Raw genomic sequence first — 55,085 nt, forward strand, 5'->3', positions numbered from 1 at the left:
ACGCGCCGGACCCTCGCCCCAGACCAGCGGGGCCGGTACGGGGTTTGGCGCGGGCGTACGCGCCGGACCCTCGCCCCAGACCAGCGGGGCCGGTACGGGGTTTGGCGCGGGCGTACGCGCCGGACCCTCGCCCCGGACCAGCGGGGTCGGTACGGGGTTTGGCGTGGGCGTACGCAGCAGGCCCCCGTCCCGCCCCAGTGGGGCGGGTGCGGGTCCACGCGCCACTCCGCCGTCCCGTGCCAGCGCCGTCAGGCGGGTCGTGAGTTCCGCGATGCGGGATGTCGCGCGGGCGTGGTCGTCGGCGGTCCAGGCCAGTTCGTCGGCGGTCCGGCCGGCGTCCGGGGTGCCGGCGGTCACCCGGAGGCGGGCGCCGAGCTCCTCGGCGCGGGCCGAGGCGTGATGGCGCTCGCGCTCCGCCGCCGCCAGCCGCGCCCGCAGCGCATCCGCCCCGCCCGGCCGCCGGTCGTGGGCGGCGGCCGCCGCGCCGTGCAGGGCCCTGGCCCGGGCCGCCTCGGGGCCGCCGGGTGGCTCGCCCAGGTCCTGGAGCAGTGACTCGACGACGTCCCAGGGCGGGATCTCCGTACCCTCGAAGCAGGCCCGCAGGCCGTCGGGGTCACGGCTCGCGAAGACCCCGTACCAGCCCTCGCCCGGCACGAGCCGCGCCGCCACAGCACCGAGATGGTGCGCGAACGCACCAACCTCCGCCGGGAGTTGATACACCGTCATATCGCCCGCACCACCCGCGCACTCGACTGGAACCCTCCGGTCCACAGGTATTCGACCGCAGTCGTGTTACGGGACGGCTACAGGCTGTTTTCACCCGGCACCCACCCACGCGGCGAACGGGGGGAACGCGGGGCGGGCATCGGGTCAGAATGTGACCGCTATCCCCGTGTGCGGCCGCTTGCCGAGCCGGGCCACCATCGCCGGCCAGTCGACGAGCCAGAACTGCCACGAGTACTTGCGCGAGAGCAGCTTCCGTACCCGCCGGAGCTCCTCGCCCTCCAGCAGCCGGCCGACGCCCTCCAGGCGTACCGCGTCCTCCGACACGTTCCCGCGCACGTCGCAGACCGCCACCACGGTGCGCGGGTCGTTCCGCAGCCGCTTGACCTTCCAGGAGTCCGTACGCGTCCAGGCATAGAGCTCGTCGCCCTCCACGGCGTACCAGACCGGCGTGGCGACGCCGGTGCCGTTCCGGCGGAAGGTGGTCAGACTGACGTAGCGGCCGCGCCGCAACTCCTCGGGAATCATGCGCCCGAGGGTACGCACACGCGCCCCATGCTCCGAAGCGACGTCGTCAGACGGGCACCAGCGCGCACTGGACGACGATCTCGTCCATCGACAGACCGAGGACGCCCGCCAGCGCCGCGACGGTGAAGAACGCGGGCGTCGGGGCCCGCCCGGTCTCGATCTTGCGGAGGGTCTCGGACGACAGTCCGGCCGCCGCCGCGATCTCGACCATCGAGCGGCCGCCGCGCGCCTCACGGAGCAGACGACCGAGCCGCTCGCCGCGTTCGCGCTCTTCGGGGGTCAGGGGTGTGCGCACCATGTCGCCATTATAGTACCGGTATAGTAATGGGGACGGTGGAAATCGCGACACCCCCGGACCTCACCGTCCGGCCGGACTCCTCACCGCCCCGCCGGACGCACCACCATCGCCGACCCTCCCCCCCGCCGCACGGTCTCGGCCGCCGCGACCCAGCGGCCGTCCGGCAGGCGCTGGACGCCGGTCGCCGCGCCGATCTCCGGGTTCTGCCGGAAGCCGTGGCCGATGGCTTCCAGCTCCCCCCTCAACGGGCTGCTCCACAGGCCCGGTTCCAGCTCCGTCGTCGTCTGGTTGCGCTGGCTCGCCCGGGGCGCGGCGATGGCGTCGACGAGCGGCAGGTCCCGGTCCACGACGCCGGTCAGCGTCTGGAGCACGGTGGTGATGATGGTCGCCCCGCCCGGGGAGCCGAGCGCCAGCACCGGACGCCCGTGCCCGTCGAGCACGATCGTCGGGGACATCGAGGAGCGGGGCCGCTTCCCGGGGCCGGGGAGGTTCGGGTCGTGCACGGCCGGGTTCGCCGGGGCGAAGGAGAAGTCGGTCAGCTCGTTGTTCAGCAGGAAGCCGCGGCCCGGGACGGTGATCCCGCTGCCGCCCGTCGACTCGATGGTCAGCGTGTACGCGACGACGTTGCCCCACCGGTCCGCGACCGTGAGGTGCGTGGTGTTCTCGCCCTCGTACGTGGTCGGCGCGGCCGTCCCGCCGCTCGCGCAGGCCGCCGGGTCGCGCGGGTCGCCCGGCGCGAGCGGGCTGGTCAGGACGGCGTCGTCGCGGATCAGGCACTCCCGGGAGTCGGCGTACCGCTGCGAGAGCAGCTCCCGGGTCGGCACGTCCTCGAAGGCCGGGTCGCCGACCCAGCGGCCCCGGTCGGCGAACGCGATCCGGCTGGCCTCGATGAAGCGGTGCAGATAGGCGGCGCGCGAGGCGCTGGAGAGGTCGGTGCGCTCCAGGATGTTGAGCGCTTCGCCGACGCTCGTACCACCGGAGGAGGAGGGGGCCATGCCGTAGACGTCGAGGCCCCGGTAGGAGACCTTCGTGGGCCGGCGCCGTTCCGTCTCGTACGCGGCGAGGTCCCGCTCCGTCAGATCGCCGGAACGGACCACGCGGGTGACCCCGTCCCGTACCGGGGGCTTACGGACCGTGTTGACGATGTCCCGGGCCAGCGGGCCCCGGTAGAGCGCGCCGACGCCGTCCCGGCCGAGCTTGTCGTACGTACGCGCCAGATCGGGGTTCTTGAACGTCGAGCCCACGACCGGGAGTTGGCCACCCGGCAGGAAGAGCTCGGAGGAGGCGGGGAAGTCCCGGAAGCGGGCCTCGTTGGAGGCGGTCTGCGCGCGGAAGGTGGCGTCGACCGTGAAACCGTCGCGGGCGAGCCGCTCCGCCGGTTCCAGGAGGGTACGCAGCGGTTTGCTGCCCCAGGCGTCGAGCGCGGCCTTCCAGGTCGCCGGGGTGCCGGGCGTGCCGACGCCCCGGCCGCTGGTCATGCCCTCCTCGAACGGGATGGGCGCGCCGTTCTCCACGAAGAGGTTCGCGTCCGCCGAGGCGGGCGCGGTCTCCCGGCCGTCGATGGTACGGACGGTGCGGGTCCGGGCGTCGTAGTGGACGAGGTAGCCGCCTCCGCCGATGCCCGCCGAGTACGGCTCGGTGACGCCGAGCGCGGCGGCCACGGCGACCGCAGCGTCGACCGCGTTGCCGCCCTGCCGGAGCACCTCGATGCCGGCGGCGGAGGCGTCGGCGTCGACACTGGCCACGGCGCCGCCGTATCCGACGGCGACGGGTTCCTTCACGGGCTTCGGGCTCGTGGGTGGCGCCGCCGCGCCCACCGAGAGCACCGTCACGGCGACGGCGAGCAGAGAGACCTTCCGAGCGGTGGAGCGTCGCACTTGTACCTCCAGTCAACGGCCGTCCGCGCAGCGTAACTTCCGTCCCGCCTTCGCGTCAGGACCGCCTCGAACAACGGTGCGTCGTGCCGCTAACATGCGCGCCCATGAACGAAGACCTGCGTAACGTCGTGCTGGGCGTCCTGGCGACCGGGGTCAGCGCCTCGCTGGGCTGGCTGACCCGGACGTATCTCTCGCGCCGCAAGCTCCGCCGCAAGCAGGCGTTCTTCGGACTGCGCGACGGCTCCGAGTGCCTGCTCGTGGTGAACCGCAAGGCGGGCAGCGAGGGTTCGGTGCACCGGGTCGACGTGTCCGCGTTGCTGGAACTCTCCGCGCTGATCAAGGACTGCGGAGCTCTCCCCCAGATAGTCCAGCACGACGCGATCCGGCAGGGGCTCGGCGACCGTACGGAGTTCTGCGTCGGCGGACCGTCGTCCAACCGCCGGATGGCCGCGCACCTCTCGTCCCTGCTGCCGGGCCTCACGATGAGCATCGAGCCGGAACCGGGCGAGAACCGCGGCCTGGTCACGGTCGGCGGCGAGGTGTACCGCGCGGAGTGGGGGGTCACCGAGTACGTGGCCCTCGCCCGGCTCACCGGGGGCGACGGCGGGCGGCCGGTCTTCCTCTTCTGCGGCCAGTCCGCGATCACCAACCAGGCCGCGACCCGCTATCTGGCCCGGCACCACGAGAAGTTGGCGCGGAAGTACGACTCCAGCCCGTTCGTCCTCCTTCTCAAGGTCGTCAACTCGGATGCGTACGGCCCCGATGTCGTGGAGCTGGTCGCCGATGTCACGTCGGCGGCGCGGACCGCGCCCGCACCCGAACCGGCAGCGTCTTGACGCCGTTGATGAAGTTGGAGACGAGCCGCCGGGGCGGGTCGGCGAGTTCCAGATCCCGGAACGTGTGACGCACCTCCTCGTGCAGGACGCGTAGTTGGAGCCTCGCGAAGTGTGCGCCGAGGCAGACGTGCGGGCCCTCCCCGAAGGCGACGTGCGGGTTGGGGATGCGGTCCAGGTCGAGGCGGTGGGGGTCGGCGAAGACGCGTTCGTCGTGGTTGGCGGAGGCGTGGAAGACGACGACCTTGTCCCCGGCGGCGATACGGGTTCCGGCGAGCTCGGTGTCGCGGGTGGCGGTCCGCCGGAACGAGAGCACGGGCGGGTGGACGCGCAGGAGTTCCTCCACCGCCCGGTCCATGGCGACCGCGCCGCTCCAGAGCCGTCGCCGTTCGCCCGGGTGCTCGGCGAGGGCGAGCAGTCCGCCGGGGGCGGCGCTGCGGACGGTGTCGTTGCCCGCGACGGTCAGCAGGAAGAAGAACATCTCCAGTTCGGCGGGGCGGAGTTCGGAGTCGGCCAGGGTGGTCATGATGTCGTCGGCGGGGTTCTTCCGCTTGTACGCGGCGAGTTCCCGGGCGTACGCGAACATCTCGGCGAGCATCGCGGGTGACCGGGGGTTGACCGGCCGGCCCCGGTCGTCGAGTACGGGCGGCTCGTCGGGGTCCTGGTAGGCGATGACCCGCTCGGTCCAGCCGAGCAGCAGGCCCCGGTCGCTCGCGGGCACCCCGAGCAGGTCGGTCAGGTTGAGCAGCGCGTAGTCGTCGGTGACGGCGCGGACGAGGTCGACCTCGGGGCCGGCCTCCACGGCGGCCGTGAGCAGCTCGCGGGCCCGCGACCGGGCGGTCTCCGTGAACCGCTCGATCCGCCCGGGTGTGAAGGCGCGACTGACCAGCCGGCGCAGCCGGACGTGGTGCGGATGGTCCTGATTGAGCATCATCCGCCGGATGAACGGCAGGTCGGCGGGGTCGGGGTCGCGGATCTGGGTGGCGCCGAGGTACGAGGAGTAGGCGGCGGGCTCCTTGAGCACCCGTACGACATCGGCGTGGCGCGTCACGGCCCAGAACCCGGGACCGGCGGGCCAGCCCAGGACTTCGCGCTCCTCCTGGCGGGCGACGGGCCAGTGGTCGCGGAGCGTGCGGTAGGCCTCGTGGGGGATGCCGTCGGCGTAGATGCGCGGGTCGAAGACGTCGGGGACGTCGCTGCTCTTCTCCACGGCGCCCAGCCTGGTACCCCGCCCGCCGGATTTCCAGCAGGTCCGGAATTCCAGCAGGCCCGGAGTCCGGTATCGCCTATCTCACATCCGACATCACCGGAAAAGTTCGGATTATCGCAACCTTCCCCGCCCCGGCGCCCTCTTCCCTCGGCAAGAGAGATCACTACGGAGGTTGCCCCTGTGAACCGCACCCGCCCGCGCGCCCTGCTCACCGCCACCGCCGGGGTCCTCGCCGTCGCCGCGCTCAGCTCGTGCTCCGGGGGCGCGGCCGCCGCCGGTGGCGACGGCGGCCCGAAGGAGGTGCCGCCGATGCGGATATCCGTGAACCTCACCGGCGAGAGCGCGAAGGCCGGCGAGCCGGTCACGGTGACGCTCGCCGACGGGAGCCTGCGCGAGGTCACGGTGACCGACTCCAAGGGCGCGCGGCTCGACGGGAAGGTCTCCGGGGACGGCAGGAAGTGGACGTCCACGCGGAAGGCCACGCCCGGGACCGCGTACGCCGTCGAGGCGCGGGACACCACCGGGGGCAGCGCGAAGGCCTCTTTCACCACCGCGGCCCCCGACAAGGTCAACAAGCTGACGCTGGCTCCGGGGAAGAACACCAAGGTCGGCATCGCCCAGCCGCTGTCGATCGTGTTCGACCACCCGGTGAAGAACAAGGCCGAGGTCGAGAAGCACCTCAAGGTCACGACCTCGAACAACACCGAGGGCTCCTGGGGCTGGATGCAGGACTGGTCGGGCAAGGACCGGGTCGACTGGCGGCCGAAGGCGTACTGGACCTCCGGTACGAAGGTCACGCTGGACGCCACGCTGAGCGGTATCGACTCCGGCGTCGCGGGCGGCTGGTTCGTCCGCGACTACACCACCAGTTTCTCGATCGGGAAGAACCAGCTGGTCAAGGTGGATCTCGACAACCACCGGCTGACGCTGCTGCGCGACGGACAGACGGTGAAGTCGGTGCCCATGTCGGCCGGCACGCCCGGGGGCGAGAAGGCGTCCTGGCGCGGAAAGACGGTGCTCATGTCCAAGGAGGGCACCATCAACATGCGTTCCGAGACCGTCGGCCTCGGTGACGCCTACGACAAGATGGTCGACTACTCGATGCGGCTGACCTGGTCGGGCATGTACGCGCACGCGGCGCCCTGGAACGCGGCGTACTTCGGCAGCGCCAACAAGAGCTCCGGCTGCATCGGGATGAGCGACGCCGACGCGGGGAGTGTGTACGACCAGGTGCAGGTCGGCGACCCGTTCGAGATCACCGGCTCGGACGCCAAGGGGACGCAGGCGCTGAACAACGGGTACGGCGAGTGGAACCTCTCGTGGACCGAGTGGCAGGCCAAGAGCGCCCTGCGCTGATCTCCCGTTCAACAATCGTTACCCTGGCGTAACTTACTGAACAGTTACCTCCGGTAAGCCCGACAGGTTACCGTCGGGTCACTTTTGCACTGTCCCCACCAGTGACACGAGCAAGGAGTGACCCGTGCGTGCACCTCTCGCCCTCGCCGTCTCGGCCGCCCTGGTGGCCGGGACGGCCCTCGGGCTCGCCCCCGCCGCCCACGCCGAGCAGTCCGGCCCGTCCGTCCGCTACGTCGACATCGCCGGCGACGGCGGCACCGTCCTCAAGGCCAATGTCGTCACCCCGGCCGGTGCCGACGCCTCGGCCCGCTACCCCGTGATCGTGCTCCCCACCAGCTGGGCCATGCCCCAGATCGAGTACCTGGTCCAGGCCCGGAAGCTCGCCGACTCCGGTTACGTCGTGGTGAGTTACAACTCGCGCGGCTTCTGGCAGTCCGGCGGCGAGATCGAGACCGCGGGTCCGAAGGACGTCGCCGACGCGTCCAAGGTCGTCGACTGGGCCCTCGCCCACACCCCCGCCGACCCGGCCAAGGTCGGTATGGCCGGGGTGAGTTACGGCGCCGGGATCAGCCTGCTCGCCGCCGCGCACGACAAGCGGATCAAGGCTGTCGCGGCGCTGAGCGGCTGGGCGGACCTCATCGAGTCCATCTACAGCGGACGCACCCAGCACCGCCAGGCCGCCGGGCTGCTCGGCGGCGCGGGGTATCTCACGGGCCGCCCGGGCCCTGAACTCCAGGGAATCCTGGGCGACTTCCTCTCCTCGAACCTCGCCAAGGAGGGCGAGATGATCGAGTGGGGCAAGAAGCGGTCCCCGGCCACCTACCTGGACCGGATCAACGCCAACGGCACCGCGATCATGCTCGGCAACGCCTGGGGCGACACCATATTCCCGCCCAACCAGTACGCCTCCTTCTACGAGAAGCTCCAGGGCCCCAAGCGGCTGGAGTTCCGCCCCGGCGACCACGCCACCGCCGAGGCGACCGGCCTGTTCGGGCTGCCCAACGACACCTGGACCAGCGCCCAACGCTGGTTCGACCACTACCTCAAGGGCGTCGACAACGGCGTGGACCGCGAGCAGCCCGTCCAGCTCAAGTCCCGGTCGACCGGCGGCTACGAGGGCTACCCGGACTGGAAGTCGGTCGGCGCGAACGAGCGGAAGATCGCGCTCGGCGGCTCGCAGCGGATCTGGGCGAACATCGACTCCGGCGCCAACGGCGGTGTCGTGCTGCTCTCCAACCTGCTCGACCAGCTGGTCAAGGCCCCACCCGTCGCCTCGATCCCGCTCCTCCCCCGCTCCTTCGCCGGCGTGTGGCAGTCCGAGCGGTACGCCACACCCCAACAGGTGCGTGGTACCGCGAAGTTGCACACCACGGTCACCTCCACCAAGGAGAGCGGCACCCTCGTCGCGTACCTCTACGACGTGGGCCCGCTCGGCCTCGGCAAGCTGGTCAGCAACGCCCCGTACACCTTCCGCGGCAAGACTCCCGGCACCCCGTTCACCGTCGACCTGGAGCTCTTCTCCACGGCCTACGACGTGCCCGCGGGCCACCGTCTCGCCCTGGTCGTCGACACCGTCGACCCGCTCTACATCGAGCACAACCCGACCGGCGCGCAGCTGACCTTCTCCTCCCCGGCGGCCGACACCTCGTACCTGTCGGTCCCGCTGCGGGCGGAGTGATCACCGGCTGCTGCCGGGCGGGCGTGGCTCCCCGCGAGCTACTGCGCGGCCGCTACGGCCCCGTGGGGGGACCCCCACCCGGCAGCAGCGTCCCTGGTTCGGCCGGTGCGACGTCCACGGCCTGTGTCTTGGGACTGCGCTTCTCCCTCCTGGCCACCCAGGTCGCGAACCAGGAGAGGAGGACGCACATCCCGATGCAGATCGGCGAGATGACCATGACGACGGGGATGAACGGCAGATCGTAGTCGAGGTTCGACGCGATCAGCTTTCCCGCGTGCAGGAACTCCTCGTACGTGATGAGGAATCCGAGCGAGGTGTCCTTCAGCGCCACCACCAACTGGCTGATGATGGCCGGCAGCATCGCGCGCAGCGCCTGCGGCGCCAGGACGAAGGTCATCACCTGGGTCTTGCGCATCCCGAGCGCGTACGCCGCCTCCCCCTGGCCCCGGCCGACGGAGTTGATCCCGGTACGGAACACCTCGGCGAGCACCGAGCCTTCCGACCGCGAGGACGGCGCCGAGCGCGAGCGAGAGCACCGAGGCGTACGCGAAGGCCTTGAGGGTGTTCCCGAGGCCCCGGAGCAACAGCTTCTGGATGCCGACGTATTCGAAGGGCGACCACTTGGTGGCGGTGAACTGGCCGGTGTCGAAGAGGAGAGAGAGGATCCAGTCGGCCAGGGCGAGGATCACGACGGTGGAGGCGACACCGTAGAGCAGATGGCGCTTGCGGGTCTGGGGTCCGGGAATGTCGTAGAGGGCGGTGGACTCGGTCATCGGGCGACTCCCCAGCGCTTCTCCAGGACGTTGAAGAGGGCGCTGATGGTGAGGGTGATGATGAGATATCCGACGGCGATCCAGACGAAGGTCCAGATGATGTCGTAGCCGAGTTCGCTCAACGTCTTGTAGGTGCCGAGGAGTTCGGTGACGCTGAACGCCCCGGCGATGGCGGAGTTCTTGGCGAGCGCGATCAGGGTGGAGCCGATGGGCGGGATGACGGAGCGGAACGCCTGTGGCAGGAAGACCGCGTTGAGGGTCTGACTGAACGTCATGCCGAGGCTTCGGGAGGCCTCTCCCTGGCCGCGCGGCACGGTGTTGATCCCGGATCGCAGCACCTCGCAGATGAAGGCCAAGGTGTAGCAACCGAGCGCGAGGACGGCGAACAGCTTGAAGGGGAGCACGAGTCCGAAGCGCGGCAGGCCCAGCATCACGGCGAAGAAGAGCAGCGTGAGCGGGGTGTTGCGCAGGATGGTGACCCAGACCGCGCCGAAGACCCGGAAGGAGCCGGCCGGCGCGGACCGGAAGGCGGCCATCACGAAGCCGAGGACGAGGGCCAGGGCGGAGGCGTAGACGGTGATCTCGACGGTGCCGAGGAGGCCTTCGGCGTAGAGGGAGAAGTTCTCCGTCAGGACGTCCATGTCGGGCGCTCCCTCCTCAGCTCGCCGGGTAGCGGTCGATGGGCGGCGGCTGCGGGGCGGGCACCCCGGAGAGGCCGAGGGTCACGTCATAGGCCTTCCTCCAGTCGCCGTTCCTCTCGTGGACGGCGAGGGCGTCGTCGAGGGCGAACCGCAGGGCGTTGTCGCTGCGCGGGACGCCGATGCCGTAGGGCTCCTGGGAGAACGGCGTGCCGAGGACCTCGAGTTCGTCGGGGACCTTGGCCGCGTAGCCCAGGAGGATCGAGTCGTCGGTGGTGACCGCGTCGACCTGGAACGTGAGCAGGTTGTCGACGCAGACGGAGTACGTGTCGTAGGCGACCAGCTCCGCCTTGGGGTACTCCTTCTCGATCCGCTGGTACGGGGTTGACCCGGCGGCCGAGCAGACGCGTTTGCCGTCGAGGTCCTGGGGGCCGTGGATGTCGTTCTCGTCGGTGCGGACGAGCAGCGACTGACCGGCCATGTAGTACGGGCCGGCGAAGCCGACGAGCTTCTTGCGGTTGTCGTTGATGGTGTGGGTGCCGACGTAGTAGTCGATCTGGCCGTTCTGCAGGGCGGTTTCGCGGTTGGCCGAGGCGATGGTCCGGAAGCTGATCGAGGCCGGGTCGAAGCCGAGGGAGGCGGAGAGCATCTTGGCGATCTCGATGTCGAAGCCGGAGTACCGGCCGGTGGCCGGGTCCTTCTCGCCCATGTAGGGCTGGTCCTCCTTGGCTCCGACGACGAGGTGGCCGCGCTTCTTCGCCCGCTCCCAGGTGGGCGAGTCGGGCAGTTGGAACGCCGACTGGACCTGATGGACGGGGAGTTCGTCGGGCTGCGGGCCCTTGACCGGTGGGCTGCCCTCCTTGCCGCAGGCAACCAGGGCGATCGACGAGACGACGGGCAGCGCGAGGGCGGTGAGATGACGGCGCGTACGGTGCGTGTGGTGTACGCCCCCGCTCAGTGGTTGAGGATCTTGGACAGGAAGTCCTTGGCGCGTTCGCTGCGCGGGCTGGTGAAGAACTCCTCGGGTGTGCGGTCCTCGACGATGCGGCCGTCGGCCATGAAGACGACCCGGTTGGCGGCGGAGCGGGCGAAGCCCATCTCGTGGGTGACGACGACCATGCTCATGCCCTCGCGGGCGAGTTGCTGCATGACCTCCAGGACCTCGTTGATCATCTCGGGGTCGAGGGCGGAGGTCGGCTCGTCGAGGAGCAGCGCCTTGGGGTCCATGGCGAGGGCGCGGCGCGACGCTCCCCCTACCTTCGGTGGGGGGGACCCCCAGCTGCTGACCGCCGGAGAGCTGCCCGGGGTACTTGTCGGCGTGTGCGGCGAGGCCGACCCGGTCGAGGAGCTCCCGCGAACGCCGGTCGGCCTCCTCCTTCCCGCGCCTGCGGACCTTGATCTGCGCGAGCGCGACGTCGGCGAGGACGGTCTTGTGCGCGAAGAGGTTGAAGGACTGGAAGACCATCCCTACCTCGGCCCGCAGCTTGGCCAGCGCCTTGCCCTCCTCCGGGAGGGGCTGTCCGTCGATGATGATCTCGCCCGACTCGACGGCCTCCAGCCTGTTCATGGCCCGGCAGAGGGTCGACTTGCCCGAGCCCGAGGGCCCGATGACGACGACCACCTCCCCGCGGCCGACGGTGAGGCTGATGCCCTGAAGGACGTGCAACGTGCCGTAGTGCTTGTTGACGTCACGCAGCTCGATCAACGGATCGACGACCGCCATACGCTCCCCTGCCCCCTTCGCAGCTGTGTCGAGGTCAGCGCAAACTATCCGTCCCGAAAAGGGACTTCACGCTCGACACGCATGAAACCGGCATAAGCCGTATTTACTGCAAAAGGGTGTCTCGGTACGCGCCGGATGCGGGGGTGCGGGGGCTCGGGGCTCAGAACTCGGCGGCCTCGCCGTACACCTGGGAGAGCTCGGGCGATCCGGTCATGGCCCAGTCGAGCCCGGCCTCGACCACGTTGATCTCGCGGCCCGAGGCCAGCCGCACGACCGGCTGACCACCGGGCCACACCTGCCAGCTCGCGCCCGGCACGTTCCGCACGATGACGGTGCCGAGATAGAGGCCCGCGTCGTTGCCGATCCAGGGCAGCTCCTCGGGGTCGTCGCGCCAGCGCGGCGGGAGCTGGTCGAGGGCGGCGAGCGAGCGGGGGCTGTCGTCCAGCGTCACCCCGCGGTCCTGGACTCTGGCGCGCAGCAGCTCGCACTCGGCGAGCAGTTCACCCACCCCTTCCGGGTCGCGGTCGAAGGCATCCGCGAGGGGAGAATGATCGGTCTCGTGCCGCTTGCGCCAATTGCCCAGGAACGGGATGTTCATCCGAACAGCGTCGCATTTCACCCTCCCGTGGCACCACCCGGCGCGCGGAGATCGTTCGGGCGCCGGGCTTTCCGCCGAGGCGGGTGGGACGCCTAGACGTCCAGGTCGACGACGACCGGGGCGTGGTCGGACGCGCCCTTCCCCTTGCGCTCCTCGCGGTCGACGTAGCTGTCCTTGACCGCGTCGGCGAACGGCTTGTTGCCGTACACCAGGTCGATGCGCATGCCCCGGTTCTTCGGGAAGCAGAGCTGGCGGTAGTCCCAGTACGTGAAGGGGTGGTCGTACTTGAGCGGGCGCGGGACGACGTCCACGAGGCCCGTCTCGCGCAGGCCGGCCAGCGCGGCCCGCTCCGGCTCGGTGACGTGCGTCTGGCCCTCGAAGACGGCCCGGTCCCAGACGTCGTCGTCGGTGGGCGCGATGTTGTAGTCACCCAGGACGGCGAAGGGCCGGGCCGCCGCCGCGTCCTCGGCGACGGCCGCCTGGAGCGCCTCCAGCCAGCGGAGCTTGTACGCGTAGTGGTCGTGGGCGACCTCGCGGCCGTTCGGCACGTACACCGACCAGACGCGGACCGGGCCGCAGGTCGCGGAGATGGCGCGGGGCTCCTGCACGCCTTCGTAGTCCGGCCCGCCGGGCAGTCCGGTGACCACGTCCTCCAGGCCGACCTTGGAGACCAGCGCCACGCCGTTCCACCGGCCGGTTGCGTTGACGACCGACTCGTATCCCAGCTCGCGCAGCTCCTCGGCGGGGAACTGCTCGGCGGTGCACTTGGTCTCCTGGATGCACAGCACGTCCGTGCCGGTGCTCTCCAGCCAGGCCAGGAGTCGGGGCAGGCGGGCGGTGATCGAATTGACGTTCCAGGTCGCGATGCGCATGAGCGCAAGCCTAACGGCGGGGTGTGACAGTCACCGTCCGCGCGGCCCGGCGCGGTCAGACCTCCGTGGAGTCGCCGGGGGTCAGCCGGCCGTGGTCCGTGCCGCCGAGCGCGCCGATCTGCCGGTCGTAGATGGGCCGGGCGAGGTCGGTGAGCAGGGCGTCGTGGATGTCGATGGCCCGGCGCGGCCTGACCTCGCGTACGTACTCGATGACCTCGGAAATCTTGTTCCAGGGGGCCATCACCGGCAGCATCAGGGTGTCCACCGGGTGGTCGGGAACGGTCAGCGCGTCGCCCGGGTGGAAGACCGCGCCGTCCACCAGGAAGCCGATGTTGGTGACCCGGGGGATGTCCGGGTGGATCACCGCGTGCAGCTCGCCGTGGACCTGGACGTCGAAGCCGGCCGCGGTGAAGGTGTCGCCGTGGCCGACGGTGTGGACGCGGCCCGGGAAGGCGGCCGAGAGCTGGTCCGCGACGCTCCGCAGGGTCCAGACCTCGGCCGCCGGATTGGACTCCAGGCCGGCGCGCAGCCGGTCCTCGTCGAAGTGGTCGGGGTGCTCGTGGGTGACGAGGAGGGCGTCGGCGCCGACGGACGCGTCCTCCTCGGTGAAGCCGCCCGGGTCGATGACGAGCGTCCGCCCGTCCTTCTGCAGGCGGACGCAGGCGTGCGACTTCTTCGTCAGCTTCACGGGACTCCCTCAGAACGGGCCGGTCCCGGTCAGCCTACGCCTGGGGCGTGGTCTCCTCCTTGATCGCCCGGCCCACCACGCGCAAGGCGCTCTCGGCGGCCGGCAGCCCGCAGTAGACGGCGGTCTGCAGCACGACCTCGCGGAGTTCGTCGGGCGTCAGCCCGTTGCGCAGGGCGGCCCGGGTGTGGTCGGCGAGCGCGTCCAGGTGACCGCCGGCGATCAGGGCGGTGAGGGTGACGCAGCTGCGGGTGCGGCGGTCCAGCCCCTCCCGGCCCCACACCTCGCCCCAGGCGTACCGGGTGACGAGGGCCTGGAGGTCGGCGCCGAACTCGTCGGTCCCGGCCTGCTCCACGTGGGCGTCGCCGAGGATCTCGCGGCGGAGCTTGTCGCCCTGCTCGTACGGGTCCGGGCGCAGCGGCCCTGCCGTCTCGGCGGCCGGTTCGGCGGGCGCGATCTCGGCGACCGGCACGACGGAGGCGGAGACGGGCGGCATGGGCGGCGCGGGCAGCGTGGCCTGGGTGTCGTGGACGATCCCGGCGAAGTGGTCCGTGAGCAGCTCGGTGACGGCGGCCGGCTGCTCGACGGGGGCGAGGTGGGAGGCGCCGGGGACGACGGCGAGCCGGGCGTCGGCGATCCCGGCGACCAGGGTGCGGGCCTCCGCGGGCCCGGTGACCTGGTCGTCGGAGCCGACGAGGACGAGGGCGGGGACGCCGATCCGGCCGAGGGCCTCGCGGACGTCGAAGACGGCGAGCGCCTCGCAGGCGCCGATGTAGCAGCCGGGGTCGGTGGTGCGGACCATCTGCACGGCCCACTCGACGATCGCGGGCTGCGCGCCGCAGAAGGCGGGGGTGAACCACTGCTCGGGTGCCGTACGGGCCATGGGTTCGAGGCCGTTGGTGCGGACGATCACCCCGCGCTGGCGGAACTCGTCGGCGCTGCCGAACCGAGGGGAGGCGGCTATCAGCGCCAGCGAGGCGACCCGGTGGGGTGCCCGCAGCGCGAGGTCGAGACCGACCGCGCCGCCGATGGAGCAGCCCGCGTAGCCGAAGCGCTGGATGCCCAGCTCGTCGAGGGTGGCGAGCAGCCGGTCGCCGAGCTCGGCGACGGAGGTGAAGGGTCGGGCGGGTGCCCCGCCGTGGCCGGGCAGGTCGAATCGGACGACGCGCCACTGGCGGGTGAGCTCGGGTATCTGCCGGTCCCACATGTGCATGGTCGTGCCCAGCGAGGGGCCCAGCACCAGAACCGGGGCGTCTTCTCTCCCGTCGAGGCGGTATTGCAGGGTGTTCGTCGGTGTCTCACTCACGCCCTGCACGCTCTCACACCGCCCTCTTCCGCGGGCGCCCGGGTCTGCGACCCCCTGTCACCGCTCGGCGGTCTGCGGGAGGGAGACGCCGGTCCGCTCTTCGTCGGTCAAGGGGGCGTCGGTCAGGGGGTCGTCGAGGAGACCACGTACACCGTGGGGGCCGCCGGGTCCGTGAGGTCGACGGTGATGTCCGCCGTGGGGCGCGGCTTGGCGCGGGTGACGGTGGTGGAGGACCAGACGTGGTCCGCCGGGAAGTCCCAGCCGACGATCTCGGCGTCGCGGTGGCTGACGGCGACCTCGTCGGGGGTCAACCGGGAGCGGCTGGAGCCGACATCGTTCAGGAAGGCGTCGAGCCGTCCGGCGCTCGTCGTGAACCGGACGTACAGCCGGCTGGTCTTCCAGTTGCTGGTCTCGTAGTAGGCCACGTCCGAGGCGCCCGGGGGGATCGGGATCTCGTAGATACGGCGCTTCATCAGCGAGGGCCAGTTGTCGACCAGACCCGTCGCCGAGGACTCGCGCTCCTTGTCACGGCCGCTGTCGCGGCTCTGCCCGGCGGAGATCATCAGGTACCCGGCGGGGATGCCGACGAGCAGCACGATGATGATCGCCGTCAGCCAGCGGCGGCGGATCATGTGGCGCCGGTCCTCCGGCAGCTTCGCGCCCTGCTCGGGAGAGGTGGTCGGGGAGGGGACGGTCATGAAGGCGGGTCCTGGGTGGTACGGGTGGACGGGCGGTCGTCGGTGGCGGTGCCGCCCCGGAGGACCTGGGCGTACCGCTCGTAGCGCTCGTAGCGTTCGAGACGGCGGCGGTTGGCACGGCGGAAGCGGCGGGCGACGAGCCGGGCGAGGTCGGCGGCGCCGACCATACCGGCCTCCGGGCCGAGCTGTGCCTTGGCGATCCTGGCCTCGGGGCGGTAGCCACGGCCGGTGAGATGGCGCCGGAAGGCGTCCCTGGCCGGGCCGATCAGCAGGTCGTCGGCGGCGCTGACGCCCCCGCCGATGACGAAGCAGGAGGGGTCGAGGGCGGCGGCGAGGTTGGCGATGCCGACGCCGAGCCACTGCCCGATGTCCTGGAGGAGCTCGACGCACATGGCGTCGCCCTCCCGCGCCAGCTCCGTGATCAGCGGGCCGGTGATGTCCGGGACGTGGCCCTTGACCCGCTCGATGATGTTGTACGCGACCGGGGAGTCGGCCACGGCCAGTTCCCTGGCCTCGCGGACCAGCGCGTTGCCGGAGCTGTACTGCTCCCAGCAGCCGCGGTTGCCGCAGGGGCAGCGGTGGCCGCCGGGGACGACCTGCATATGACCGAACTCGCCGGCCACCCCGTACTTGCCGCGCTTGACCCGCCCGTCCTCCAGGATCGCGCCGCCGATGCCCGTACCGAGCGTGATCATGACGAGGTGGTCCTCGCCGCGGCCGGCGCCGAAGCGCCACTCGGCCCAGGCGGCGGTGTTGGCGTCGTTGTCGACCATGACCGGGACGGCGAGCCGGGACTGGAGGGCGTCGCGCAGCGGCTCGTTGCGCCAGGCGAGGTGCGGGGCGAAGAGGACGGTGGCGCGCTCGGCGTCGACCCAGCCGGCGGCGCCGATGCCGACGGCGTGCACGTCGTGCCGGTCGGAGAGGTCCAGGACCAGCTCGGTGATGGTGTCTTCGACGACCTTGGCGCTCTTGGACTTGTCCGGCGTCTCGGTCTTGATCTTCTCCAGGATGGTGCCGTCCGCGTCGACGACACCCGCCATCACCTTCGTACCGCCGATGTCGATGCCGACGGTGGGCACCCGGGGCGCGGTCAGGTGGGAGCGTCGCTCCCGGGTCCCGACGGTCCGCAGCACCGTGGCCCGGGCGGATCCCCGGTTGGTGAGGTCGCGGTAGGTACTCATCGGCTCGATTCTGCCAGGTGCGGTGTCGGACGGCCGTTACGACGGAGTGGAGCGGCTACGAAGGATTCGGGCGTTCCAGTTCGTGGCGGAGGTCCTCCAGCTCGCTGCCGCCCGCCATCTGCCGGGTCAACTCGTCCAGGGTGACCGAGTCCTTGGTGTGGCTGGCCGCCATGACGCCGCGCTTGAGCAGCACGAAACGGTCGCCGACGAGATAGGCGTGATGCGGGTTGTGCGTGATGAGGACCACGCCGAGGCCCTGGTCACGGGCGGCGGCCACATACTTCAGGACCACCCCGGACTGCTTGACGCCGAGGGCGGCGGTCGGCTCGTCCAGGACCAGCACCTTGGCGCCGAAGTGGACCGCCCGGGCGATGGCCACGCACTGGCGCTCGCCGCCCGAGAGGGTGCCGATGGGCTGATCGACGTCGCGCAGGTCGATGCCCATCCGCAGCAGCTCGGTACGGGTCGTCTCGCGCATCAGCTCGACGTCGAGGCGCTTGAAGGGGCCCGAACCCTTGGTGGGCTCGGAGCCGAGGAAGAAGTTCCGCCAGACCGGCATCAGCGGGACGACGGCCAGGTCCTGGTAGACGGTGGCGATGCCGCGGCCCAGTGCCTCGCGCGGATTGGCCAGGGAGACGTCCTCGCCCTCGATCCGGAAGGTGCCTGCGTCGTGCCGGTGCAGCCCCGCGACGATCTTGATGAGGGTGGACTTGCCGGCGCCGTTGTCGCCGAGGACACAGGTGATCTCGCCCGCGTGGACCTCCAGGGAGACCCCTTCGAGGGCGCGGATGTTGCCGTAGAACTTGCTGACGTCGTCCAGCTCCACGAGGGGCGCGGCGCCCTGGGCCGGGGTCTCGGTGGTCATTTCGTGGCCTCCACGCGCCTGCGGATCCAGGCGTTCAGCAGCGTCGCGAGCAGGAGCATCGCCCCCAGGAAGAACTTGAACCAGTCCGGGTTCCACTCCGCGTACACGATGCCCTTGCTGGTCATCCCGAAGATGAACGCGCCGACCGCCGAGCCGATGGCGGAGCCGTAGCCGCCGGTGATCAGGCAGCCGCCGATGACGGCCGCGATGATGTAGATCAGCTCGTTCCCGACGCCTTCGCCCGACTGGACGACGTCGAAGGAGAAGAGCAGGTGCTGGCCGGAGATCCAGGCGCAGAAGGCCACGCCCATGTAGAGGCCGATCTTGGTCCGGTAGACCGGGACGCCGACCGCGCGGGCCGCGTCGGCGCCGCCGCCGACGGCGAAGATCCAGTTGCCGAAGCGGGTGCGCAGCAGGATCCAGGTGGCGAGCGCGACCAGGCCGATCCACCACAGGATGGTGACCTTGAGGTCGACGCCTCCGATGGTCAGCTGCGAGGCGAACAGCTTCTTCGCCGAGGGGAAGCCCTCCATGTCGGCGATCGACTTCGTGGACACCGTGCCGCTGATCAGCTTGGTGAAGCCGAGGTTCAGACCGGTCAGCATCAGGAAGGTGCCGAGGGTGATGATGAAGCTCGGCAGCTTGGTGCGGGTGAGCATGAAGCCGTTGAAGACGCCGATGGCGAGGGTGACCAGCAGCGAGACACCGACGCCGACCCAGACGTTCGCGGTCATCTGGTAGCTGAACATCGAGGAGATCAGCGCCGAGGTCGTGACCATCACACCGGCCGACAGGTCGAACTCGCCGCCGATCATCAGGAGCGCGACCGGCACCGCCATGATCCCGATGGTGGAGGCCGCGTAGAGGACCGTGCCCAGGCTGGCGGCGCGCAGGAAGCTGTCCGCCACGATCGCGAAGAAGACGAAGACCGCGGCCGCGCCGACGACCGAGCCGAGCTCGGGCCGGGCCAGCAGCTTCTTCAGCGGCGAGGTGCGCAGCAGCCGCTCGTCCACGTGGTCGAGACCGTTCCCCGTGGGCGCGCTCGCGCTCATCGGGTGCCCCGCTCCGCGTAGCCCTTCAGCGCGGCGGCGTCGTCCTTGGTGATGATCTGCGGCCCGGTGAGGACCGGCTTGCCGCCGCCGAGGACATCGGCGTTGTACTTGTACAGCCAGAGCAGGTCGACGGCCTCGTAGCCCTGGAGGTAGGGCTGCTGGTCCACGGCGAAGCCGAGGGTGCCCGCGGCGAGCGCGGTGGCGACCTTGGCGTTCAGGTCGAAGGTGTCGATCTCGGCCCGCGAGCCCGCGTTCTCCTTCGCCTGGACGGCGGCGTCCGCGAAGGGCGCGCCGAGGGTGACCACGGAGTCGATCTCGGGGTCCGACTGGAGCTTGGCCTCGATGGAGGCCTGGACGTCGGGCATGTTGGTGCCGTCGACGTACAGGTTCGCCATCTCGCCGTCGAAGGTCTTCTTCGCTCCGGCGCAGCGCTGCTCGTGGCCGACGTTGCCCTGCTCGTGCAGGACGCACAGGGCCTTCTTCTTCCCGCGCGTGTCCAGCTCGTCGCCGACGGCCTCGCCCGCGACGGTCTCGTCCTGACCGATGTGGGTGAGCGCCCCGAAGGCCTTGGACTGCTCGGAGCCGGAGTTCACGGTGATCACCGGGATGCCGGCCTTGACCGCCTTGTCGACGGCCGCCTTCATCGCGTCGGGCTTGGCGAGCGTGACGATGAGTCCGTCGACGCCCTTCGCGATGTACGAGTCGATCAGCTGCGCCTGCTGCTGCGCCTCGTCGCTGTGGGCGTAGAGGAAGTTGATGTTGTCCTTGACGGCGGCCTGCTCGGCGCCGTTCTGGACGATGTCCCAGAAGGTGTCGCCGTCGCCCGAGTGGGTCACCATCGCGAAGGTCCACCGGGGGGTGTTCACGGCCGCCTTCCCCTGGGCCGCGGCCGCCTTGCGGGCGTCCTCCGCGCGCTTCCCGCCGGTGCTGCTGCACCCCGCGAGTGCGGCGGTGAGCGCCACCGCGAGCACGGCGCCGACTGCGGCCCGTACCCCTCCTGTCCGAAGCCTGGTCACGAGGCCGTGCCCTCCTTTATGTCCTTCTGCGTGCATTGCAGTATCGGTCATGGGGGTCGCTCGGTCGTCAGTGGGTCATACGTACGACTACGGACGGACCAGCAGCTGGAACTCGAAGGCGTAGCGCGAGGCCCGGTAGAGATGGGATCCGTACTCGACGGCCCGGCCGGTGTCGTCGAAGGTGGTGCGTTCCATCGTGAGCAGCGGCGCCCCCTCCTTCTCGGCGAGCAGCTCGGCCTCCGCGGCCGTGGCGGCGCGGGCGCCGACCGTCTGGCGGGCGCTGTGCAGAGTGATACCGGCACCGCGCATGAGGCGGTAGAGGCCGGTGGTCTCCAATCGCCCGGGGTTCAGGTCGAGCAGCCCGGCCGGGAGGTGGTTGCGCAGGTACGCCATGGGCTCGTCGTGCGCGGTCCGCAGCCGCTCCACGTACCGCACCTCGCTGCCCTCCGGTACGCCGAGGGCGGCCGCGACCGGGCCGGCGGCGGGTTCGACGCGGTCGACGAGGACCCGGGTGGCGGGTCGCTGGCCGGCCGCCTCCAGGTCGTCGTAGAGGCTGCTCAGCTCCAGCGGGCGACGGACCTGGCTGTGCACGACCTGGGTGCCGACGCCGCGCCGGCGGACCAGGAGGCCCTTGTCGACCAGGGACTGGATGGCCTGCCGGACGGTGGGCCGGGACAGGCCGAGCCGGGTGGCGAGGTCGATCTCGTTGCCGAGCAGGCTGCCGGGGGCCAGGGCGCCGTTCTCGATGGCCGCCTCCAGCTGCCGGGCGAGCTGGTAGTAGAGCGGCACCGGGCTGGTTCGGTCCACGGAGAGGGGCTGCGGCTCGGTGGGGAGGGGTGGCGGCTCGGCGGACGGCGGCGGCTTGGACACGGACGGGAGCGTAGCCCGAGGAGATGATGACAGGAAGTGGTGAAGTCCGATTGTCCTGACAAATCCTTGACACGGTCCCGGTCCGGCACCACCTTGGGGCCATGCGTATCGGACTGATCGGAACGGGTCGTATCGGTGCCTTCCACGCGGGCGCGCTCGCCCGCCACCCGGAGGTGGAGGCGCTGGTCGTGGCGGACGCGGACGCCGACCGGGCGGCGCGGGTCGGCGGGGCGCTCCGCGCGGAGGTGGCGCCGACCGTCGACGCCCTCCTGGAGCACCACGCCCTCGACGCCGTCGTCATCGCCTCCGCCACCGCCGCCCACGCCGAGCTGATCGCCCGCGTGGCGGGCGCGGGGCTCCCGGCCTTCTGCGAGAAGCCCATCGCCCTGGACGTGCCGGGCACGCTCGGCGCGCTGCGGGCCGTCGAGGCCGCGGGTACGGAGCTCCAGCTCGGGTTCATGCGCCGCTTCGACGCCGGGTACGTGGCGGCCCGCGAGGCGGTGCGGTCCGGGCGGCTCGGCCGGCTGCACACCGTACGGGCGGCGACCTCGGACCCGGCCCCGCCGCCCGCCGCGTACCTGCCGCTCTCGGGTGGCCTGTTCCGGGACTGCCTGGTGCACGACGTCGACATACTGCGCTGGGTGACCGGGCGCGAGGTCGTCCAGGTGTACGCCACCGGCTCGGACGCGGGCCCCGCGATGTTCCGGGAGGCCGACGATGTGGACACGGCGGCGGCGGTGCTCACGCTGGACGACGGCACGCTGGCGACGGCCACGGCCACCCGGTGCAACGGCGCCGGGTACGACGTACGGATGGAGCTGGCGGGCGAGCGGGACCAGATCGCCGTCGGTCTGGACGACCGGACCCCGCTCACCTCGGTGGAGCCGTCGGGGCCCGCGGCCCCGGTCAAGCCGTGGACGGGCTTCCTGGAACGGTTCGCTCCGGCGTACGAGGCCGAACTGGACGCGTTCGTACGGCTGGTGCGCGGCGAGGCGGCGAACCCCTGCGACGGGCGGGAGGCCCTGGAGGCGCTCCGGATCGCCGAGGCGTGCGAGCTCTCGCGGCGCGAGGGCCGCCCGGTCCGCCTGGACGAGATCCCGTCGTAGGCGGGGTGACCGGGCGGCCGGGCGGACCTGGCACGGCGTCGTACGCGGGACCCTCAGCCCGTCGCCGCGAGCACCGTCCCCTGCGCGACCGCGCACAGGGTCTCCGCGCCCTCACCGTCCACGGTCAGCAGGTCGCACCGGACGACCGCCTGCCGGCGCCCGGCGTGGACGACCGAGGCGCGGGCGCGCAGGGTGACGCCGACGGCCGGGCGGACGTACTGGATGGAGAAGCCTGCCGTCAGGACGGCCGGGCCCAGGGCGGCGCCGGCCGCGAAGGTCAGCGCGTTGTCGGCGGCGTACGAGAGCACACCGCCGTGGGCGAAGCCGTTCTGCTGGTGGAGCTCCTCACGGAGGTCGACCTCCAGGGTGGCGCCGCTGTCGCCGAAGGCGGTGATCCGGGCGCCGAGGAGCCGGCTGAACGGCTGGGCGTCCAGGACCTTCTGCGCCTGGCCGAGGTCGAAGTCCGGGGTGGGTGCGGTCATCGGGTCACCACCTGACGGGAAGGCGGCGCACGCCGCGGATGAGCAGGCCGGGCATCCACTCCCAGGGAGCGGCGCCGGGGTCGAGTTCCAGCCGCGGGAAACGCTCCAGGAGTGTCCGGATCGCGATGGTGCCCTCAAGCCGGGCGAGCGGCGCCCCGAGACAGTAGTGGAGGCCGTGCCCGAAGGCGAGATGCCCGCGCGGTTCGCGGCGGATGTCGAAACGGTCCGGTTCGGGGAAGCGCCTCGGGTCGCGGTCGGCGCCCGCGAGGGAGACGAAGACCGGCGCCAGGGCGGGGATCTCGGTGCCCCCGACGGTGGTCGACTCCTTGGCGATCCGGAAGGTGCTGGTCTCCACCGGACCGTCGTAGCGCAGTCCTTCCTCGACGGCCCCGTCGAGGAGTCCGAAGTCGGCCCGCAGGTCGGCGAGTTGGTCCGGGTGGGCGAAGAGCGCCCGCATGGTGTTGGAGATCAGGTTGACGGTGGTCTCGTGCCCGGCGATGAGCAACAGGTAGGCCATAGCCCGCAGTTCGGGCAGGGAGAGCCGGTCGCCGTCCTCGGCGCGGGTGGCGATCAGCGCGGACAGCAGGTCGTCCGAGGGCCCCGCGGCCCGCTTGTCCTCGATGAGCGCGTCGAGGTAGGCGCCGAAGCCCTCGACGACCTCCCGCTCGGGTGTTCCACCGGTCGGTGCGACCAGCTCGTTCGACCAGACGTGGAAGGAGTCCCGGTCGGCCGCCGGGACTCCGAGCAGCTCGCAGATGACGGTGATGGGCAGCGGGAAGGCGAAGGCGTCCACGAGGTCGGCGCGGCCGGACGGCGCCATCGCGTCGGCGAGTTCGTCGGCGAGCTCCTGGACACGGGGGCGCAGGGCCTCCACCCGGCGGGCGGTGAACTCCCGGGCGACGAGCTTGCGCAGCCGGGTGTGGTCCGGTGGGTCGACGGCGAGCAGGTTGGGGCCGATGACCTCTTCGTCGACGGGGACGAAGCCGATCACGGACGGCGACTTGACCAGCCGGGGGTCGGTGAGTGCGGCCCGCCCCTCCTCGTGGCCGACGACGAGCCAGAACTCCCAGCCGTCGGGCATCCGGACGTGGTGGACGGGACCGCTCTCGCGGAGCTCGGCGTAGTAGGGATACGGGTTCGCGGTGAAGTCCGCGCCGTACTCCCCCAGATCGATGACGGACATCGCACCAGCCTAGGGGGTGTCTTGCCGATCAGGCCGTCGCGAGCCCGGCATGATCGGCAAGACACCCCCTGGATCGCGGCTATCCGCCGTCCTCGTCCAGGAGGCCCGCGTCGTGGACGAGCAGCGCGATCTGGACACGGTTGTTGAGGCCGAGTTTGGCCAGAATCCGCGAGACGTGGGTCTTGACTGTCGGCACGCTCAGATACAGGGCGGCGGCGATCTCGGCGTTGGACTGACCCCGTCCGACGGCGACCGCGACCTCGCGTTCCCGCTCGGCGAGTTGGGCGAGGCGGTCGCCGGCGGTGCCGCGCCGCGGCTGCTCCTGGTGGCCGGCGACATGCGTCATCAGCTGGCGGGTGACAGCCGGGGAGAGTACGGGGTCGCCGGACGCGACCCGGCGTACGGAGGCCACGATCTCGGCGGGCGGGGTGTCCTTGAGGACGAAACCGGCCGCGCCGGCCCGCAGGGCGCGCAGCACCTGTTCGTCGGCGTGGAAGGTGGTGAGGACGACGACCTGGGGCGCGTCGGGGCGGGCGCGCAGCCGTTCGGTGGCGGTGAGGCCGTCGACGTACGGCATCCGGATGTCCATCAGGACCACGTCGGGGGCGAGCCGGTCGACGAGGTCGGGGACGTCCCGGCCGTCGGTCCCCTCGCCGACGATCTCGATGTCGTCGGCGCCGCCGAGCATCAGGGTGAGTCCCGCGCGGACCAGGGGGTCGTCGTCGACGATGAGCAGCCGGATGGTCATGAGGGCCACGGTAGCCAGGCGTGGAGGGCGAAGCCGCCGTCGGGGGCCGGTCCGTGGTCGAGGCGCCCGCCGGCGAGGGTGGCCCGCTCGGTGAGCCCGATGAGGCCCTGGCCGGAGCCGGGGACGTGCGGGACCTCGCCGGTGGGGGCGGGGTTGCGGATGTCGACGGTCAGTCCGTCGCCGGGGCGGCCGCGCACGGTGACGGTGACCTCGGTGCCCGGGGCGTGCTTACGCGCGTTGGTGAGGCCCTCCTGCGCGATCCGGTAGACGGTGCGCCCGGTGGCGGCGGGGACGGCGGCCGGGTCGTCGACGGTGGTGTCGAGGACGACCTTGGCCCCGGCGGCCCGGGACTCGGCGACGAGTTCGTCGAGGGTGGCCAGGGTGGGCTGGGGGCGGTCGCCCTCGCCGCCCTCGCCGGGCGCGCGCAGGACCCCGATGATCTCGCGGAGGTCCTGGAGCGCCTCGTGAGCACTGTCCCGGATCACACCTGCCGCTCGGGCGACCTGCTCGGGCGGGGCGTCGGGGCGGAACTCCAGGGCGCCTGCGTGCACGCTGAGCAGGGTGAGGCGGTGGGCGAGGACGTCGTGCATCTCGCGGGCGATGGCCTCCCGGGCGAGCCGCTGGGCCTGCTCGGCGCGGAGTTCGGCCTCGGCCTCGGCGCGCCGGGCCCGTTCGCGCAGCGCCTCGACGAGCTGGCGCCGGGAGCGTACGAGCATCCCCCAGGCGGTCATCAGCAGGATCAGGATCAGGCCGATGGCGATCCCGAGCGGCGCTCCGGTGGAGGGGTCGGGCCGTACGAAGACCTGGGCGACGGAGCAGACGGCGGCCAGCGCGCCGATCCAGACGATCTCGCGGAAGGGCTTGCGGACGGCGACGCTGAACAGGCTCACCAGGAAGGCGCCGCCGGCGACCGGCGCGACGACGCTCAGGAGGGAGAGCACGACGGCGAGGCCGACGGGCCAGCGGCGGCGGAGCCAGAGGGCGCAGCAGGCGGCCGCGCCGACGAGCTGGTCCGCGAAGGCGACGGTCTCGCTGTTGTACTGGTCGACGGCCTCGGCGGCCAGGAGGCCGACGAAGACGGCGCAGAGGAAGAGCGAGGTGTCGACGACCCAGTCCCGTACGGTCCGCCGCGGCCTGCGACGCCCGGAGGCGCCGGTGGCGGCGGGGTCGGCCAAGGCCGAGGGCAGCAGCCAGGCGTAGGGGTCGGGACGTGTCATACCCACCAAAGTACGCACGTCAGGGGCGTGGAGCCGGTCCGGAGCCGCCGGAAGCGACCAAAGTCGCGCGGGAGGCGACTTCGGTAGCACCCGGTCTGGCCTGGTGGCCGACGCGGGCGGGCGGCCCCGGGCGTCAGGATCGGCCCATGAAGAAGTTCCTGGAGTTCGTGGGCGGTGTGATCCTGGTCGGCGGCATCGCGGGGGTGCTGCGCGAGTTGACCGGCTGGTTCCCGTTCATGGGGTTCACCCGGGCCCTCACGGAGAACGTCTGGTTCCTGGCGGACCGGGCACTGTTCGCGAACATCGTGATCGCGGTGCTCGGGTTCGTGATCGTGATGATCGCGGACACCAGCCGGCGGACCTGAGGTCAGGGCCGCTGCCCGTCCTGATGTCATGGCCGCTGCCCGTTGAGGCGGGTGACCTCGGCGAGGTGCTCGGCCATCCGGTGGGAGACGGAGCCGCCGGCGTAGAGGACGGAGCCGACCACCGCGAAGGGGATCGATCCGCCGAGGATGCCGACCATCTCGGGCCAGTCGCGTTCGGCGACGCAGTCACTGTCCTCGTCGTGCAGGTACTCCGAGCTCCAGCGGGAATCGCACTCGGCGTCGTCGCGGCCGTCGGTGGTGGTGTACGGCAGGAAGATCCCGACTGCGAACCAGATCCACAGCAGTCCGGCGACGGTCAGCAGCCCGAGTCCCCAGGCCTGGGTGCGCCGTGCGCGAGCGCGGAATTCTATGTCGTACGGCAGTGAACGCATGGCGCAAGAACCTATCGGGCGCTCTCGTCGGCGGCGCGGCGCCCCCAACTCGTGCCCGCCAGGACCAGGATCGCGCCCGCGACGCCCAGCGCGCCCGGGCGGTCGCCGGCGAGGGCGATGCCGACGGCGGCGGCCCAGAGCGGTTCCGTGCCGAGCAGCAGGCTGACCCGGGACGGGGAGGTGCGGCGGACGGCCCACATCTGCACGAAGAAGGCGAAGAGCGTGCAGAAGACGGAGAGGAAGAGCAGTCCGGCCCATTCGCGCGGGCCGAAGTCGAGCGCCACCGTCCAGGGCGACGCGCCGGTGCCGGGGACCGTGGCGAGCAGCGCGAAGACGGCGACGGCGGAGCCGAGTTGGACGGTGGTGAGGGAGAGCGCGTCGGCGTCCTGGACGGCCTTGATCCTGGCCATGGCCAGGACGTGGACGGTACGGGCGAGGGCGGCGAGCAGCATCAGCAGGTCGCCGGGGGACGGGGTCGTGAAGCCGCCGCCCTGGGTCAGCAGCACCACACCGGCGACCGAGAGCCCGGCGGCGGCGAGGAAGGCGCGGGGCGGCCTGGTCCTGGTGACGGCGGCCTCGGCGAGCGGCGTGAGGATCATGGTGAGGCTGATGATCAGGCCCGCGTTGGTGGCGGAGGTGTGGACGACGCCGTAGGTCTCCAGGAGGAAGATCCCGCTGAGGATCAGGCCGAGGAGTCCCGCGCCGCGCCATTGGGCCGCCCGCAGCGCCCGCAGCCCGCGCCATCCGGCGACGACGAGGGCGGGCAGGACGACGGCGAACCGCAGGACGAGGACGGCCACGACGGTGTGCGTGGTGGTGATGCCCTTGGCGGCGAGGTAGCTGGCGCCCCAGACGGCGGCGACGAGGAGCACCGGAAGGTCGGTGAGCCAGGCGCGGCGCGGGGCGCGGAGGGGTACGGAGGCGGCGATCGCGGACATCGTGGGCCTGCTCCAACACGTCGGACGGGGTGGAGACTTCGGCGGCTCGCACGCGGGACGGTCACCGTAACCGGGGAAGGCCGGTGGTGGCTACACCTTTCGCTCACCGAGGGCCTACGCTCCGCCACGGAGTCGGCTACTCGTACGTCCCGTACTCGGGGCGGCCGGCCAGCTCGTACGTGTTGATGGAGACGCCCGTGCTGGTGGTCCTGGACCCGGCGTTGCGGAAGGCGGTGGGCCGGGCGCCGTCGGGGAAGAGCCGGAAGCCGGTGCCGAGGACGACGGGGAAGACCAGCAGGTGGAGCGTGTCGATGAGGTCGGCGGCCATCAGCGTCTGGGCGAGCTTGCCGCTGCCGTGCATCTGGATCTCGCCGTCGACGCGGTCCTTCAGGGCGGTGACCTCCTGGACGGCGTCGCCGCCGAGGACGGTGGTGGGGGCCCAGTCGGCGGTCTTGAGGGTGGTCGAGACGACGTACTTCGGGAGGGCGTTGAGCTGGGAGGGGATGGGGTCGTCGGGGTCGTCGTGCTTCGGCCAGTAGCCCGCGAAGATCTCGTACGTCTGGCGGCCGAGCAGGAAGGCGGCGGGCCGCGTGAAGACCTCGCTGACGAAGGCGCCGAAGTCCTCGTCCCCGAACGGGACGGACCAGCCACCGTGCTCGAAGCCGCCCCTGCGGTCCTCTTCGACGCCGCCGGGCGCCTGGTAGACGCCGTCGAGCGTGACGAACTGGGTGAGGGAGAGCTTGCCCATGATGGTGCCTTTCGGTTCCGTGCCGGGTGCGGTGTCCCCCGGTCCATCGTGTCTCAGAAGCTCTGACCTCACCGCTCGGCGAAAGCCATCGGTCGCGGGATCGGACGGCTGATCGGCGGCGGTTCGGTCGCGGGATCGGTCGGTTGATCACGGTGTCCGATTGCCGCCAGCGTCAGGCGGCTCCGCCGACTTTCATTGAACCCGCAACAACCAATTGGCACTTCTTACGGAGGTTCGGGATGTCCACGATGAACGGCAAGGCGGTTCTGGTGACGGGTGGCAGCCGCGGGATCGGCGCCGCCACGGCGCTGCGGCTGGCCCGGGAGGGCGCGGACGTCGCGTTCACGTACGTGGCGAGCGAGGAGCGGGCGAAGGAGGTCGCCGCACGGATCGAGGCGACCGGGCGCAAGGCGTTCATGCTGCGGGCCGACGCGGCGGACGCCGGGGACGCGGCGGGCGCGGTGGACTGGGCGGCGGACGCGCTCGGCCGGCTGGACGTGCTGGTCAACAGTGTGGGGGCCGGGGTGCTCGGCCCGCTGGAGACCCTCACCCTCGCGGACGTCGACCGGGTCCTCGCGGTCAACGTGCGTGCGGCGTTCCTCGCCTCGCAGGCGGCGGCCGCGCGGATGCACGAGGGCGGGCGGATCGTCACGATCGGCACCTGCATGACGGCCCGTGTCCCGGGCCCCGGCGGCACGCTCTACGCGACGAGCAAGTCGGCCCTGATCGGCCTGACCAAGTCCCTCGCACGGGAGCTGGGCGGACGCGGCATCAACGCCAACGTCGTCCACCCCGGCCCGATCGACACCGAGATGAACCCGGCGGACGGTCCGTTCGCGCAGGGACAGGCGGAGATGACGGCACTGGGCCGCTTCGGCACGGCGGAGGAGGTCGCCGCGATGGTGGCCTTCCTGGCGGGCCCGGACGCGGCGTACGTGACGGGCGCGGAGTTCTCCGTGGACGGCGGCCACGCGGCGTAACCCCGCCGAAGGCAAGGTACGTAAAGGCGCGAGGGCGCACCGGTGCTGTCGGTCGGTGCGCCCTCGCGGGCCGGGCGGGGTGTCGTTACCCGCCCAGTTCCTGGTGGCGGGCCGTCAGGCGCGCCGCGCCCTCCTCGGTGAGCGAACCGAAGAGGCGGAGGCGGGAGATCCCGCCGTCGGGGTAGATGTCGATCCGGATCCGCGAGCCGACCGCCGGGGCGTCGAGCACGAAGCGGTGGTTGGTATCCGGCTGGAGCCGGGTCCGGGGCAGGATCTCGGTCCAGTCCTCGGAGCCCTCGGCGGCCACGGAGAGCGCCGCCCAGCCCGCGCTGTTGCCCTTGAGGTACGCGGTGTCGATCTCGACCGCGCGGATCTCGGACTCGGCGGCCAGGCTGTAGCGGATCCAGTCGTTGCCCTTGTCGCGGCGGCGGCGAGTCTCCCAGCCGTCGTCCATCTTGCGGGAGCGGCCCGGCTGGATGGTGTTGGTGGCCGGGGAGTAGAAGCGGTCGGAGGCGTCCTCGACCTGGCCGCCGTTCTCCAGCGCCGCGAGGTCGAAGGTGCCGAGGACGGCCAGCCAGCGCGGGTCCGGGGCCACCTCCCCGTACACCCGCAGGCGGGCGATGCCGCCGTCCGGGTGCTGGTTGACGCGCAGGTGCGTGAAGCGCTGCTCGACGTCGACGGCGAAGCCGTTCGCCGCGTGGCCGCCGATCGCGGTGCGCGGGACGAGCGTCGTCCACTTCACGTCGTCCGCGAGGAGCTCCTCGGGCGACGGGGAGCCGGCGACCGAGGCGGCCTCCACGGAGACGGCCTGCGGGTAGTTGCCGCGGAAGTGCGCGGTGTCGACGACGATCCCGCGTACGACGCCGGGGGCGCCGAGCCGGACGAGCGCCCAGTCGTGGTCGTCGGCGGTCGGGTGCGGCTGCTGGGCGGAGATGCCACGGCGGCGGCGGGTCTCCCAGCCGTCCATGATCTTGCCCTTGTGGCCGAAGTGCTCGGGGTCGAACTCGGCGGCCTCGGGCTTCAGCATGTTCTCGCGCTCGGCGAAGAACTCGTCGTTGGCGGCGATCACGCCCGCGCCGAGGCGCCGGTCGGCCAGGTCCGCGTACTGCGTGAAGGGGAAGTCCGCGGTGCGGTAGTCGGCGTACGGGTCGCCGCCGCCGAAGGGGCTGGCGTCGCCGGTGAAGGAGGCCGGTGGAGATGAATGCAGACCGGTCACGGTCGGTTGGTCCTTTCGAGGAGGCGGCCGGTGGGCTCGGCGAGGGTGCCGCGGTCGGCGATGCGCTCTCCGCGCAGCCAGGTGGACGTCACGACGCCGTGCAGCGTCTTGCCGGCGTAGGCCGTGACGCGGTTACGGTGCTCGAGGTCGGCCGGGTCGACGGTGAAGGTCGCCTCCGGGTCGACGACGGCGAAGTCGGCGTCGCGGCCGGCCTCGATCGCACCCTTGCTGTCCAGGCCCGCGAGGCGGGCGGGGCCGGCGGACATCCAGCGGACGACGTCCTCCAGGGTCCGGCCACGGCGGCGGGCCTCGGTCCAGATGGCCGGCAGGCCGAGCTGGAGGGAGGAGATGCCGCCCCAGGCGGAGGCGAAGTCCGGGGTCTTGAGGTCGGCGGTGGAGGGCGAGTGGTCGGAGACGATGCAGTCGATCGTCCCGTCGGCCAGGCCCTCCCAGAGCGCGTCCTGGTTCGAGGCCTCGCGGATCGGCGGGCAGCACTTGAACTCGGTGGCGCCGTCCGGGACCTCCTCGGCCGTGAGGGTGAGGAAGTGCGGGCAGGACTCGACCGTGATCTTGACGCCCTCGGCCTTGGCGGCGCGGATCAGCGGCAGCGCGTCGGAGGAGGAGAGGTGCAGCACGTGGACGCGGGCGTTGAGGCGGCGGGCCTGGTTGATCAGGTTCTCGATGGCCGTGTTCTCGGCGTCGCGCGGGCGGGAGGCGAGGAAGTCGGCGTACTTCTCCCCCTTCTTCTGCGGGGCGGCGGCCAGGTGGTGCGGGTCCTCGGCGTGCACGATCATCAGGCCGTCGAAGCCGGCGATCTCGGCGAGCGAGGCGGCCAGCTGCTCCTGGTCCAGCTCGGGGAACTCGTCCACGCCGGACGGCGACAGGAAGCACTTGAAGCCGAAGACCCCGGCGTCGTACAGCGGGCGCAGGTCCTTGACGTTGTCCGGCAGCGCGCCGCCCCAGAAGCCGACGTCGATGTGCGCCTTGGTGCGGGCGACGTCCTGCTTGATCCGCAGGTGGTCGACCGTGGTGGTGGGCGGGAGCGAGTTGAGCGGCATGTCGAGGAGCGTGGTGATGCCACCGGCGGCGGCGGCGCGGGTGGCGGTCCAGAAGCCCTCCCACTCCGTGCGGCCGGGGTCGTTCACGTGCACGTGGGTGTCGACGAGCCCGGGGAGTACGACGTCGTCGCCGACGTCCTCCAGCCGGGCGCCGGCCGGTACCTCGGCGTCGTACGGCAGCACACCGGCGATGGTCCCGCCGGAGACGGCGATCGACGCGGCCCGCGTCCCCTCCGGGGTGATCACGCGAGTCGAGCGCAGTACCAGGTTGACGTCCACCCGTACCCCTTCCAGCAAGAATTTCAACGAACTGTTGAAGGAGTCTTCACTCAGGACGACATGTCGTCAAGGGCACACTTCCAGCATGACGCGGTTGACCGCCCCACTCGGCGCCCCGCTTGGACGTTTCCATGAAGTGGAATGGAAATTTCGTACAGTAGAACGTAGCTCCGCACATGCGGGGCGGAGACGGATGCCGCCGGGCGCCTGCCGACACCGGACAAACACCCCCCTGACCGGCCCGTACGCCGGGGCCGGGGCCGTGTGTCCGGGCGGACGGCCCGGTAGGCTGCTGCCTTGCCCGCCTGCCCCGAAAGGACCTTGACGTGCCGACGTCCAGCGCCAGCACCACCGACGCCGCCAAGCCCGCCGCCGCGAGCGGTGGCGTCCAGTCCCTCGAGCGTGCCTTCGACCTTCTGGAGCGGATGGCCGACGCCGGGGGCGAGGTCGGGCTGAGCGAACTCTCCGCGAGCAGCGGACTGCCGCTGCCGACCATCCACCGCCTGATGCGCACGCTCGTGGCCTGCGGCTACGTACGCCAGCAGCCCAACCGCCGGTACGCGCTCGGCCCCCGCCTGATCCGGCTCGGCGAGTCCGCGTCCCGGCTGCTCGGCACGTGGGCGCGACCGTACCTGGCGCGGCTCGTCGAGGAGACCGGCGAGACCGCGAACATGGCGCTGCTCGACGGCGACGAGATCGTGTACGTCGCACAGGTGCCGTCCAAGCACTCGATGCGGATGTTCACCGAGGTCGGCCGGCGGGTGCTGCCGCACTCCACGGGTGTGGGCAAGGCGCTCCTCGCGTACACCCCGGCGGACGAGGTCCGCGCGCTGCTCGCCCGTACGGGCATGCCGGCGGCGACCGAGAAGACGATCACCACGCCGGAAGGTTTCCTGGACGCGCTGGCCGCGGTGCGGGACGCGGGGTACGCGGTCGACGACAACGAGCAGGAGATAGGAGTCCGGTGCCTCGCGGTGTCGGTCCCCAACTCGCCCACGGCGGCGGCGATCTCGATCTCGGGCCCGGCGGGGCGTGTCACGGAGTCGGCCACGGAGAAGATCGTCCCGATCCTCCAGGAGGTCGCCCAGGACCTCTCGACGGCCCTCGCGAACACGGCGGCGAACGGCCAGGCGTAGGGCCCGGCCCCCGTTGTGGGCAATCGTTCCGCTGGGGCGATTGCCCACAACCGGGTCAGGACGCGGGGCTCGTCCTGATGCGGCCGTCCTCGACCAGGACCACCGCGTCCGCGCGCGTCGCGTGCGTGCGGTCGTGAGTGACCAGGACCGTCGCCGTCCCCCGGTCCCGCGTCAGGCCCGCCAGCAGGGCGACGATCGCCGCCCCCCGCTCGTGGTCGAGCGCGCTCGTGGGCTCGTCGACCAGCAGCACGGACGGCTCGTTCATCAGGGCCCGCGCGATGTTGACCCGCTGGCGCTGGCCCCCGGACAGCTGATGCGGCCGCCGCTCGGCCTCGTCCGCGAGGCCCACCGCGTCCAGCAGAGCCAGCGCCCGGTCCCGTACCGACCTCGGCTTCGCGCCCGACAGATGCCCCATCACCTGCACCTGCTCCGCCGCCGTCAGCGACGGCAGCAGGTTCGGCTGCTGGAACACGATCCCGATCCGCGACCGCCGCAGCGCCGCCCGGCCCGCCCGATCCAGCGACCCCGTCTCCGTACCGGCCACCACCACCCGCCCCCGGTCCGGCGTCACCAGCGTCGCCGCGACCGCGAGCAGGCTGGACTTGCCGGAGCCCGAGGGCCCGACTACCGCCGTGAGGCGGCCGGCCGGGACCTCCAGGGAGACCGCGTCGAGCGCGGTCAGGCGCCCGTCGCCGTCGGGGTACGTCAACGTCACATCGTCCAGCAGCAGAGTCATCGGGCGCTCCCGAGCGCTGTCAGGGGGTCGACGGCGGTGATCCGCCGGATGGACAGGGCGGCGCCGAGGACGCCCAGAACGATCATCACGGCCGCCGGGCCGAGCACGGTCAGCGGCTCCAGCACGAACGGCACGTTCCCACCACTGATCAGCACCCCCGCCCCGACCGCCAGGGCCGTACCGAACAGCGTCCCGGCGCCGAGCATCAGCACCGCCTGCCCGAGCGCGTCCCGCAGCAAGTACGGGGTCGACGCGCCCAGCGCCTTCAGCACCGCCACGTCACCGCTCCGCTGGATCGTCCACACGGTGAAGAAGGCCCCTATGACCAGCGCGGAGATGGCGAACAGGAACCCCCGCATCAGCTGCAGCGAACCGTTCTCGGCCTGGTAGGACCCTATGGCCGTGAGCGCCTCGTCGACCGTCCGCGACTCCGTGGCAAGGGCCGCGTCGCCCGCACCCAGGTCGGCATCCCCCGCCACCCTCAGCGCGATGACCGTCGCCTGCTCCTCAGGCGTCGTGCCGTTGTGCCCGAGCTTCTGCCAGTCGTCGAGCGAGGTCCAGACGACCGGGGTGTGGCTGTAGGACGCATCTCCCGCGACCGCCGCCACCCGGGCCTCCAGCGGACCGAGCCGTACGGAGCCGCCCACCCCGACGCCCAGCTCCTCGGCCGCCGACTCGGAGAGGACGACCCGCCCGGGCCCCAGCTTCCGGCTCTCGGGCGCGAGGGCCGCCGACGGTTCCGTACCGAAGGCGGAGACGGCGACCGTACGGTCCCCCGCGGCGCCGTTGAGCGTACGGATGGCCAGCGGCTGTGCGCTCGTGACGCCGGGCCGCTCCGCCCACCGCCGCCACTGCCCCTCCGTCACCGTCGAGTTGGTGAAGGAGACCGACCGGCCTGACGGCGGGGCGGCGAAGGCGAGCCGGTCCGCCGGGAGACCGGTGATCGCCGAGATGTTCTCGCGGGCGAGTCCGGCGGTCAGCCCGGACAGCAGTCCGACGAGCAGGGTGATCAGCACGATCACCGCGCCCATCAGGGTGAATCGCCCCTTGGCGAATCTCAGGTCTCTCCATGCCACGAACATGCCGACCAGCTTTCCCGGCCCCGGCTGCCCCCGGCATCGCGCCACGGATGGCTCCTCGATCAATCTTTTGGTTGAGTCCGGATCGTCTGCCCCCGCCTACGCTGGACGGACCATGGATCCGCGTTCCCTCACCCCTGCCCTGCGCGCACTGCGTCTCTGTCTTCATCTGCTGATGGCGGGCCTGCTGGCGCTCGCCGCCCTCCGGGCGGACTCCGGGGCCGGGGTCGCGCTCGCGGCGGTGACGGGCGCGGTGTACGCGGCCGGGTCCGCCCTGCCCTCCGTACGGGACTCGCAGCGGGCCGCCGCGCTCTGGCTGGCCGCCCTGTGCGCGTGCTGGCTGGGGCTGCTCTGGGCCACGCCCGAAGGGCTGTGGGTGGCGTTCCCGCTGTACTTCCTCCAGCTGCACCTGCTGCCGGCCCGCTGGGCGCTGCCGTCCGTGGCCCTGACGGCGGTCGCGGCGATCCTGTCGTACGTACGCCATGGCGCGGCGCTGAACCCGGGCGTCTTCATCGGGCCCCTGCTCGGCGCGGCGGTGGCCGTGGCGACGGTCCTCGGCTATCAGGCGCTGTACCGGGAGAGCGAGCGGCGCAGGCGGATGGTGGAGGAGCTGATCGAGACCCGCGCGGAACTGGCGGCGGCCGAGCGGCACGCGGGCACGCTCGCGGAGCGCGAACGTCTGGCCCGGGAGATCCACGACACGCTCGCGCAGGGGCTGTCCTCGATCCAGCTGCTGCTGCGGGCGGCCGAGCGCGCGCTGCCGGACGGCTCGCCGGCCGCCGGGCACATCGAGGCGGCCCGGCGGGCGGCGCAGGACAACCTGGCGGAGGCGCGGCGGTTCGTACGGGCTCTGTCGCCGCCGGACCTGGAGCACGGCTCGCTGGCGGCGGCCCTGGAACGGCTGTGCGAGCCGGGCCCTGAGGCCTCCCCGCGCGCCCGCCTCACGGTGAGCGGCAGGCCGGTGGAGCTGCCGACGCCGTACGAGGTGGCGCTGCTGCGCATCGCGCAGTCGGCGCTCGCGAACACGGTGCGGCACGCGTCGGCGACGCGCGCCGAGATCACGCTGTCGTTCATGGACGGAGAGGTGACGTTGGACGTGGTGGACGACGGCAAGGGCTTCGAACCGGCGCTGCTCTCGCCGTCGGCGGAGGGCGGTTTCGGGCTGCCTGCGATGCGCTCCCGGGCGGAGTCGCTGGGCGGTACGTTCACGGTGGAGTCAGCGCCCGGCCAGGGCACGGCCGTCGCGGTGTCCCTCCCCCTGCCGCTGCCTCCGACGGCCGGGGTGACGGCATGACGATCCGTCTTCTGCTGGCCGACGACCATCCGGTGGTACGGGCCGGGCTGCGCGCGGTCCTGGACACCGAGCCGGACTTCACCGTGGTCGGGGAGGCGGCCACCGCCGAGCGGGCGGTGGAGCTGGCCGCCGCCGGAGGTGTGGACGTGGTCCTGATGGATCTGCAGTTCGGCGCCGGGATGCACGGCTCGGAGGCGACGGCGGCGATCACCGCGCGTACCGGTGGGCCGAGGGTCCTGGTGCTGACCACGTACGACACGGACGCGGACATCCTGGCGGCGGTCGAGGCAGGCGCCTCGGGCTATCTGCTGAAGGACGCGCCGCCCGAGGAGCTGGCGGCGGCGGTCCGCACGGCCGCGGCGGGCCAGTCGGCGCTCGCCCCGGCGGTGGCGCACCGGCTGATGGACCGGATGCGGACGCCGGCGGAGGCGCTGACGAAGCGGGAGCTGGAGGTGCTCCAGCTGGTGGGCGAGGGTCTGTCGAACCAGCAGATCAGCAAGGCGCTCTTCCTGAGCCAGGCGACGGTCAAGTCCCACCTGGTGCACATCTTCGCGAAGCTCGGCGTGGACTCCCGTACGGCGGCGGTGGCGACGGCGACGTCCAGGCGCCTGATCAGGCGCCCGTCCTGATCAGGCTGTCTTCTCCCACACCGACACGTGCCGGTCGCTCTCGCCGGTGAACGGGGTACCGTCCCAGTCCTGCCACCGGTCGCGCAGCCGCATCCCGGCGAGCCGCGCCATCAGGTCGAGCTCCGAGGGCCACACGTAGCGGAACGGGATGGCCCGGTGCTCGGCGCGGCCGTCGGTGATCGTGACGTAGTGCGAGCTCATCGCCTGGGTGGCGGGGTCCAGGGTGTCGAAGGCCCACGAGGTGGCGTCGATGTGGAAGGGGACCGCGCGCTGCCCCGGCGGCAGGAGGCGCAGCTCCGGGACCCCGACCTCGACGACGAAGGTGCCGCCGGGCGCGAGATGGGCGGCGGCGTTGCGGAAGCAGTCCACCTGGGCGTCCTGCGTGGTCAGGTTGTTGATGGTGTTGTAGACGAGGTACGCGGTGGTGAAGGTGCCCGCGCCCGTGACGCGGGTGGTCGCGAAGTCCCCGATCGTGACGCCGAGGTCCGCACCGCCCGGCTTGGCACGCAGCTGCTCCACCATCGCCCGCGAGAGGTCGATGCCGTGCACCCGGACGCCGCGTCGGGCCAGGGGCAGCGCGAGGCGGCCGGTGCCGATGCCGAACTCGAGCGCGGGTCCGTCCCCGGCGAGTCCGCTCAGTAGGTCGACGGGCGGGTCGACCGCCTCGGGCCGGAACATGTCCGCCGAGCCGGCGTCGTAGCCCGCCGCGACGTCCGCTCCGAAGTAGTCGTCGTCATGCGCCATGACCCGGGAGGGTAGGGCCACGGGCGGCCGCCGCGCACCCGGTTTTCCCGTCAGAACCCGTCAGGCCCGGTCAGACCCCGTCAGACCTCGCGCGGCGGCTCGCCGAAGAGTTCGACCGCCTGGCGGACGCTCGCGAGGCCGTTCGCGAGGGCGCTGACCGAGCCGATCGAGCCGGCGATCAGGAGCAGGGAGCGGCGCAGCCGCCGTACCTCCGGGACACCGCTGACGGCCATCGCGTCCAGCGCGGCGAGTTCGTCCTCGGCGATGCCCCGGTCGGTGAACTCGGCACGATGGCCCGCGAGTTCACGGCGGAGCCGGGAGACGGCGGCACGCAGCTCCGCCACTCTCGGGTCCTCGCCGCCGCCGGTCGTCACACGCCTCTGCCCAACGCTTCGCAACAAAGTTCTCCCCCTCGCACCACACTGTGCGCCGAACTCCCCACACCGAGCCGACCCGTCGAACGGTGGTCGGACGCCCGGAGTCGCGAGCAAAGTTAACGCCATTCACCGTCCGGCGCGCCACATCGTGGACACAATTCAGGCGTCCGTGTCATGCGGTATGCAGTCGGCATGACGAATACGACGGATACCCCGCATCGCTCGCCCCTCGTGGCCGGTCTGCTCCTCGCCGCCGGCGGCGGGCGGCGCCTCGGCGGCCGCCCCAAGGCCCTCCTCACCCACCGCGGCCGCCCGCTGGTCGAGCACGCGGTGCGGGTGCTGCGCGAGGGGGGCTGCGAGGTGATCCACGTCGTTCTCGGCGCCTCGGCCGATGTCGTACGGGAGCGGGCGCAGCTGCCGGGGTGCGTCCTGGTCGACAACCCCGCGTGGGCGGAGGGCATGGGGTCCTCGCTGCGGGCGGGACTCGCCTCGCTGGCCGCCGAGGCGCTGCCGGTGGACGCGGCGCTCGTGTCGCTCGTGGACCAGCCGGGGATCGGCGCGGAGGCGGTGGCGCGGGTCCGGTCGGCGTACCGCTCGCGCGACTCCCTGGCGGCGGCTTCGTACGACGGGAAGCGTGGCCATCCGGTGCTGTTCGGCGCGGACCGCTGGGCGGGGATCGCGGCGGGGGCGGTCGGCGACCAGGGGGCGCGGGACTACCTGAGGGATCACCGGGATGCGATCACCCTCGTGGACTGTTCGGATGTGGCCGAGCCCTACGACATCGACACGGAGGCGGATCTGGCGCACCTTGAGTGAAGGAGGTGGCACTGAGCGCCATGTTCTGTCGATCCAGAGAATCTCGACATCAACAAACGATTGAACTTCCACCATGAGGAAACTAGTATCCACTGTTCAGAAGCGCCTGATCCCCTGACGGCGCTCCGCGGCCGTATCTCGGCGCCTGCGGCACTCCGTGCCGATCCGTGACGCCCGGCGGCCGCAAGGCACCGCCCGTGAAGTCCGCTGAAGGAAGTGACAGTTCATGTCCGCACCAGCGCCGTCCCCCCTGGCCGTCGTCGAAGCCGAGCCCCTGCCGAGGCAGGAGGAGGTGCTGACCGACGCGGCCCTCGCCTTCGTGGCGGAGCTGCACCGCCGGTTCACCCCGCGCCGGGACGAGCTCCTCGCCCGCCGGGCGGAGCGCCGCGCCGAGATCGCCCGCACCTCGACCCTCGACTTCCTGCCGGAGACCGCCGCGATCCGCGCGGACGACTCCTGGCGGGTCGCGCCGGCCCCGGCGGCCCTGAACGACCGCCGCGTCGAGATCACCGGCCCGACCGACCGGAAGATGACGATCAATGCCCTGAACTCGGGCGCCAAGGTCTGGCTCGCGGACTTCGAGGACGCCTCGGCGCCGACCTGGGAGAACGTGATCCTGGGCCAGGTCAACCTGATCGACGCGTACAACCGGAACATCGACTTCACGGACCCGCGGTCGGGCAAGTCCTACGCGCTCAAGGCGGCCGACGAGCTGGCCACGGTCGTCATGCGGCCGCGCGGCTGGCACCTGGAGGAGCGCCACCTGACCTTCGAGGGCCGCCCGGTCCCCGGCGCGCTCGTCGACTTCGGCCTGTACTTCTTCCACAACGCCAAGCGCCTGATCGAGCTCGGCAAGGGCCCGTACTTCTACCTCCCGAAGACGGAGTCGCACCTGGAGGCCCGCCTCTGGAACGACATCTTCGTCTACGCCCAGGACTACGTCGGCATCCCGCAGGGCACCGTCCGCGCCACCGTCCTCATCGAGACGATCACGGCCGCGTACGAGATGGAGGAGATCCTCTACGAGCTCCGCGACCACGCGGCGGGTCTCAACGCGGGCCGCTGGGACTACCTCTTCTCCATCGTCAAGAACTTCCGTGACGGCGGAGCAAAGTTCGTCCTGCCGGATCGCAACGCGGTCACGATGACGGCCCCGTTCATGCGGGCGTACACCGAACTCCTCGTCCGCACCTGCCACAAGCGCGGCGCGCACGCGATCGGCGGCATGGCGGCCTTCATCCCGTCCCGCAAGGACGCCGAGGTCAACAAGGTCGCCTTCGAGAAGGTCAAGGCGGACAAGGACCGCGAGGCCGGCGACGGCTTCGACGGCTCCTGGGTCGCCCACCCGGACCTGGTCCCGATCGCGATGGCCTCCTTCGACGCGGTCCTCGGCGACAAGCCGAACCAGAAGGACCGGCTGCGCGAGGACGTCTCGGTGGCGCCCGGCGACCTGATCGCCATCGACTCGCTCGACGCCAGGCCCACGTACGACGGCCTGCGCAACGCCGTCCAGGTCGGCACCCGCTACATCGAGGCCTGGCTCCGCGGCCTCGGCGCGGTCGCCATCTTCAACCTGATGGAGGACGCGGCCACCGCGGAAATCTCGCGCTCGCAGATCTGGCAGTGGATCAACGCGGGTGTCGTCTTCGAGAACGGTGAGAAGGCCACCCCCGAGCTGGCCCGCAAGGTCGCCGCCGAGGAGCTGGCCGCGATCCGCGCGGAGATCGGCGAGGAGGCCTTCGCGGCCGGCAAGTGGCAGCAGGCGCACGACCTGCTGCTGCACGTCTCCCTCGACGCCGACTACGCGGACTTCCTGACCCTCCCCGCGTACGACCAGCTCATCGGCTGAGTCCCCCCTGCTTCGGCTGACCCGCACAGCGGCCGAACAACACGCGGTGCCCCCCCCGCACGATCGCGGTGACCCGCGAAGAACGGCTCCGCCCCCGGTGAACGCACAGCACCGGGGGCGGAGCCGTTTCCCCCTCCGGGGAGTTTCGCTCCAGTGCGTTTCACAGGGCACGTGACGCAACCGAAACCCGACGCTACCTAGCGGTAACAAGCCACGGCATGCCAGATTCCGCATGCCACCGGCCGGCGGCTGTCCCCCACTCCTCTGCACCGACGCAGGAGAACACCGCCATGCCCAGAACCCCCCACCGCACGGTCCGAAGAACCCTCGCCGCCGCCGTCTCGCTCATCGGCCTGCTCGCCGCCGGGGCGCCCCCGGCCGTCGCCGCGAACGACTCGGGGCCCACCGCCGTCGTGTCGATGGGCGACAGTTACATCTCCGGCGAGGCAGGCCGCTGGCAGGGCAACAGCCTCACCACGAGCGGCAGCCGGAACGGCACCGACCGGGCGTGGACGGGGAGCGCGTACGACCCCTCCCGGGTGTACGGGACGACGGCGGCGAACGGCTGCCACCGCTCCGACTCGGCCGAGGTGAAGAGCGCGGGCGCGATCGCCTCGACGCTGGTCAACCTGGCCTGTTCGGGGGCGACGACCCAGAACGTCTTCCGGGCGTCGCAGGGAGGCGTGGCGTACAAGGGCGAGGCGCCGCAGGCCGACCAGCTGGCGGCCGTGGCCGCCTCCCACGACGTGGGGACGATCGTGCTGTCGATCGGGGGCAACGACCTGGGCTTCGCCGACATCATCAGGAGCTGCGCGACCGACTACATCGTCTGGTACTCGTACTGCAACGACGACCAGCAGGCCGAGGTCGACGCGAAGATCGACACCGTGATGGCGAACGTCGGCAAGTCCGTCGACGAGGTCCGGGCGGTGATGGCGGGCGCCGGATACGCCGCCGCCGACTACCGGATCGTGCTCCAGTCGTACCCCTCCCCCATCCCGCGCGGCGCGGAGAACCGGTACGCGGAGAGCGGCTGGTCCCGTACGAACACGGGCGGCTGCCCGTTCTGGAACAAGGACGCCGACTGGGCGCGGGACACACTGGTCCCGCAGGTCTCGAACCGGCTCAAGGGGGTCGCGGCGAGCAAGGGCGTGCAGTTCATGGATCTGCGCGACATGCTCCAGGGGCGCGAGGTGTGTGCCAAGACCGCGAAGCTGGTCAGCGCCACGGTGCCGGCCTCGGACACCAGCAGCGAGTGGGCGCGCTGGATCGACCCCAACGAGACCCAGGGGCCGATCCAGGAGAACGTCCACCCCAACTACTACGGCCAGTTGGCGCTGGGGCGCTGTCTCACGCTGATCCACGCGAGGCCGAGCGGGAACTTCTCCTGCCGCAACACGGCCGGGGCCGGCGCCTCGGGGATGTATCTGACGGCCGTCTCCTGACGGCCTGCTCCTGACGGCTGGGCGGACCCGAAAGACCCCCCACGGGGATCAGCGGGTGCGGCGTCGCGGACGCCGCACCCGCTTGTTCGCCCGTCCGTTCGCCCGCTTGACGTCCGGCACCGGGACGCGGAGGGCGGCGAGTTCCCGGTGCGCGCGGTACGGGTCGGCGACCGCCATGTCCTTGGCGAGGCCGTCGAGGCCGCCCGGCCAGTCCTCGGCGGCCGAGTCGAGGACGGCCCGGCCGTCCTCCTCGCCGTGGCGGCGGAGCCGGTCCAGGATCAGGACGGCGCGGGCGGACCACGGCACGAGGCTCTCGTCCGCCGGCTCGCCCCGGGCGCGCAGTACCCCATACGCGTACGCGCCCATCACCGGGTCGCCGAGGGCGCCGCGCAGCGCCTCGACGGGGGCGGCGGCGGGGTCGAGGAAGCCGAAGAGGGCCCGGGTGCCGGCGGCCTCGAAGGTCCCGGCGTTGACGGTGCCGAGGGCGGCGAGCAGCTCGGACCAGGCCTCGACGGAGTCGCCGTGCGCGCGCAGCCACTCGGCGAGGACCCGGGTCGCGGCGGAGGCGGACCAGCCCTCGGCGGCGGCGATCACGGTGGCGGCGTCCCAGGCGGCGGCCTCCTTGCCGTCGGGCGCGGCGACCCAGCGCACCCGCAGCAGGTAGTGGAGGACCTCGACGCCCCACGGTGTGAGACCGAAGGCGTCGCCGGTGCGGAAGACCATGCCGGTGCGGGCCAGCCGGTCGACGGCGTCGGCCATGGCCCGGGCGCCCGGTTCGAGCTTGGCCCGGGTCTCCTCCGTGGTCTCGACCCCGGTGAGCCGGGCGAGCTCGCCGAGGGAGGGGAGGCTGTACTCCTCCGGGGCGTCGGCCGGTACGAGGACGGGCGCGTCCTCCAGGCGGGGGTCGACCGGCCAGTCCTCGAACTCGGCGGCCCGGCGGGCGACGGACTCGGCGCAGGCGCCCCGCTGGTAGAGCGCGTACAGCAGGTGCGCGGCCTCGCCGTCGTAGAGGCCGCCCGTCTCGCCCTTCATCTCCTCGACGGCCGCGGCGAGCAGATCGGCGCCCGCCTCGACGGAGCGCCGCGGCTCGTGGGCCTCGACGGGCGGAGGCGGCAGCGGGACGGCGGAGTCCTCGTAGTAGTTGAGGTGCTCGTCGAGGAGGGTGTCGGCGAGGGCGAGGTGCGGGAAGGCCTCCGGGCCGGGCGCGAGATGGGCGTACGGTCCCGAGAGGGCGCCCGAGAGCCCTTCGGCGGTCCACCGGTCGACGAGCAGGCCGCCGAGCTTCGTCACCCCGTGCGACACGTCCGCGTCGGCGAGGAGCGGCCCGGCGGGCGAAGGCGCCTCCGCCTCGCGTACGTAGGCACCGGCGAGCGCGTCGGCGAGAAGGGAGTCGGCGACGTCGCTCCGGTTCATCAGGTCCGCGCGGTTGAGCCCGTCGGGCGGCCGCATCCCGTCATGTCCGGCGAGCCAGGCCCGTACGGCGCCGGGGTCGGCGGGGTCGGTCCCGTCCGCGCGCAGCAGGGAGGCGTACCAGCGCTGCCAGGTGTAGTTGGCGGGGTCCTTCATGGCCCGCTCGAAGTCGGGCACGATGTCCTCGATCGCGGCCACGATCCGCGCCTGCCGCTTCCCGTTCAGCCGCCCGGCCTCCCGCACCCGCGCGGTGAGCGCCACGAGGACGGCGGGATAGGCCGACAGCTCCTCGGGCGTCGCGTACACGAACGCCGGCGCGTCCTCGACGAGCACCCGCCGCACCAGCTCCACGCTCGGCTCGGGCAGCCCGCTCCTGCGGTCCGCCCCGCGCAGGGAGAGCAGCGCGAGCACGGCGTCTGCGGCGCGCACGGCCGAAGGATCGCGGAGCTCCGGTGTTCCGTCGAGGAACGCGTCGAGCCCGGTGTTGGTGAGCACGGTCCCTGCCACCTTTCCCAGGGTAGTTCCGGCACGCGCCGGACGACGACGCCCGGGGCGGCACCGTCATGGGACGACAACGGTGCGCTGGGCCGAGAAGTCACCCCAGGTGCCGTCGGGGAGGCGGGCGCGGAGTTTGACGCTGTAGCGGGTGCCGGGGGTGGTGAGGACCGCGAAGGTGTAGGTGGCCTCGCCGGGTGGGGGGTCGGCGCCCCAGACGATGGTCGTGGCGAAGGCTTCGTTCAGGTAGAGCTGGTGTTCCTTCACCGGGGCTCCGGTGCTCGGTGCGGTCCACGTGAGGGTGATCTCGCCCTTGGCCGCCCGGGCCTTCAGGTTCGTGGGGGCCGTGTTGGGGGCGGCGCCGGGGGCCGGGGTGGTGGTGAGGTCGGCGGGGGCGCTGTCCGGGGAGGAGTTCTCGGCCGCGTCGCGGGCGCGGACCGTGAAGGAGTAGACCATGCCGGCGCGCAGGCCGGTGAGGCGGGCGGTGGTGGCCGTGCCGGGGACGGTGTGGATACGGGCGTCGGCCTGGTAGACGTCGTACGCGGTGACCTTGGTGTCATCGCGGGCCGGCTGCCAGGTCAGGGTGGCCGCGCGGCTGCCGTCGGCGGTTGCGCGCAGCGCCTTGGGCGCGGTGGGGGCGGCGCGGTCCTGGGCGATGGCGGAGAGGGTGGTGGCGGGGACGGTCGTGCTGTGCGGGGAGCGGTTTCCGGCGGCGTCGCGGGCGCGGACGGTGAAGGCGTACGGGGTCGCGGGGGTGAGGTTCACGATGTCGGTCATGAGGGTCGTGGCGGGGAGGTCCTTGACCTTGCGGCCCTGCTGGTAGACCTCGTAGCCGGTGACCGCGCGGTCGTCGGTGGCCGCGTTCCACATCACGTGGACGGTCTGGGCGCTGCCGGAGGCGGCGGTGACGCCCGTGGGGGCGGCGGGGGCGGCGGTGTCCTTCGGGGGGCCGGACGAGCAGGCCGTGAGGGCGAGCGCGACGACCGTCAACATGCATGCGGCGAGCGGGCGTTGCACAGGAATGCCTCCGTCCGTCGACTTGGTCCAGACCTGTATGGCACGGGTCCGGCGACCCCGGCAAGAGGGCGACTGTCAGTGGGGTGCGCTTCACTGAGATTGTCACTCTCAGTGATCGACGAGGGAGGGGTTGTGACGGACCGTACTACCTTTGTGTCGCTCGCCGGGCTGCGCGAGCGCGGCTGGACCGATCCGATGGTGCGCGATCTGCTGGGCGAGCCCGACGTGCGGGGGCGGGATCCCCGGCGATGGTCGGTCGCGCCCGTGCTGCTGTACCGGCTGGCGCGGGTGCGGGCGGTGGAGCGGACGGCGGAGTTCGGCCGGTGCGCGGCCGTCTCCGGGCGGAGTTCCGCCGCCGCCGAGGCGGGCGCCGAGCGGCGACGGCGGGCGGTGCTCGCGGCGATCCGGGCGGAGCCGATCGAGGTGCCCCGACTCCCGGCCGCCGAGCTGGAGCGGCGCGCGGTGCGGCACCGGCACCTGCTCGGGGCCCGCGGACCCGGCAGCGGGGTGACGGGTGGGGTGGCGGACGGGGAGCTCGTGCGGTGGCAGGTGAGTTATCTGCGGCAGGCGCTCTTGCGGTACGAGGCGCTGCTCGACGGGCTCTTCGGGTCGACGGGGCGGGCCGAGGCGGAGCGGCTGTTACGCGCACGGCTGTACGAGGCGATCGCCACGGCCTATCCGCGGCTGGCCCGGGAGTGCCGGCGGCGGATGGAGGCGGAGCGATGAGATCGCGCCCCGAGAGTTTCCGTGAACCGGTCAACTCCTTTGCCCGTGAAGGGTGTACGACCTCCGGCCCACCTGATAGGAAAGCTTCCTAACAAAGTAACCCCGTCCCCTGATTGGGAGGCCACGGTGCCCAACCCCCATAAGCGCACCGCGATTCGGGTCGTCCTCGGACTCGCCCTGCTCGCCGCTCCGACCACCGCCTTCGCCGCCTCCTCGGGCGACGGCGCCCCGGCGCGCGCCGCGTCCGACGCGGCCGCTCCTCGCGCCGTAGCGGCCGTCGGGCTCGACGACCCGGCGAAGAAGGAGATCGCCATGAAGCTGGTCTCCAGCGCGGAGAACTCCTCGCTGGACTGGAAGGCGCAGTACAAGTACATCGAGGACATCGGCGACGGGCGCGGCTACACGGCGGGCATCATCGGCTTCTGTTCCGGCACGGGCGACATGCTCGACCTCGTCGAGCTCTACACCGCGCGCAAGCCCGGCAACGTCCTCGCCAAGTACCTGCCGGCCCTCCGTGAGGTCGACGGCACCGACTCGCACCAGGGCCTCGGCTCGGCCTTCGAGCGCGACTGGGCGAAGGCCGCGTCGGACTCGGCGTTCAAGAAGGCCCAGGACGACGAGCGCGACCGGGTGTACTTCAACCCGTCAGTCAAGCAGGCCAAGAGCGACGGCGTGGGTGTGCTCGGTCAGTTCATCTACTACGACGCCATCGTGATGCACGGCAACGGCACCGACTCGGCGGCCTTCCGCAACATCCGCAAGAAGGCCCTCGCGAAGGCGAAGTCGCCCGCCCAGGGCGGGGACGAGATCACGTACCTCAACGCATTCCTCGACGCCCGTGTCTGGGCGATGAAGCAGGAGGAGGCGCACAGCGACACCAGCCGGGTCGACACGGCCCAGCGGGTCTTCGTCCGCAACAAGAACCTCAACCTCAACACGCCGCTGGACTGGAAGGTCTACGGGGACAGCTTCCACATCGGCTGACCCGGCCCTTCCCGCCCCGACCCCGCCGGATCGCGCCGCGCCAGTACGCGTGCGATCCGGCGGCAAGCGGCCGGGACCGGCGCGACGACCGGAACGTCGAAGCGTTCCCGCAGCGCGTCCGCCGCCTCGGCCAGCGGGCCGCCGCCGATCACGACGGCCCGCGCCCCGTCCCGTACGACACACGCGCGCACCGCCTCGGCCAACTCCTCCCGCAGCAGCTCCGGTTCGCGGGCGAGCAGGCCGGCGTCGCCGCGCGTCAGCCGGATGCCCGTGTACCGGTCCGCCAGCCCCAGGGCGGCGATCCGGTGGCCGATCGCGTCCGCCAGGTACGGCGTCGTCGTCGCCACCCCGAACCGGACTCCCCCGGCCGCCGCCTCCGTGCAGGCCGCCTCCGCGAGGCCCACGACCGGGACCCCCGCGAAGGCCCGCAGCTCCGCCACGCCCGGGTCTCCGAACGCGCCGACCAGCAGCCCCGTACAGTTCCCGGCCGCGAGCGCCCTGCGCCCGGCCGCCACCACCTCCGGCACGGCGGCCCGCAGGGCCTCCTCGTCGACCAGCATCGGCGGCCCCTGACGTACCGTCACACCGCGTACGGAGCCGAGGGTCCGGCGGGCGATCGCTGTCATCATCGCCGTGGTCGAGCGCGACGTGTTGGGGTTGATCAGCACGACGCCGGCCCCCGCGTCGCACGCGGGGACCGGCTCGTCTGCTGCCGTACGGCTGGTCAGTGGACGTGCGCCGCCTTGGCGCCACGGGTCTCGGAGATCTCCTCGCCCGGTTCCATGGGTGCGGTGACCGTGTCGTCGTCCTGGCCCTTGCCCAGGTGGTTGAAGACCAGGTTCAGCGCGACCGCCGCGACACAGCCGGTCGAGATGCCCGAGTCCAGGATGATCTTCGCGGTCTCCGGGAAGGCGTGGTAGAACTCCGGCGCCGTGATCGGGATGATGCCGACGGCCAGCGAGACCGCCACGATCAGGACGTTGTTGTCCTTCTCCAGACCGGCCTTGACCAGGGTCTGGATGCCGCTCGCCGCGACGGAGCCGAAGAGGACCACACCCGCGCCGCCGAGCACCGGTCGCGGGACGACCGAGATCAGCGAGGCGGCGACCGGCGAGAGGCCCATCAGGACCAGGAACCCGCCGCCGCAGGCGACCACGAACCGGCTGCGGATCTTCGTCATCGCGACGAGCCCGATGTTCTGGGCGAAGGCACTGCACATGAAGCCGTTGAACAGCGGGCTGATGGCCGAGCCGAGCGTGTCGGCGCGCAGACCGGCCGCGATGGTCTTCTCGTCGGCCGGCCGGTCGACGATCTCGCCGAGCGCCAGCATGTCGGCGGTCGACTCGGTCATCGAGACCAGCATGACCACGCACATCGAGATGATCGCGGCGAGGGCGAACTGCGGGGCGCCGAAGTGGAACGGCGTCGGGAAGCCGACGATGTCCGCCTCCGTCACCGGGCTGAAGTCCGTGACGCCGAACGGGATCGCGATGAGCGTGCCGATGACCAGACCGACCAGGACCGCGACCTGCTTCAGGAAGCCGCGGGTGAAGCGGCGCAGCACGAGGACGACGACGAGGGTGATCGCGGCGAGGGTGAGATAGGTCGTCGATCCGTAGTCCTTCGCCGCCGGATTGGGCCCTTGGGCCCAGCCGAAGGCGACCGGAAGCAGCGAGACACCGATCAGGGTGATCACGGTGCCGGTGACGACCGGCGGGAAGAAGCGGACGAGCTTGGAGAAGTACGGGGCGGCTATGAAGCCGAGCACTCCGGCGACGATGATCGCGCCGAAGATGATCGGCAGCGCGTCGGCCTTGTCGTCCGTGGTGTCGACGATCGCGAGCATCGGCGCGACGCCGGCGAACGTGACGCCGTTGACGAACGGCAGTCGGGCGCCGATCTTCCAGATGCCGAGCGTCTGGAGGAAGGTGGCGAGGCCGGCGGTGAAGAGGCTGGCTCCGGTGAGGAAGGTCAGCTCGGTGCCGGAGAGTCCGACGGCCGCGCCGACGATCAGGGGCGGGGCCACGACCCCCGCGTACATGGCGGCCACATGTTGCAGACCGCTGGTGAACATCTTCAGGGGCGGCAGCGTCTCGTCGACCGGATGCTTCTGGTCTTCGGTGTCGGCGCTTGCGTCTTGCGCATCATTGCGAAACCTGGGCTTGGTGGCCACGGAGGTTCCTCCGGTCGGGTAACACGTCGGCGGAGACGTGGGTGTCATGGAGGTGGTGCAAAGCAGTGCAGGTCGTGCGCCTCACGGTGTGCGGCTCATGAGGAGGTAGCGGATACCACGGGGGACTTCGGGTACTGCGGGTCGCGCGGCTCGGGGGTGCCGCTCGTCGCACCCCGGGAGGGGGGCGCGATTCGACCGTCCGGGGGGTGCCGTACCTCTTTACGTACGGCACCCCCCGTCCGGCCGGCCGCGGACCCCGCTCGGGTCCGCGGCGACCGACCAAGGGCCGTCCCCCTCGGTCGGACTCCTTGGGGAGGTCAGCCCTGGGCCGTGATCCGGGCCAGGCGCTGCGCCTCCGCGCGCGCGTCGCGGGCGATGGCGTCCTCGTCCGCGAACAGCAGGCGGTTGTTCTCGACGATCTGCTTGCCGTTGACGAACGAGGCCGTCACCGGGGCAGCGGCGCCGAACACGATCGCGGTGACCGGGTCGGCGATCGACGAGTGGCCGAGGCCGTCGATCTTCCACAGCACGAAGTCGGCGAGCTTGCCGGCCTCGAGCGAGCCGATGTTGTCGGCACGGCCGAGGACCTGCGCGCCACCGTACGTACCGAGGCGCAGGGCCTGGCGGGCGTTGAGGGCGTTCTCGCGGTGCGCGCCGAGGCGGTTGATGAGGAGCGCGTTGCGCAGCTCGGTGTGCAGCTCGCCCGACTCGTTGGAGGCGGTGCCGTCGACGCCGAGGCCTACGGGCACGCCGGCGCGCAGCATGTCCGGGACCCGGGCGATGCCGGCGGCGAGCCGCGCGTTGGAGGACGGGCAGTGGGCGACACCGGTCTTCGTACGGGCGAAGGCCTCGATGTCGGAGTCGTTCATGTGGACGCAGTGCGCCATCCACACGTCCTCGCCGAGGAAGCCGGTCGACTCGAAGTAGTCGGTCGGGCCCATGCCGAAGAGCTCGTGGCAGAACTTCTCCTCCTCCACGGTCTCCGAGCCGTGGGTGTGCATGCGCACACCGAGGCGGCGGGCCAGCTCGGCGCCCTCCTTCAGCAGCCGGGTGGAGATGGAGAAGGGGGAGCAGGGGGCGACGGCGACCTGGGTCATCGCGTCGAAGGAGGTGTCGTGGAACTTCTTGACCGTCTCCTCGGTCGCGGCGAGCGCGCCGTCGGTGGTCTCGACCGCGAAGTCCGGCGGCAGGAAGCCGTCCTTCTCGCTCATGTCCATGGAGCCACGGGCGAGCGTGAAGCGGACGCCCATGTCGCGGGCGGCGCCGATGATGGCGCCGGACAGGTCGCCGGAGTTCTTCGGGTAGACGTAGTGGTGGTCCATCGCGGTGGTCACACCACCGCGGGCCATCATCGCGAGCGAGCCCTGGGCGGCGACGCGGGCCATCGACTCGTCGATGCGCGACCAGGTGGGGTAGAGCGCGACCAGCCAGTTGAAGAGGTTGTGGTCGGTGGCCAGGCCCCGGGTGATCCACTGGTAGAAGTGGTGGTGGGTGTTGACCAGACCGGGCGTCACCAGATGGCCGGTGGCGTCGATCCGGCGGACCACGTTCTCCAGGCCCTCGGGCGCCTTGCCGGCACCGATGGACTCGATCTTGTTGCCCGCGACGACGAGGTGGCCGGTGGCGTACTCGGTGTCGTTGGCGTCTACGGTCGCGATCGCACAGTTCTCGATGACAATGCGCTCGACGGTCGAAGGTGCTGCCATGGCGGTGCTTCCTTCATTCCTCGGGGGTGGTGTGGGCACGGCAGGACCCTAGGAGGATTTGAGTGCCGGAGCCGCGTGACGGGTCCGGGTGCCGAGATGGTGGAAGAAAAGGTTGAGCGTGACCGCGACGAGCGCTCCGGCGCTGATGCCGGAGCCGAGCACGGTCTGTGCCCAGGCCGGGAAGTCGGCGTAGAAGGTGGGCGCGGCGAGCGGGATGATGCCCGCTCCGAGCGCGACGGCCACCAGGATGATGTTGGAGCTGTCGTCGAGTCCGGCTTCCGAGAGGGTACGGATTCCGGAGACGGCGATCGAGCCGAAGAGGACGATACCGGCACCCCCGAGGACCGGCATCGGGACCATCGACACGACCGCTCCGAGGACCGGGAAGGCGCCGAGGACCAGCAGGGCGCCACCGGCGACGGCGACGACGTAGCGGGAGCGGACCCGGGTCAGCGAGACCACTCCGACGTTCTGGGCGAAGGCCGAGGTGGGGAATCCGCCGAAGACGGGGCCGATCAGGGTGGCGATCCCGTCGGTCCGCAGGCCCCTGGTGATCGTACGGCCGTCGCTGCGGCGCTCGCATATCTCGCCGAGGGCCAGCATGCCGGCGCTCGACTCGGTCATGAGGACCAGCATCACGATGCACAGGGAGAGGATCGCGGCGGGCTGGAACTCCGGCGCGCCGAAGGAGAACGGGCCGGGCAGCGCGGCGACCGGCGCCTCGCGGAGCGCGGTGAAGTCGGCAAGACCGAACGGGATCGCGGCGAGCGTTCCGATCAACAGGCCGAGCAGCAGGGCGACTTGCTTGACGAAGCCCTTGCCGAAGCGCTGGAAGAGCAGGATCACGACGAGCGTGAAGCCGGCCAGCGCGAGGTATTTCATCGCGCCGAAGTCGGCGGCTTCCTTGTTGCCGCCCTGGGCCCAACTCACCGGTACGGGCATCAGGGTGACACCGATGAGGGTGATCACCACGCCCGTGACGAGCGGCGGGAAGAAGCGGAGCAGCCGGCCGAAGAAGGGTCCGACGGCGAGGCAGAAGACGCCGGCGACCATCACCGCGCCGTAGATGGAGGGCAGTTGGTGGCCGGGGGCGCTGGTCTCGGCGATCGCCAGCATCGGGGCGATGCCGGCGGACGAGGCCGCGTTGACGAACGGGAGCCGGTTTCCGGCGAAGCGGCCGGCCCCGATCGTCTGGAGGATGGTGGCACAGCCGGCGATGAGCAGGCTGGCGGCGATGAGCCGGGTCATTCCGGCGGCGTCCAGGCCGACGGCCTGGCCGATGATCAGCGGAGGGGTGACGACGCCCGCGTACATCGCGGCGATGTGCTGGAGCGCGGCGGGAACGAGCCGCGCGGCGGGGAGCTTCTCGTCCACGGGGTGGACGGCCGCCGGGTGGGCCTCGGCCGGGGTGACCTCGGCCGCGATGAACTCGGCCGCGATGGCCTCGGTCGCGATGGCCGCGGTCGAGGTGCGCTCGTGCGAGGTGGCCGGCGGGGTGGAACACGGGCCTTCTGCGGATGCCGGCCCCGTTGCGGGCTGTGCCATGGGTACGTCCCTCCGGTGGTGGCCGCCCCCGCCCGACTGCGGGCGGGCGGGGGCGGCCACGTGGTGCCGCTAGAGGTTGGTCATGTCGACCGGGATCTGCGCCGTGGCTCCGTCGCGCAGCACGGTGGCCTCGATGAGGCCGTACGGGCGGTCGGCGGCGAAGTAGACCTCGTTCTCGTTCTTGAGCCCGAAGGGCTCGAGGTCCACCAGGAAGTGGTGCTTGTTCGGGAGCGAGAAGCGGACCTCGTCGATCTCCGAACGGTGGCTGATGATCCGGGTGGCCATCTGGTACAGCGTCTGCTGCAGCGAGTACGAGTACGTCTCGGAGAAGGCTTCGAGCATGTGCTTCCGGGTCTGCTCGTAGGACCGCTCCCAGTTGGGCATCCGCTGCTCGTCGTCGGTCCAGTTGAACCGCCACCGGCTGGACACCTGCGTGGCCAGGATGCGGTCGTACGCCTCCTGGAGCGTCGTGTACTTGTCCTTGATGTAGCCCCAGAACTCCGAGTTGGTGGAGTTCATGACGACGAGGTCCTTGAGGCCGGAGATGACCTCCCACTTCTCACCGTCGTACGTGATCTGGGTGACGCGGGTCTCCTGGCCCTTGCGGGCGAAGGAGTGGTTGACCTCGTCGGAGCCGATGAACTTGGAGTTGGCGTCCGAGCTGGCGATCCGCTCCCAGGAGTACTCCTCGATCCGGATGCGCGCCCTCTTGATCGGCTCCTGGCTCGTCACGAAGTGACGCGCCAGGTGGATGCCGAACTGCTCCGCCGACTCGATCCCGTACTCCTTGGCGAAGGCGTAGACGGTGTTCTTCGTCGTGTCGGTGGGCAGGCAGTGGGCGTTGGAGCCGGTGAGGTGGACGTCGTCGAGGTCACCGGAGAGGGCGACCGAGACGTTCAGGTCCTTGATGTGGTGGGTGGCGCCGTCCCGCGTGATCTTGACGACGCGGTTCTCTGCTTTGCCGTACTGGTTCTGGCCGAGAATCGTGGGCATGTCTGCTAGCTCCCTCGGTAAACGGAGTAGCCGAACGGGTTGAGCAGCAGCGGTACGTGGTAATGCTCGCCCGGAGTCACCGCGAAGGTGATGGTCACTTCCGGGAAGAACGCGCCGCTGTCCCTTACGCGGGGGGCGTCCTGCTGCGCCTCGGCTTGCTTCTTGGAGAAGTAGGTCTCGACCTCGAAGTCGAGACGTACGTGGGTGGTGCCCTCCGGCAGGGCCGGCAGGTCCTTGCAGCGCCCGTCCGCGTCGGTGGCGGAGCCACCGAGCGTGACCCACTGCGCGTCGGAGCCGCTACGGGCCGCGAGCGTGATGGCCACGCCCTCGGCGGGGCGGCCGATGCTGGTGTCCAGGATGTGGGTGGACACCGAAGCGGTGGTGTCGGTGCTCATGCGCTCTCTTCCTCAGCACTCTCTACGAGACGGGTCAGGCGGATGCGGTTGATCTTGCCCAGTTCGGTGCGGACGATCTCCCGCTCCGCCTCGGGCGAGTTCTCGATCCGCTCGCGGACCGCGTCGCGCATCTGCTCACCGGTCTTGCCGGTGGCGCAGATCAGGAAGACATGACCGAACTTGTCCTGGTAGGCCAGGTTGAGTTCGAGCATCTCGGCCTTGAGCTCCTCGGAGGCGCCGGCCATCCCGCTCTGCTCGCGGGAGGAGGTCGGGTCCCCTGCCTTCGGACGACCGATCGGCGGGTGGCCCGCCATCGCCTCGGCCAGATCCTCCGCGGTCAGCTCGGCCATGGCGGCGTCGCTGGCGAGGAAGAGGGCTTCGACGGTGGTGTACGGGCGCTGGGCGAGGATCTTGCTCCCCCACGCCGAACTGGAGCACACCTCGTGGAGGGCGGCGACGGCGTCGCCGTCCGCGGAGGTGTTGAACCGGGTGAGGCCCGGTGTCGTACCTGAAGTCACGGGAAGCCTCCGTGGCTGTTTTTCGCTGTGCGTCGGACGGGCTGCGGATAGCTAACGCCCTTTGCCGACACCACGTCAACACTTTGTTGAAAACTCGGGGACACAAAAGCCGTCGTCCCGACATCCGGACGACGGCTCCTGTCCACACATGATCAACTAGCCGTTCTCGGCGGCCTTTTCCCTGCTCAGGGCGGTCTCCCGGTTCAGGTAGTTGTACACGGTGAAGCGACTGACACCCAGTGCCCCGGCCACCGTCTCCACTCCGTGTCGTACGGAGAAGGCCCCCCGCGCCTCCAGCAGCCGGACCGCTTCCTGCTTGGCCTTGCGGTCGAGCTCGGCGAGCGGCATCCCGTGCCGCCGCTCCATGGCGGCCAGAATGTGATCAAGCGAGTCCGAGAGCTGCGGCAGCCGTACGGCGAGCACGTCCTCGCCCTCCCAGGCGAGCACGACATCGTCGGGCGTGGCCTGCTCGGGCCCCAGTATCTCCGCACCCATCGCGTCGACCAGCGGCTTCACGGCGGTGACCAGCGGGTGTTCGGTCACGACTCCTCCCCGAGGACGTTGACCTGGAGGGAGACACGGGTCGCGCCGGCCGCCAGGGACCGGCGCAGCAGCGCGTCCACGGCGGTCAGCACCGCGTCGGCGTCACCTTCCGCCGTATTGCCGAAGGGGCCGACATCCACCGCGTCCAGTTCGGCCGACTGGATGACCTCACGTGCCACGACCGCGTGCTCCGGCGCCTCGTCCAGGTCGAAGGGCTCGGTCGTGAACTCCACTCTCAAACGCACCATGGCCCCACGCTACTGGCCGGAAGTGGGCCGACGGCAGCCCTGAGCTGCCGGACCCTCTTGACAAGCGCGCGGCTCCCCTTGCAACATTCCGTCAGACAGAAAGTTACTTCCGCAATACGGAAGGAGCGCCGCCCCTCATGGCCCGCTTCTCAGAAGGCGCAGTCACGGACCAGCGCTTCGATGTGAACCTGTCGATCCTCTTCACGGAACTCCCGCTCCTGGAGCGCCCCGCGGCCGCAGCCGCGGCGGGCTTCACGGCGGTCGAGCTGTGGTGGCCCTGGATCGACACCGCCACCCCCGCCCAGAGCGAGCTGGACGCCCTCAAGAAGGCTCTGGACGACGCCGGCACCCAGCTGGTCGGCCTGAACTTCTACGCCGGGCAGCTGCCGGGTCCCGACCGCGGCGCGCTCTCCGTGCCCGGCGAGGAGTCGGACCGCTTCCGCGCCAACATCGACGTGGCGGCCGACTTCGCCGCCTCGGTCGGCTGCAAGGCGCTCAACGCGCTCTACGGCAACCGCGTCGAGGGCGTCGACCCGCAGGTCCAGGACACCCTCGCCCTGGAGAACCTGGTTCTGGCGGCCCGCGCGGCCGACCGGATCGGGGCGATCCTGCTGATCGAGACCCTGAACAAGCCGGAGTCGCCGCTCTACCCGCTGGTGAGCGCCCCCTCGGCGATCGAGGTCGTCGACAAGGTCAACGCGGCCACCGGACTCGGCAACGCCAAGTTCCTCCTCG

The 55,085-nt window shown here is 71.5% G+C and carries 55 protein-coding genes and 3 pseudogenes (1 of these 58 running past the window's edge); 15 read left to right on the plus strand and 43 right to left on the minus strand.

Annotation, left to right across the window (positions count from 1 at the left end):
• From Q5762_RS27620 to ggt, 4 genes and pseudogenes are all read right to left on the minus strand, one after another.
• Positions 1 to 726 (minus strand): annotated as a pseudogene (locus tag Q5762_RS27620) (UL36 very large tegument protein); the annotation flags it as partial.
• Positions 727 to 870: 144 nt separating this feature from the next.
• On the minus strand, positions 871 to 1,251 hold the full coding sequence (locus Q5762_RS27625) for a PPOX class F420-dependent oxidoreductase (protein WP_315894957.1): 381 nt from the start codon (positions 1,249 to 1,251) through the stop codon (positions 871 to 873).
• Positions 1,252 to 1,297: 46 nt separating this feature from the next.
• Positions 1,298 to 1,549 (minus strand): helix-turn-helix transcriptional regulator, encoded by a 252-nt coding sequence (locus tag Q5762_RS27630; protein ID WP_315894958.1) that lies wholly within the window; start codon positions 1,547 to 1,549, stop codon positions 1,298 to 1,300.
• An 80-nt stretch (positions 1,550 to 1,629) separates the two neighbouring features.
• Positions 1,630 to 3,426 (minus strand): gamma-glutamyltransferase, encoded by a 1,797-nt coding sequence (gene ggt / locus Q5762_RS27635; protein ID WP_315894959.1) that lies wholly within the window; start codon positions 3,424 to 3,426, stop codon positions 1,630 to 1,632.
• Positions 3,427 to 3,530: 104 nt separating this feature from the next.
• Between ggt and Q5762_RS27640 the strand changes: the two genes are divergently transcribed.
• The gene (locus Q5762_RS27640; RefSeq protein ID WP_315894960.1) at positions 3,531 to 4,262 is read left to right on the plus strand and encodes a hypothetical protein; all 732 of its coding nucleotides are present in this window, start codon (positions 3,531 to 3,533) and stop codon (positions 4,260 to 4,262) included.
• On the opposite strand, the gene Q5762_RS27645 is transcribed toward Q5762_RS27640, so the two are convergent.
• A complete protein-coding gene (locus Q5762_RS27645; protein ID WP_315894961.1) occupies positions 4,213 to 5,469 on the minus strand; it encodes a cytochrome P450 in 1,257 nt (418 codons plus the stop codon). The genes Q5762_RS27640 and Q5762_RS27645 overlap by 50 nt on opposite strands.
• Positions 5,470 to 5,649: 180 nt before the next feature.
• On the opposite strand from Q5762_RS27645, the gene Q5762_RS27650 reads away from it, so the two are divergent.
• Positions 5,650 to 6,825: an Ig-like domain-containing protein gene (locus Q5762_RS27650; RefSeq protein WP_315894962.1), complete on the plus strand. Its 1,176-nt coding sequence runs from the start codon at positions 5,650 to 5,652 to the stop codon at positions 6,823 to 6,825.
• Positions 6,826 to 6,949: 124 nt separating this feature from the next.
• A complete protein-coding gene (locus Q5762_RS27655) occupies positions 6,950 to 8,503 on the plus strand; it encodes an alpha/beta fold hydrolase (RefSeq protein ID WP_315894963.1) in 1,554 nt (517 codons plus the stop codon).
• Positions 8,504 to 8,555: 52 nt separating this feature from the next.
• On the opposite strand, the pseudogene Q5762_RS27660 reads toward Q5762_RS27655, so the two are convergent.
• The 14 genes and pseudogenes from Q5762_RS27660 to Q5762_RS27725 all read right to left on the minus strand — a co-directional run bounded on the left by Q5762_RS27660 (position 8,556) and on the right by Q5762_RS27725 (position 20,717).
• Positions 8,556 to 9,276: pseudogene (locus Q5762_RS27660) on the minus strand (ABC transporter permease subunit).
• On the minus strand, positions 9,273 to 9,917 hold the full coding sequence (locus Q5762_RS27665) for an amino acid ABC transporter permease (protein WP_315894964.1): 645 nt from the start codon (positions 9,915 to 9,917) through the stop codon (positions 9,273 to 9,275). Before Q5762_RS27665 ends, Q5762_RS27660 begins: the two are co-directional and overlap by 4 nt.
• 16 nt (positions 9,918 to 9,933) lie before the next feature.
• A complete protein-coding gene (locus Q5762_RS27670; protein ID WP_315895023.1) occupies positions 9,934 to 10,815 on the minus strand; it encodes a glutamate ABC transporter substrate-binding protein in 882 nt (293 codons plus the stop codon).
• 53 nt (positions 10,816 to 10,868) lie between these two features.
• Positions 10,869 to 11,637: pseudogene (locus Q5762_RS27675) on the minus strand (amino acid ABC transporter ATP-binding protein).
• 160 nt (positions 11,638 to 11,797) lie between these two features.
• Entirely contained in the window at positions 11,798 to 12,235 is a 438-nt protein-coding gene (locus Q5762_RS27680) for a DUF6278 family protein (protein WP_315894965.1), read from the minus strand.
• Between the two features lie 92 nt (positions 12,236 to 12,327).
• Positions 12,328 to 13,107 (minus strand): exodeoxyribonuclease III, encoded by a 780-nt coding sequence (locus Q5762_RS27685; RefSeq protein ID WP_315894966.1) that lies wholly within the window; start codon positions 13,105 to 13,107, stop codon positions 12,328 to 12,330.
• A gap of 55 nt (positions 13,108 to 13,162) precedes the next feature.
• Complete coding sequence (locus Q5762_RS27690; protein WP_315894967.1) at positions 13,163 to 13,795, minus strand: MBL fold metallo-hydrolase; 633 nt, start codon at positions 13,793 to 13,795, stop codon at positions 13,163 to 13,165.
• Between the two features lie 34 nt (positions 13,796 to 13,829).
• Positions 13,830 to 15,098, minus strand: coding sequence for an alpha/beta fold hydrolase (locus Q5762_RS27695; protein ID WP_315894968.1), 1,269 nt, complete (start codon positions 15,096 to 15,098; stop codon positions 13,830 to 13,832).
• Positions 15,099 to 15,220: 122 nt separating this feature from the next.
• Positions 15,221 to 15,796 carry a hypothetical protein gene (locus Q5762_RS27700; RefSeq protein ID WP_315894969.1) on the minus strand — a complete coding sequence of 192 codons (576 nt, stop codon included), beginning with the start codon at positions 15,794 to 15,796 and terminating at the stop codon, positions 15,221 to 15,223.
• The gene (locus Q5762_RS27705; protein ID WP_315894970.1) at positions 15,793 to 16,977 is read right to left on the minus strand and encodes an ROK family glucokinase; all 1,185 of its coding nucleotides are present in this window, start codon (positions 16,975 to 16,977) and stop codon (positions 15,793 to 15,795) included. The genes Q5762_RS27700 and Q5762_RS27705 overlap by 4 nt, the downstream gene beginning before the upstream one ends.
• 55 nt (positions 16,978 to 17,032) lie before the next feature.
• Positions 17,033 to 17,842 carry an ATP-binding cassette domain-containing protein gene (locus Q5762_RS27710; RefSeq protein ID WP_315894971.1) on the minus strand — a complete coding sequence of 270 codons (810 nt, stop codon included), beginning with the start codon at positions 17,840 to 17,842 and terminating at the stop codon, positions 17,033 to 17,035.
• Positions 17,839 to 18,894: an ABC transporter permease gene (locus Q5762_RS27715; protein WP_315894972.1), complete on the minus strand. Its 1,056-nt coding sequence runs from the start codon at positions 18,892 to 18,894 to the stop codon at positions 17,839 to 17,841. Before Q5762_RS27715 ends, Q5762_RS27710 begins: the two co-directional genes overlap by 4 nt.
• Positions 18,891 to 19,910 carry a sugar ABC transporter substrate-binding protein gene (locus Q5762_RS27720; protein ID WP_315894973.1) on the minus strand — a complete coding sequence of 340 codons (1,020 nt, stop codon included), beginning with the start codon at positions 19,908 to 19,910 and terminating at the stop codon, positions 18,891 to 18,893. Before Q5762_RS27720 ends, Q5762_RS27715 begins: the two co-directional genes overlap by 4 nt.
• A gap of 87 nt (positions 19,911 to 19,997) precedes the next feature.
• Positions 19,998 to 20,717 (minus strand): GntR family transcriptional regulator, encoded by a 720-nt coding sequence (locus tag Q5762_RS27725; RefSeq protein ID WP_315895024.1) that lies wholly within the window; start codon positions 20,715 to 20,717, stop codon positions 19,998 to 20,000.
• 164 nt (positions 20,718 to 20,881) lie between these two features.
• Here Q5762_RS27725 and Q5762_RS27730 point away from each other — a divergent pair, with 164 nt between their 5' ends.
• The gene (locus Q5762_RS27730; protein WP_315894974.1) at positions 20,882 to 21,886 is read left to right on the plus strand and encodes a Gfo/Idh/MocA family oxidoreductase; all 1,005 of its coding nucleotides are present in this window, start codon (positions 20,882 to 20,884) and stop codon (positions 21,884 to 21,886) included.
• Positions 21,887 to 21,939: 53 nt separating this feature from the next.
• Here Q5762_RS27730 and Q5762_RS27735 read toward each other — a convergent pair whose 3' ends face one another.
• From Q5762_RS27735 to Q5762_RS27750, 4 genes are all read right to left on the minus strand, one after another.
• Complete coding sequence (locus Q5762_RS27735) at positions 21,940 to 22,368, minus strand: PaaI family thioesterase (protein ID WP_315894975.1); 429 nt, start codon at positions 22,366 to 22,368, stop codon at positions 21,940 to 21,942.
• 4 nt (positions 22,369 to 22,372) lie between these two features.
• Positions 22,373 to 23,551 carry a cytochrome P450 gene (locus Q5762_RS27740; RefSeq protein ID WP_315894976.1) on the minus strand — a complete coding sequence of 393 codons (1,179 nt, stop codon included), beginning with the start codon at positions 23,549 to 23,551 and terminating at the stop codon, positions 22,373 to 22,375.
• Positions 23,552 to 23,630: 79 nt separating this feature from the next.
• Entirely contained in the window at positions 23,631 to 24,299 is a 669-nt protein-coding gene (locus tag Q5762_RS27745) for a response regulator transcription factor (protein WP_315894977.1), read from the minus strand.
• A complete protein-coding gene (locus Q5762_RS27750; protein ID WP_315894978.1) occupies positions 24,296 to 25,516 on the minus strand; it encodes a histidine kinase in 1,221 nt (406 codons plus the stop codon). The genes Q5762_RS27745 and Q5762_RS27750 overlap by 4 nt, the downstream gene beginning before the upstream one ends.
• Before the next feature lie 146 nt (positions 25,517 to 25,662).
• Here Q5762_RS27750 and Q5762_RS27755 point away from each other — a divergent pair, with 146 nt between their 5' ends.
• The gene (locus Q5762_RS27755; RefSeq protein ID WP_315894979.1) at positions 25,663 to 25,881 is read left to right on the plus strand and encodes a hypothetical protein; all 219 of its coding nucleotides are present in this window, start codon (positions 25,663 to 25,665) and stop codon (positions 25,879 to 25,881) included.
• Between the two features lie 26 nt (positions 25,882 to 25,907).
• On the opposite strand, the gene Q5762_RS27760 is transcribed toward Q5762_RS27755, so the two are convergent.
• The 3 genes from Q5762_RS27760 to Q5762_RS27770 form a co-directional block, all read right to left on the minus strand.
• Entirely contained in the window at positions 25,908 to 26,273 is a 366-nt protein-coding gene (locus tag Q5762_RS27760) for a hypothetical protein (RefSeq protein WP_315894980.1), read from the minus strand.
• Positions 26,274 to 26,284: 11 nt separating this feature from the next.
• Entirely contained in the window at positions 26,285 to 27,211 is a 927-nt protein-coding gene (locus Q5762_RS27765) for a DMT family transporter (protein WP_315894981.1), read from the minus strand.
• Between the two features lie 136 nt (positions 27,212 to 27,347).
• The gene (locus tag Q5762_RS27770) at positions 27,348 to 27,959 is read right to left on the minus strand and encodes a dihydrofolate reductase family protein (RefSeq protein WP_315894982.1); all 612 of its coding nucleotides are present in this window, start codon (positions 27,957 to 27,959) and stop codon (positions 27,348 to 27,350) included.
• Positions 27,960 to 28,198: 239 nt separating this feature from the next.
• Here Q5762_RS27770 and Q5762_RS27775 point away from each other — a divergent pair, with 239 nt between their 5' ends.
• Positions 28,199 to 28,939 carry an SDR family oxidoreductase gene (locus Q5762_RS27775; protein ID WP_315894983.1) on the plus strand — a complete coding sequence of 247 codons (741 nt, stop codon included), beginning with the start codon at positions 28,199 to 28,201 and terminating at the stop codon, positions 28,937 to 28,939.
• An 85-nt stretch (positions 28,940 to 29,024) separates the two neighbouring features.
• On the opposite strand, the gene alc is transcribed toward Q5762_RS27775, so the two are convergent.
• Together alc and allB are read right to left on the minus strand one after the other, a co-directional pair.
• Positions 29,025 to 30,155, minus strand: a complete 1,131-nt coding sequence (alc, locus tag Q5762_RS27780; protein WP_315894984.1) for an allantoicase — start codon at positions 30,153 to 30,155, stop codon at positions 29,025 to 29,027.
• On the minus strand, positions 30,152 to 31,492 hold the full coding sequence (allB, locus tag Q5762_RS27785) for an allantoinase AllB (protein ID WP_315894985.1): 1,341 nt from the start codon (positions 31,490 to 31,492) through the stop codon (positions 30,152 to 30,154). The genes alc and allB overlap by 4 nt, the downstream gene beginning before the upstream one ends.
• A 326-nt stretch (positions 31,493 to 31,818) precedes the next feature.
• Between allB and Q5762_RS27790 the strand changes: the two genes are divergently transcribed.
• Positions 31,819 to 32,628 (plus strand): IclR family transcriptional regulator, encoded by an 810-nt coding sequence (locus Q5762_RS27790; RefSeq protein ID WP_315894986.1) that lies wholly within the window; start codon positions 31,819 to 31,821, stop codon positions 32,626 to 32,628.
• A gap of 55 nt (positions 32,629 to 32,683) precedes the next feature.
• Here the strand turns inward: Q5762_RS27790 and Q5762_RS27795 are convergent, their stop codons facing one another.
• Both Q5762_RS27795 and Q5762_RS27800 read right to left on the minus strand, forming a co-directional pair.
• Positions 32,684 to 33,364 carry an ABC transporter ATP-binding protein gene (locus tag Q5762_RS27795; protein ID WP_315894987.1) on the minus strand — a complete coding sequence of 227 codons (681 nt, stop codon included), beginning with the start codon at positions 33,362 to 33,364 and terminating at the stop codon, positions 32,684 to 32,686.
• Positions 33,361 to 34,446 (minus strand): FtsX-like permease family protein, encoded by a 1,086-nt coding sequence (locus Q5762_RS27800; protein ID WP_315895025.1) that lies wholly within the window; start codon positions 34,444 to 34,446, stop codon positions 33,361 to 33,363. Before Q5762_RS27800 ends, Q5762_RS27795 begins: the two co-directional genes overlap by 4 nt.
• Before the next feature lie 112 nt (positions 34,447 to 34,558).
• On the opposite strand from Q5762_RS27800, the gene Q5762_RS27805 reads away from it, so the two are divergent.
• Both Q5762_RS27805 and Q5762_RS27810 read left to right on the plus strand, forming a co-directional pair.
• Positions 34,559 to 35,737, plus strand: coding sequence for a sensor histidine kinase (locus Q5762_RS27805; protein ID WP_315894988.1), 1,179 nt, complete (start codon positions 34,559 to 34,561; stop codon positions 35,735 to 35,737).
• Positions 35,734 to 36,366: a response regulator transcription factor gene (locus tag Q5762_RS27810; RefSeq protein WP_315894989.1), complete on the plus strand. Its 633-nt coding sequence runs from the start codon at positions 35,734 to 35,736 to the stop codon at positions 36,364 to 36,366. The genes Q5762_RS27805 and Q5762_RS27810 overlap by 4 nt, the downstream gene beginning before the upstream one ends.
• Here Q5762_RS27810 and Q5762_RS27815 read toward each other — a convergent pair whose 3' ends face one another.
• Complete coding sequence (locus tag Q5762_RS27815; protein WP_315894990.1) at positions 36,367 to 37,110, minus strand: class I SAM-dependent methyltransferase; 744 nt, start codon at positions 37,108 to 37,110, stop codon at positions 36,367 to 36,369.
• Between the two features lie 80 nt (positions 37,111 to 37,190).
• Positions 37,191 to 37,511, minus strand: a complete 321-nt coding sequence (locus Q5762_RS27820; protein ID WP_315894991.1) for a DUF5955 family protein — start codon at positions 37,509 to 37,511, stop codon at positions 37,191 to 37,193.
• A gap of 168 nt (positions 37,512 to 37,679) precedes the next feature.
• On the opposite strand from Q5762_RS27820, the gene Q5762_RS27825 reads away from it, so the two are divergent.
• The 3 genes from Q5762_RS27825 (at position 37,680) to Q5762_RS27835 (ending at position 41,597) form a co-directional block, all read left to right on the plus strand.
• Positions 37,680 to 38,303, plus strand: coding sequence for a nucleotidyltransferase family protein (locus tag Q5762_RS27825; protein WP_315894992.1), 624 nt, complete (start codon positions 37,680 to 37,682; stop codon positions 38,301 to 38,303).
• A 226-nt stretch (positions 38,304 to 38,529) separates the two neighbouring features.
• The gene (gene aceB, locus Q5762_RS27830; protein ID WP_315894993.1) at positions 38,530 to 40,152 is read left to right on the plus strand and encodes a malate synthase A; all 1,623 of its coding nucleotides are present in this window, start codon (positions 38,530 to 38,532) and stop codon (positions 40,150 to 40,152) included.
• Between the two features lie 290 nt (positions 40,153 to 40,442).
• The gene (locus Q5762_RS27835) at positions 40,443 to 41,597 is read left to right on the plus strand and encodes a GDSL-type esterase/lipase family protein (RefSeq protein ID WP_315894994.1); all 1,155 of its coding nucleotides are present in this window, start codon (positions 40,443 to 40,445) and stop codon (positions 41,595 to 41,597) included.
• 48 nt (positions 41,598 to 41,645) lie between these two features.
• Here Q5762_RS27835 and Q5762_RS27840 read toward each other — a convergent pair whose 3' ends face one another.
• Positions 41,646 to 43,514, minus strand: a complete 1,869-nt coding sequence (locus Q5762_RS27840; RefSeq protein ID WP_315894995.1) for a hypothetical protein — start codon at positions 43,512 to 43,514, stop codon at positions 41,646 to 41,648.
• Positions 43,515 to 43,568: 54 nt separating this feature from the next.
• Positions 43,569 to 44,495: a fibronectin type III domain-containing protein gene (locus Q5762_RS27845; RefSeq protein WP_315894996.1), complete on the minus strand. Its 927-nt coding sequence runs from the start codon at positions 44,493 to 44,495 to the stop codon at positions 43,569 to 43,571.
• A gap of 156 nt (positions 44,496 to 44,651) precedes the next feature.
• Here Q5762_RS27845 and Q5762_RS27850 point away from each other — a divergent pair, with 156 nt between their 5' ends.
• Both Q5762_RS27850 and Q5762_RS27855 read left to right on the plus strand, forming a co-directional pair.
• Positions 44,652 to 45,245 carry a hypothetical protein gene (locus Q5762_RS27850; protein ID WP_315894997.1) on the plus strand — a complete coding sequence of 198 codons (594 nt, stop codon included), beginning with the start codon at positions 44,652 to 44,654 and terminating at the stop codon, positions 45,243 to 45,245.
• Positions 45,246 to 45,371: 126 nt separating this feature from the next.
• Positions 45,372 to 46,229 (plus strand): chitosanase, encoded by an 858-nt coding sequence (locus tag Q5762_RS27855; protein WP_315894998.1) that lies wholly within the window; start codon positions 45,372 to 45,374, stop codon positions 46,227 to 46,229.
• Here Q5762_RS27855 and Q5762_RS27860 read toward each other — a convergent pair.
• The 9 genes from Q5762_RS27860 to Q5762_RS27900 form a co-directional block, all read right to left on the minus strand.
• On the minus strand, positions 46,202 to 46,897 hold the full coding sequence (locus tag Q5762_RS27860) for an aspartate/glutamate racemase family protein (protein WP_315894999.1): 696 nt from the start codon (positions 46,895 to 46,897) through the stop codon (positions 46,202 to 46,204). The two genes, Q5762_RS27855 and Q5762_RS27860, sit on opposite strands and share 28 nt — an antisense overlap.
• A gap of 56 nt (positions 46,898 to 46,953) precedes the next feature.
• Positions 46,954 to 48,402, minus strand: a complete 1,449-nt coding sequence (locus Q5762_RS27865; RefSeq protein WP_399495276.1) for a nucleobase:cation symporter-2 family protein — start codon at positions 48,400 to 48,402, stop codon at positions 46,954 to 46,956.
• A gap of 317 nt (positions 48,403 to 48,719) precedes the next feature.
• Positions 48,720 to 50,108, minus strand: a complete 1,389-nt coding sequence (locus Q5762_RS27870; protein ID WP_315895000.1) for an 8-oxoguanine deaminase — start codon at positions 50,106 to 50,108, stop codon at positions 48,720 to 48,722.
• 48 nt (positions 50,109 to 50,156) lie between these two features.
• Complete coding sequence (locus tag Q5762_RS27875; RefSeq protein WP_315895001.1) at positions 50,157 to 51,653, minus strand: nucleobase:cation symporter-2 family protein; 1,497 nt, start codon at positions 51,651 to 51,653, stop codon at positions 50,157 to 50,159.
• Positions 51,654 to 51,722: 69 nt separating this feature from the next.
• The gene (pucL, locus tag Q5762_RS27880) at positions 51,723 to 52,646 is read right to left on the minus strand and encodes a factor-independent urate hydroxylase (protein WP_315895002.1); all 924 of its coding nucleotides are present in this window, start codon (positions 52,644 to 52,646) and stop codon (positions 51,723 to 51,725) included.
• Between the two features lie 5 nt (positions 52,647 to 52,651).
• Complete coding sequence (gene uraH / locus Q5762_RS27885) at positions 52,652 to 53,041, minus strand: hydroxyisourate hydrolase (protein ID WP_315895003.1); 390 nt, start codon at positions 53,039 to 53,041, stop codon at positions 52,652 to 52,654.
• On the minus strand, positions 53,038 to 53,559 hold the full coding sequence (gene uraD, locus Q5762_RS27890) for a 2-oxo-4-hydroxy-4-carboxy-5-ureidoimidazoline decarboxylase (protein WP_315895004.1): 522 nt from the start codon (positions 53,557 to 53,559) through the stop codon (positions 53,038 to 53,040). The genes uraH and uraD overlap by 4 nt, the downstream gene beginning before the upstream one ends.
• A gap of 156 nt (positions 53,560 to 53,715) precedes the next feature.
• Entirely contained in the window at positions 53,716 to 54,054 is a 339-nt protein-coding gene (locus Q5762_RS27895; protein ID WP_315895027.1) for a helix-turn-helix domain-containing protein, read from the minus strand.
• 44 nt (positions 54,055 to 54,098) lie between these two features.
• Positions 54,099 to 54,347: a hypothetical protein gene (locus tag Q5762_RS27900; protein WP_315895028.1), complete on the minus strand. Its 249-nt coding sequence runs from the start codon at positions 54,345 to 54,347 to the stop codon at positions 54,099 to 54,101.
• A 140-nt stretch (positions 54,348 to 54,487) separates the two neighbouring features.
• On the opposite strand from Q5762_RS27900, the gene Q5762_RS27905 reads away from it, so the two are divergent.
• Positions 54,488 to 55,085: the 5' portion of a TIM barrel protein gene (locus Q5762_RS27905; protein ID WP_315895005.1), read on the plus strand. It continues 254 nt past the right edge of the window; 598 of the gene's 852 nt are visible here — the first part of the coding sequence; it begins with the start codon at positions 54,488 to 54,490; its stop codon lies off the right edge, out of view.

This window comes from Streptomyces sp. P9(2023) (genome assembly GCF_032436795.1).
Classification (GTDB): Bacteria; Actinomycetota; Actinomycetes; order Streptomycetales; family Streptomycetaceae; genus Streptomyces.

What these genes read in the sequence shown, in the direction of transcription:
- Q5762_RS27770 (WP_315894982.1), bottom strand. Translation starts at nt 27,959, where the DNA reads ATGGGCAAGCTCTCCCTCACCCAGTTCGTCACGCTCGACGGCGTCTAC.
- Q5762_RS27630 (WP_315894958.1), bottom strand. Translation starts at nt 1,549, where the DNA reads ATGGTGCGCACACCCCTGACCCCCGAAGAGCGCGAACGCGGCGAGCGG.
- Q5762_RS27740 (WP_315894976.1), bottom strand. Translation starts at nt 23,551, where the DNA reads ATGTCCGTCATCGATCTGGGGGAGTACGGCGCGGACTTCACCGCGAAC.
- aceB (WP_315894993.1), top strand. Translation starts at nt 38,530, where the DNA reads ATGTCCGCACCAGCGCCGTCCCCCCTGGCCGTCGTCGAAGCCGAGCCC.
- Q5762_RS27825 (WP_315894992.1), top strand. Translation starts at nt 37,680, where the DNA reads ATGACGAATACGACGGATACCCCGCATCGCTCGCCCCTCGTGGCCGGT.
- Q5762_RS27710 (WP_315894971.1), bottom strand. Translation starts at nt 17,842, where the DNA reads ATGACCACCGAGACCCCGGCCCAGGGCGCCGCGCCCCTCGTGGAGCTG.
- Q5762_RS27765 (WP_315894981.1), bottom strand. Translation starts at nt 27,211, where the DNA reads ATGTCCGCGATCGCCGCCTCCGTACCCCTCCGCGCCCCGCGCCGCGCC.
- Q5762_RS27685 (WP_315894966.1), bottom strand. Translation starts at nt 13,107, where the DNA reads ATGCGCATCGCGACCTGGAACGTCAATTCGATCACCGCCCGCCTGCCC.
- Q5762_RS27735 (WP_315894975.1), bottom strand. Translation starts at nt 22,368, where the DNA reads ATGACCGCACCCACCCCGGACTTCGACCTCGGCCAGGCGCAGAAGGTC.
- Q5762_RS27875 (WP_315895001.1), bottom strand. Translation starts at nt 51,653, where the DNA reads ATGGCACAGCCCGCAACGGGGCCGGCATCCGCAGAAGGCCCGTGTTCC.
- Q5762_RS27795 (WP_315894987.1), bottom strand. Translation starts at nt 33,364, where the DNA reads ATGACTCTGCTGCTGGACGATGTGACGTTGACGTACCCCGACGGCGAC.
- Q5762_RS27760 (WP_315894980.1), bottom strand. Translation starts at nt 26,273, where the DNA reads ATGCGTTCACTGCCGTACGACATAGAATTCCGCGCTCGCGCACGGCGC.
- Q5762_RS27745 (WP_315894977.1), bottom strand. Translation starts at nt 24,299, where the DNA reads ATGACCATCCGGCTGCTCATCGTCGACGACGACCCCCTGGTCCGCGCG.
- Q5762_RS27870 (WP_315895000.1), bottom strand. Translation starts at nt 50,108, where the DNA reads ATGGCAGCACCTTCGACCGTCGAGCGCATTGTCATCGAGAACTGTGCG.
- Q5762_RS27775 (WP_315894983.1), top strand. Translation starts at nt 28,199, where the DNA reads ATGTCCACGATGAACGGCAAGGCGGTTCTGGTGACGGGTGGCAGCCGC.
- Q5762_RS27715 (WP_315894972.1), bottom strand. Translation starts at nt 18,894, where the DNA reads ATGAGCGCGAGCGCGCCCACGGGGAACGGTCTCGACCACGTGGACGAG.
- Q5762_RS27665 (WP_315894964.1), bottom strand. Translation starts at nt 9,917, where the DNA reads ATGGACGTCCTGACGGAGAACTTCTCCCTCTACGCCGAAGGCCTCCTC.
- Q5762_RS27810 (WP_315894989.1), top strand. Translation starts at nt 35,734, where the DNA reads ATGACGATCCGTCTTCTGCTGGCCGACGACCATCCGGTGGTACGGGCC.
- Q5762_RS27815 (WP_315894990.1), bottom strand. Translation starts at nt 37,110, where the DNA reads ATGGCGCATGACGACGACTACTTCGGAGCGGACGTCGCGGCGGGCTAC.
- Q5762_RS27845 (WP_315894996.1), bottom strand. Translation starts at nt 44,495, where the DNA reads ATGTTGACGGTCGTCGCGCTCGCCCTCACGGCCTGCTCGTCCGGCCCC.
- Q5762_RS27895 (WP_315895027.1), bottom strand. Translation starts at nt 54,054, where the DNA reads ATGGGTGCGGAGATACTGGGGCCCGAGCAGGCCACGCCCGACGATGTC.
- Q5762_RS27700 (WP_315894969.1), bottom strand. Translation starts at nt 15,796, where the DNA reads ATGACCGTCCCCTCCCCGACCACCTCTCCCGAGCAGGGCGCGAAGCTG.
- uraH (WP_315895003.1), bottom strand. Translation starts at nt 53,041, where the DNA reads ATGAGCACCGACACCACCGCTTCGGTGTCCACCCACATCCTGGACACC.
- Q5762_RS27705 (WP_315894970.1), bottom strand. Translation starts at nt 16,977, where the DNA reads ATGAGTACCTACCGCGACCTCACCAACCGGGGATCCGCCCGGGCCACG.
- pucL (WP_315895002.1), bottom strand. Translation starts at nt 52,646, where the DNA reads ATGCCCACGATTCTCGGCCAGAACCAGTACGGCAAAGCAGAGAACCGC.
- Q5762_RS27800 (WP_315895025.1), bottom strand. Translation starts at nt 34,446, where the DNA reads ATGTTCGTGGCATGGAGAGACCTGAGATTCGCCAAGGGGCGATTCACC.
- Q5762_RS27680 (WP_315894965.1), bottom strand. Translation starts at nt 12,235, where the DNA reads ATGAACATCCCGTTCCTGGGCAATTGGCGCAAGCGGCACGAGACCGAT.
- Q5762_RS27755 (WP_315894979.1), top strand. Translation starts at nt 25,663, where the DNA reads ATGAAGAAGTTCCTGGAGTTCGTGGGCGGTGTGATCCTGGTCGGCGGC.
- Q5762_RS27625 (WP_315894957.1), bottom strand. Translation starts at nt 1,251, where the DNA reads ATGATTCCCGAGGAGTTGCGGCGCGGCCGCTACGTCAGTCTGACCACC.
- Q5762_RS27640 (WP_315894960.1), top strand. Translation starts at nt 3,531, where the DNA reads ATGAACGAAGACCTGCGTAACGTCGTGCTGGGCGTCCTGGCGACCGGG.
- Q5762_RS27835 (WP_315894994.1), top strand. Translation starts at nt 40,443, where the DNA reads ATGCCCAGAACCCCCCACCGCACGGTCCGAAGAACCCTCGCCGCCGCC.
- Q5762_RS27730 (WP_315894974.1), top strand. Translation starts at nt 20,882, where the DNA reads ATGCGTATCGGACTGATCGGAACGGGTCGTATCGGTGCCTTCCACGCG.
- Q5762_RS27750 (WP_315894978.1), bottom strand. Translation starts at nt 25,516, where the DNA reads ATGACACGTCCCGACCCCTACGCCTGGCTGCTGCCCTCGGCCTTGGCC.
- Q5762_RS27805 (WP_315894988.1), top strand. Translation starts at nt 34,559, where the DNA reads ATGGATCCGCGTTCCCTCACCCCTGCCCTGCGCGCACTGCGTCTCTGT.